The sequence below is a fragment of the Amycolatopsis sp. genome (assembly GCF_035276945.1).
In the GTDB taxonomy this organism is placed as follows: domain Bacteria; phylum Actinomycetota; class Actinomycetes; order Mycobacteriales; family Pseudonocardiaceae; genus Amycolatopsis_E.
In genome coordinates this window covers 1-51943 of the sequence record NZ_DATELF010000110.1, presented here as the reverse complement: position 1 = coordinate 51943, position 51943 = coordinate 1, and the positions used below count along the sequence as shown (strand labels likewise).

Sequence of the window (51943 nt, the reverse complement as noted above, 5' to 3'; positions counted from 1 at the left end):
TTCACGAGCTTGGGCCGAGCAGGACGCTGGACGGCGCCCGACGCGGCCGGCCTCGCGGTTCTGCATCTGGCCGCCTCAGCGGCGGCAGTAGGGTTCTTCATGGGTCGCAGCTCCGATGCGATCAAGGCCTCCGGCGAGTGTTCGCAGCACTGCCGGGGGCCGCTTTTCTACAGCAAGAGATTCGGCGGGGACGCTCCCCGCCTCACCTGCGTTTTCCCAGGTCAGCACACCGTTCAGGTGGCAAGAGCCTTCTAATCTCTAGGTCGCAGGTTCGAGTCCTGCCCAGGGCGCAGCCGTTGAGCTGGGGGAACCGGCCGCTTGACGCGGCCGGTTTGATCTTCGTGACACGGAACGTGACCAGAAGTGTCGGTATGGTGCTGGTCATGGCGTCGTACACGAAGGGGAAAGGTCGCGACCGAGGCAGCATCGACGTGCTGGCCGGCGACGCGCTACGGGTCCGTGTCTACGCGGGTGTCGATCCGGTCAGCAAGAAAGAGTTCGCCTCACAGAGACCGTGCCGGCGGGGCCGAACGCCGAACGGGAGGCGAAGAAGGTCCTGACGCGGTTGCTGAGCCAAGTCGACGAACGACGCAACCCACGCACCCGGGTGACCCTCGATCAGCTACTTGGCGAGTACCTCGCCGTGGCCAACCTCGACCCCGGCACCCTTCGTGGCTACCAACGGAACCGCAAGAATCACGTAACGCCACGGCTCGGTTCGCAGAAGCTCGCCCGGATCGACTCTCACGTACTCGATTCCTTCTACGCCGAGCTTCGCCGATGCCGGATGCACTGCGACGGCACACACACTGCGCATCGATCATCGAACCACCAAGTCTCACGAGTGCGACGAGCGCTGCAAGCCCCACGAGTGCGAGGGGCCCGCGCCGTCCACGGTGTGGCGGATTCACTTCCTGCTGAGCGGAGCGTTCAAGCGCGCCGTCCGCTGGGGCTGGATCGCCGTCAATCCGGCGTCTGTCGTTGAGCCCCCTGCAGAGAGCCCAAGCCGAAGCCGCCGACGCCGGAGGAAGCCGCTCGGATCGTCAACGAGGCTGGGAAAGATCCGGCTGGTGCCGGGATGTGCTCGGTTGCGGGGAGTCGGCTGAGGTCGCGGTCTTTGACGGCCACGAGGTCGTCGCCGAACACCTCGCCCGGATTTTCTGGAAGCGTCACACTACGTCCACTCGTCGTGCGGGCGTCTCCCGAGTCTTGACCGGGGACAGGGCCAACGGCGCGAACTTCCGACTCAGGGCCTACAGGAGGAAGACGGTTTTTAGCCATTGGGAGAGGGTTTCGCCGCGAAGCCGGGTGCGGCGGGCCGGACGTTTGGAGCTGCCGAGACGGCCGTCCAGTGCAGCTTCCATGGCCTCGCTGGTGTGCGCGATGTCGAACGGATCCAGGGTGACAGAATATTCGCTCAATTGTTCGTGGGCGCCAGCATTGGCCGACAACAGGAGCCATGCGTCATCGCTGATCAGGTACGCGGCCTCCTTCGCGAACAGGTTCAGCCCGTCATAGGTTGAGTTGACCAGCGCGACGCTGCTCATGGTCAACCCGGCGAGCACGCAGTTGCGCGAGTCGGTGCCGCGGCCGGGCCGGATCAGCGAGACCGCCTCAGGTCCTGCTGGCGCGAAGCGCGAGTTGATGCGGCGCACCATTTCTTCGGTCGCGGCGGCGTAATCCTGGTGCCGGCCGGCGGCCCGGCTCGGCGGCGTCACGACCGCGGCGAACCAGCATTGCTCCGCGAGTTCGGGCCTGCGCTCCAGCAGCATTTCGTAGGCGAGGAAACCGCGTGGGATGTTCTTCCACAGGTCAAGCCGGTCGGCGCGCAGCATCAGTTTGCGGCCGCTGGAAAGTTCGGCGAGCCGCTCGCGCCAGCTCGCGGTGGCCGGTTCGTCGACCATCGTGTCGAGCACGCCGGTGTCGAGCGGGAACGGCGTCGCGATGAGTTCGGTGCGGCGGCCGGAATACGTGACCGTCCGGCCTTCGACGCGAGCGTTCTCCAGGTAGCGTGCGCAGCAGGCCAGGAAGGCGTCGGCCCACCGTGTCGCGTGGAAACCGACCACGTCACAGCGCAGGAGGCTGGCGAGGATTCTCGACCGGATCTGCCCGGGAATGATCGAGAAATAGTCGGGCTCGGGCCAGGGCGTGCCCAGGAAGTAGGCCAGCCTGCCGGCCCGGTTCGTCTGGGGCGGCACGAAGAACTCTGGCACCAGCATCAGGTGCGGGTCGTTGATGAGGACCAGCTCGTCGGCGGAACCGTCCGACAGTTCGCTGAGCCGTTTCGCGTACGACTGGTTGACGGCCTCGTACCCGGCCCAGGCGTCCCGCATCGCCGAGTCGAACACCGGCTGGACCGACGTATCGTGCATATAGTGCAGCAGGCCCAGCAGAAGCTGGATCGACACGACGTCGTAGTGCTGCCTCCGCAGCTCTTCACCGGGTTCCACCGGATGCAGCCAGATCCCGTTCCCCACCTGGATCTCCTCCACAGTACCGGGCCGGTCCGGCGGCGCGGTGAAGATCCAGTGACCACCGTGTTCGTTGAGCAGCGAGACCATCATCGGTACGAGCCCGCCGGGTGAGCGCGGCGCAAGACGGCCGTCATCCCAGCGCGGGCAACTGTTGCTACAGGCCAGAATTCTCATTTTCAGCTACCTCTAACTCGGGCGCGCCGGCAGGAGAGGGTCAAACCTGCGGCCGCGCTGACTCCGAAACAGATCGACAGTCCCGCATAGCCGGTCAGCACCGAGACGGCTCCGGCGAGCGGTGCGGCGGCGACGGCGGCCACATTCATCGCCGCCTCGCCGATTCCTTCCAGGTGTGTCCGCAACCGGACCGGCGCGGTCGCGCTCAGCAGCGCGCTGCCGCCGACCATGCCGCCGTTCCAGCCCAGCCCGATCAGTAACAAGTGGACGGTCATCACGACGGCACCGTGCTCGCCGGCGAACATCCCTACCGCACCGCCGGCGAGCAGCAGGACGCCGCCCGCCACGATCACCACGATGGGATGGAACCGGTCGGCCAGGTACCCGGTGACCAATGACGGCCCGAACATGCAAACGACGTGCAAGGCGACGACGAGACCGACCATCTCCAGCCCGTTTCCGTGCGCGCCGAGCTGGACCGGTGCCACGGTCATCACCCCGACCATGGCGAAGTTCGTCACGGCCAGCGTGATGATCGCGGGCAGCGTCTTCGGGTCACGTATCGCCAGTGCCAGGCCGCGCCCGGCCCCGGGCTCGGTCCTGCCGGCGGCCAGCCGGCCCGCCAGCGCCCAGAACACCACCGCGGCGCACCCGAAACCGGCCACCGCCACCAGATAGGCTCCGGTGGGCTGGGCCAGCCCGATCCCCGCCGCGAGGGAACCGCCCGGTCCCAGCAGCATCGGGCTGATCACGGCGCCGACCGAGGTCGCGAACAATACGCGGCCGAGCGCGCGGCCGCGCCGGTGCGGGGGCACCGCCACCACCGCCGCGTACCGTGAAAGGAAGACGGCGGCGTTGGCGCACCCCAGCAACATGCTTCCGGCCAGGACCAGCCCGAAACTCCAGGCGGCCGCGGCCACCACGACCACCGCGGCGCCGAGCGCACCGGTCGCGAACCCCAGCGCGAGACCCTGCCCGCGACGGCCGAGCGCGGCCAGGCGCGAGATGAGCAGCGCGCCCACCGCCGACCCCGCCAGGTTCAACGCCACCGGCACGCCCGCCGCCGCATTGGTCCCCGTCATTTGCACCGCCAGCAGCGGACCCGCGGTGCCGCCCGCCGCGAGACCCATGCTGCCGACAGCGGTCGCCGTGCCCAGAAGAGCCAGTGTTCCGCGCAACTCGCGCGCGGTGGATTCGTCCTCGCGTACCGGGACGCGAGCCCCAGATGACACCTTGATTCCCCTCGAAGGAGTTTGGGTGAGTTCGCCACGTCATACCGCGGCGACAATCTCTTCCATGGGTCCGGACTCGAACGCCAGCCGCCCGGCCACCGCGGCCTGGCGCATCGCTTCGGCCATCTTCAGCGGCGTGTGCGCACGCACCAGCGCGGTGTTGACCAGGGTGGCCGCCGCACCGAGTTCCATCGCCTGCGCCACATGCCCGGCGGTGCCGAGCCCGCCCTCCACGATCACCGGGATCCGTGCCTGATCGATCACCTCACGGATCGCCTGCGGGTCAACGATCCCCCGGCCCGAGGCGACCGGTGAAGCCATGACGCGCAACGCCGCACAACCGGCCTGTTCCAGTTCCCGGGCGGTTTTCGGATCGGGCAGGATGAACGGCATCAACTCCATGCCTTCCGAGCGTAACTGGCAGGCGGCCTCGACGGTCAGCGCGTTGTCCGGCATGTTGTCCTCGCCCCGCACATCCAGCTTCAGTATGTTGATCCCCAGCGATTCGCGAATGATGTGGGCAGTTTGGATAGCGCTTTCCTTCGACCTTGCGAACGAGGTCGTGCCGATCCAGATGAAATCCTCCAGCGGCAACTCGTTGTCCAGATCCATCAGCAGCAGGCTGGACCGGCGGTTGTCCGGATCGACCGTTGTGATGAACACATCCGCGCCGACGGCCCGCAGAATGTCCCGGACGAGCGGCACCGAGTCATACTGCTCGATTCCGACGATAACCCGCGCTCGGAACTCCTGATTCCCGATTCTCAGCCAGGTCTCGTCCGGTACCACGATCTTTTCGACAGCGTCCATGTTGGCACCCATTCCTTTCTGTCGACAGGTCATAACCCATTGCTCTGCGGCACCGTCGCCGGTGCTGCCGGCACGGCGATGAAACGCTTGCGAGCAAAGCGTTTCATCGCCGGACGTTCCACGAATGTGTAGAGAAGGTGGCCCAGCACCAGCGTGATCGTGAAGAGGCCGCACATCACGATGAGTGCCCCCAGGACGGACCACGAGCCGCCGCCCAGCGCGAGGTGTCCATAGGTGAGCACGGGCACATGCACCAGGTAGAAGGCGAAGGAGACCTCGCCGAGCAACACCATCCGAGGACCGGCGATCACCGAGTGGCGCCCCGTGACGTCGGCCGTCGCACCGGCCCCGATCAGCAGCGCGAGCCCGATCGCCATGGTCGCCGAGGCCGAGTAGAGCGCGGGGGCGACTACGGTGAGCACGTAGCTCGCGAGGGCCACACCGGCGGCGGGCAGCAGTCCGATCCGGACCCAGCGGCCGGTGAGTACGAGCCGTGCCAGCACGATGCCGAGCGTGAAGTCGGCGACCCGCACCACAGGGAACCCGTAGACGAACCATAGCCGCGGGAAGGAAACCGGTGGGTTGACGCCGATGAGCGGCTGCGCGGGCATGACCGTCGCGACCGTCGGCATGACCAGGATGAACGCGAAGATTCCCCCGGCCAGCCACCAGAGACGTGGCGCCGGCACGCGGTTGACCAGCCGCAGCAGCAGCGGGAACAAGGCATAGAACAGCACCTCGCAGCTCAGCGACCAGGCGGGCGTGTTGACGCCGTTGATCACGGTGACGTTCGGCAGCCAGCTCTGCACGAGCAGCAGGTTCGGGATCACCTGCACGGCGGTGAGCGTGCCGCCGGTGGCCAGCGCCAGCACGATCGCGGCGGCGGACACGACGAGGTTGTTCGGGTACAGCTTGGTCGCGCGCCGCCGCCAGAACGCGGTCACCGAGTCACCGGTCTTCGCTGACCAGGTCAGCACGAAACCGCTGAGCATGAAGAAGAACTGCACCCCCGCCCAGCTCGCGCGAACCAACACATTCTGCAGGCTGCCCTGCAATGCGGTGTCCGAGAGGAACCCCTGGACCGAGCAATGCGCGAGGAACACGAGGAACGCGGCCACGAACCGCATTCCGGTCAGCGAGGGAAGCCTGCTGCTCCGCGGGTCGGCGTCGTTTCCGGGCAGCATGCCCGTACCTCCATGGCGTCGGGGTCGTTACCAGGTGACCGGGATGGATTTCAGGCCTCCGGTGAGCAGATCGGCGCGCGGTTCCAGCTCCTCCACCGGCACGGCCAGCGAGAAGCCGGGAAACCGCCGCACGACACCGGCGAAGAGGATCTGCAACTCGAGACGGGCCAGCGGGGCGCCCGCGCAGAAATGCGCGCCGTGCCCGAAGGTCAGGTGCCTGTTGGGGTGCCGTGCCACGTCGAAGCCCTGGTAGTCCCCGACGAACTTCTCGTCGACGTTCGCGTGCGCGAGCCCGAGGAGCACCATCTCGCCCTCGCGGATCGTCACGCCGCCGACCTCGAGATCGGTGTTGGCCCAGCGGGGAAGGGCACCGCCGATGTCGTCCGGTTCGGGGGTGGCGAAATAGTTCGCCCTGGGCAGCGAGCCACGCAGGATCTCCTCGACCGCGTCTGGCAACTGTTCGGCCTCACCCAGAACGGCCCGCTGCCCGGGATTGGTGGCGAGCAGGACAGCGCCGGTGTCGATCGCGGTGACCGTGGTTTCGTGCCCGGCGAACAGCAGTGTCATCCCCAGCCCGATGACCTTTTCGAGGGTGAAACCCTCTGGTTCGGCCCGGTGCGCGGCCACGAGATCCGACAGCAGGTCGTCTCCCGGTTCCCGCAGCCGCTGCTTCACCGTGTCCGAGATATACCCCTCCAACTCGGTGCAGCCGTGTGTCGAACGAGCGTGGTCGTGCATGTCGGCTGCCTCGTCCGACCACTGGCGGAACTGCTCACGGTGAGCGAACGGGACGCCGAGCAGGTCGCTGATCACCAGTGCGGGCAAGGGAAACGAGACGATGCGGTGGAAGTCGGCAGGTTTCGACGCGGCGGCGAGTTCGTCCAGGAGCCCGTCGACGAGTTCGCGGACGCGGGGCTCGAACGCCGCGAGACGCCGTACGGAGAACCTCTGTCCCAGCAGCCTGCGCATCCTCGTGTGGTCCTGTGCATCGGTTGGGGTCGGTTCCCGCGGCCGCCCGAAGATCACCGAATTGGACAGTCGCGCCGCCTGTTCGGGGTCCTTGTGGGTCAGGCCGAGCCGCGTGTCGGAAAGCAGGTCGCGCACGGTGTCGTAGTCGGTCACGATCCAGGCGTCGTGCCCGGCCGGCGTCGTGGTCCGGCACATCCGGGTCCTCATGGTGTTCCCTCCGCGATGGGGGTCAGGCAGCGGGGACGAAGAAGTCGCGCAGGATGGCGGGGAACGCGTCGGCGTCGGCGGCAAGTCCGACGAACTGTCCGGCCAGCCGGGTGAGCCGTCGCGTTCTCTCGGGGCCGAGGTACTCGTAGGGGGACCGGTCGAGCCGGTCGGTTTCGTGTTCGATGTCTTCGCGCAGCCGGATACCTTCCGTGGTCAGTGCACCGGTTTCGTCCATCAGCGCGCGTTCGACCAGCCGTCGCTCCGCGGCCGACCAGTCCATTTCGGACCAGCCACGTTTGGACATCACCAGCTCCTTGGGCATCCCGGCCGGACTCGCGCAATGGGTCACGAGGGCTTCGAGGCCGCTCAGCTCCGCGTAGCCGAGCGCGATCACGTGTGCGTCGCCGCGGTACTCGCGCAACAGCGTCGAGGCGTGCCACAGCGCCAGGTGCGGCCTTTCGGGGGCATCGAGGTCGGCATTCGCGGAGTACATCGGACGGCCGGGACGCGAGCACGCCTGTGCCGCACGGTTGGCGAGCGTGGCCGCTTGCGCCAACTCCGGTGAGTTGAGGACTTCGATGCCGAGTAGCCGTTCGAGAACGGCGTCGGCGGCGCGAGTACGGGCGGCGATGGCCTCGTCCGGCGTCACTTTCTCCCACACCGCGGGGATGTGCTCGCGGATGAGCGGGACGGCGAAGGCGTTGAAGGCCGCGGCGACGGTGCCAGGCCCGACAGCGCCGAGCGGTGCCGCCCGGCCCGCGAGGTATGCCTCAGTCGGGTCTCCTATGCCGCGGGTGGCGAGTTCGGCATCGAGATCCGGGGCGAAATAGAGGATCGAGTGGAAGGAGTTGACCGCTTCGGAGCAGCGGCGCGCGGGGTTCGTCATCGCTTAGCCGACATTTCGGTTGAAGTAGGTGAGTTCGTGCGGAGGAACGTCCGGTTCGTCGACGCCGAAGCTGATTATTCGCTTTGGGTGGATTCGGATGATTTCGTCGTCGAGTTCGGGATAGGCGGCCGGATCGATCGCCGTTTCCGCGACGCCGCGGATCTCCACGCAGCGGATCCGCCACGGGTCGGTCGAGACGACGTCATCGACGACGAGCGCGGCCTTGCCATTGTCGGCCACGTTGCGGAATTTGCGGCTCGCGGCGAAGCTGAACCCGCCGATGTCGATCGTGCCGAGTGCTGGGTTGTAACGGAACGAGACGGGATTGACCTGAACGTTTCCGCCGGGCTGGACGGTCGCCAGGCGGCCGACCAACTGGTCTTCAAGATATTTCAGCTCGACATCGGTGAAAATCATTGAGGAATACCTCGCAGCGACGGGCCGGGAAGGGCTTTCCCAATATATGTCGGCGATGTTCTTGGTGGCAAGATGGCGGTTGTCATTTGACTGTAAGAAGATCCTGAAATTTGGGTCAATTGCCAGGTCTTGCGCTGCATTGACGTAGTCTTGTGAATTTATTTTCCGGTGAGGTGTTGATTCGGCGCGATCAGCGCTGGCAGGCTGTCCACCGAGTCAGCGAACAACATCCACTGGAGGCGATCGCCGTGCCAGATGCGCGACCACTGCTCATAAAGTCCACTGTGGACAAGCTCGTGGCGCCGGAACTGGCCACGCCGGGCGTCACGACGTTCCGGTCCGAGACCACGGCCGAGGGCCAGGGCTGGATCGGCCTGGCGCGGCTCGAACTCGGCGTGGACTGGGCGACATTTCGCAGCCACCTTGCCGCAACGGTCTCCGACGATCAGGAGCGCATTGTCAAGGGAATGGCCGCCCTCGACGGCAGCGCGAGCTTGCTCGGCGGCGCGGTCATCCACCCCGGCAAGCCCGGCGAGTTCACCGTCGAGCTGGCCCCGGGCCGGCATGTCCTCTTCGACTACCCGTCCACGGCGGGACCCGGTGACGAGCCCCGCTACCAACTGCTGGCCGTCGAAGGGGACGCCGAAGACGTCGCCGCGGTGCGACCGGCGGGCACCATCCGGGCTGTCGGCGCCGGCGCCACCCCCCGGTTCGAGGTGCTCGGCACGCCCACCGCTGGCCGGCCGCTGGCGTTCGAAAACGCCCTGCCCAGCCCGTATGTCGTAGAAGCAGTGCTGTTCGCGATCCCGCCAGAGGTCACGGACGAGACGCTCGCGGGCTACTTCGCGCAGTTCGTCGATGGCAGCAGCGACTGGCCGCCGGACCCGCCGTTTGACCCGACCACCGGCACCGGCTGCCTCCCGCTTTCGGCCGGCCGGGCATCCGTGATGTCGCTGGCCGTGTCACCCGGCCGCTACCTGGTCGCCAACTGGCTGAAGGACCCGGCCGACGGCGTCCGCCTCGTCAAGCGCGGCCACTACCGGATCCTCGAGCTGTCCTGACCCGACCGACCACGGAGGAACCATGACCGACCTCGCGAACACGGTGGACGCCCGGCTGTCCAGCTTGCTCGACAAGGCCGAGATCAGCGAACTCATCGACCGGTACCTGGTCACCCTCGACACCGCCGAACTCCCCGATCGCGACCTCGAGTGGTATGGCCGGATCTTCACCCGCGACGTGCGGCTGTGCTTCCCGATCGGCGAGCGCACCGGACTGGCGGGGCTGCCGGAGTTCCAGCGCACGGCCCGGCTCACCTGGCAGATCACCCACCACGTCAGCGGCAACCACGTTGTCGACCTGGACGGCGACCGGGCACGGGCAAGGGTCCAACTGATCGGGACGCATGTCGACTACGACACGAGCACGTCCGGAGTCGGGGACGCGCACCGTATGGATATGGGCGGGCATTACGACGTCACCGCCGTGCGTACCGAGGCGGGCTGGCGGATCGACTTCCTCGAGTTCATCGTCTCCTGGACCTCGGGCGGGGGAAAGCCCCGGTCCGACTACTCCACCGCGCTCCGTGGCTGAACCTTTTTCATCCGGCTGTGACTTCGTAGTTCTGTAGTACGTGGATGGCTTTGGCAAGTCGGCCGGCGCGGTGGGTGCGGCAGCGGAGTTCGCGCAGGATGCGCCGGTATTTGTGCTGGGCGTTGGCGCGTTCACCGGGGCCGTAGAGCCGGGAGCGGGCGCGGTTGGTGTCTTTGCCGGATTCGGGCTTGTTGCGGCCCTTGTACGGGGTGATCACGTGGTTGCCGGTCTCGTCGTAGCCGTGGTAGCCCTTGTCGCCCAAGACGATGAGTCCGGCCTTACCGCGAGGATGGTCCAGATCCGGGCGGCCGCAGTGTCATGGGTGCTACCCGGTAGTTCACTCGACACCCACCGGATCGTGCCGTCCGGGGAGGCGACGACCCGCGGATTCATCCCGTGCATCCGATGCTTGCCCGAGTGGAACGGCCGGTCGGCGGCGATCCGGTCGATCGGAATCAGCGTACCGTCGGTGATCACGTAGGTCATACCCTGCCGTTTCGCTTCCGTAGCGCAGTACGAAGTTTCGGGGCCCGCGCGGCCAGCAGCTTGACGGTTTCGTCGACATACCGCCAGCATGTGGTGGTGGAAACCCGAAACCGGGACCCACCTCGACGAACGGCTCACCCTTGGCGCAGATACACCAGCACCAGCAGGGCCTGCTGGCCCGGGCCGAGCTTGCGCCATGGCGAACCCAGCTTCTTTCGGTGAGCGTGGATGGGACCGGACACGAAAGTCAGGGTCTGATGTGACAACGGCAGCGCGGCACGGTCGTATGGCGTACGAAGCCCTTGGGCCGGATGTGGATCTTGGTCGATTGCTGTCCTACCAGGGGCTTCGTCGCGCCCCCGGCAGCGACACACCGAGGATCAAACTCACCCGTGACCTACAACCCGTACCCACCAACACCTCCACACCAGGATGAAAAGCGCTCACGGCAGCGTTCTGGGACATGATCCCAGGACGCTGTCTTTTTGTCGAAATATGATTACATCCATTTTGGGAAAGTTTTTCAGACGCGTTCGCTGGTGGGTCTTGACGTTTGGCGGTGCGCTGAAGAACACTTGGGGTGGATTCGGTGAGGGTATAGCCGGTATTGGGGGTACAGGCGGACCGGACATGGTTCACCGAAATAGTGTACGAATTCGGCGATTCGCCGCGAAGGCGCGAAATCGCGGTCGGCTTGGTCGCGTTCGTGTCATTTCCGCATTCGTCCAAGGAGAGGTACATGGACGCACCAGTCATCGTCGTCGGCGCCGGGCCAGCCGGGCTGACGGTCGCCGCCGAACTGCGGTTGGCCGGGATCGAGGTCATCGTCCTCGAGCGCCTCGCGGGGCGTACCGGGGAGTCACGAGGGCTCGGCTTCACCGCGCGGACCATGGAGGTCTTCGACCAGCGTGGCCTGCTGCCACGGTTCGGTGAGTTCGACACCAGCAATGAAGGCCATTTCGGCGGCATCCCGGTCGACTTCGGCGTGCTGGAGGGCGCGAGCCAGGCCGCGAAGACGATTCCCCAGTCCACCACGGAGTCCGTCCTCGAACAGTGGGCTCTCGGGCTCGGCGTGGAGCTGAGGCGCGGCTGCGCGCTCACCGGGCTGCGGGACACCGGCAGCGCGGTCGAGGCCACTGTGGACGGTCCCGGCGGTGAGCGGACGCTGGTCGCGAACTGGCTGATCGGCTGCGACGGCGGGCGCAGCACGGTCCGCAAGCTCGCTGGGTTCGATTTCCCCGGCACCGCTGCCACGATGGAGATGTTCCTCGCCGACGTCCGCGGCGTCGACCTCGAACCGCGGATGATCGGCGAGACGCTGCCCGGCGGCATGGTCATGGTCGGCCCGCTGCCCGACGGCTCCACGAGAATCATCGTGTGCGAGCGGGGAAACCCGCCGCAGCGGCGCACCGAGCCGCCCCCGTACCAGGAAGTGGCCGATGCGTGGAAGCGGCTCACCGGGATCGACATCTCGCAGGCCGAGCCCGTGTGGGTCAGCGCGTTCGGCGACGCCACGCGCCAGGTCACCGAGTACCGCCGCGGCCGGGTGCTGCTCGTCGGCGACGCCGCGCACATTCACCTTCCCGCCGGGGGACAGGGCATGAACACCGGCATCCAGGACGCGGTGAACCTCGGCTGGAAGCTGGGCGCGGTGGTCCGCGGCACCGCGGGCGCCGAACTGCTGGACACCTACCACACGGAACGGCACGCGGTCGGCCGCCGGCTGCTGATGAACACCCAGGCACAGGGCCTGCTGTTCCTCACCGGTGCGGATATGCAGCCACTGCGGGACGTTTTCCGCGAACTGGTCCGGCATAAGGAGGTGGCGCGTGATCTCGCCGCGATGGTCAGCGGCCTGGAGATCCGCTACGACGTCGGCGGCGGAACCCACCCGCTGCTCGGGATGCGGATGCCGAAGGTCGGCCTGACCACACTCGCGGGGCGGGAAAGCACGAGCATGGCGTTTCTGCGCCAGGGCCGGGGCGTGCTCTTCGACCTTGCCGACAATCCGGTGCTGCGTGCGTGCGCGGCGCCGTGGGCGAGCCGCATCGACATCGTGACCGCGTCCGCGACGGGGATCGTCGAGGGAAGTCCGTTGCACGGCACCGCGGCCGTGCTCGTACGGCCTGACGGATACGTGGCATGGGCCGCGCCCGGAAGCCACCACGATCTGTCCTCGGCGTTGCGGCGCTGGTTCGGGCCGGAAAGTCAGTGAACAGGAAGGCAGCGAACATGCACAGCACGTTGATCGTGGCGCGTATGCGACCGGAGTCGGCGGATGATGTCGCGGAGCTGTTCGCGGCGTTCGACAAGACCGAGATGCCGCACCGGATGGGCACTCTACGGCGTCAGCTCTTCCGCTACCACGGCCTGTACTTCCACCTCCAGGACTTCGCGGAGGCCGACGGTGGGGAGCGGATCGAGGCCGCCAAGAACGACGAGCGGTTCATCGGGATCAGCCAGGACCTCAAGGCACACATCACCGCGTTCGACCCGGAGACCTGGCGCTCGCCGTCGGACGCGATGGCGCAGCGTTTCTACGATTGGAGTACGACGTGAGCGAGCGGAGCGTAGCGATCACCGGTATCGGTGTCACCGCGCCTGGTGGGATTGGTACCAAGCAGTTCTGGAGCTTGCTTTCCGAAGGCAGAACAGCGACACGGCGGATCACCTTCTTCGACCCATCGCCCTTCCGCTCGCAGGTCGCCGCCGAGGTCGACTTCGAGCCGATGCTGCGCGGCCTGAGCCCGCAGCAGGAACGCCGCATGGACCGCGCCGCGCAGTTCGCCGTGGTCACCGCGGCCGAAGCGGTCGAGGACAGCGGGCTCGAATTCGAACTGGTCGGCCCGCACCGCATCGGGGTGACCGTCGGCACCGCGGTCGGTGCGACCACCGGGCTCGACACCGAGTACCGGACCGTCAGCGACGCCGGGAGGCTGGAACTGGTCGACCACGACTACGCCGTCCCGCATCTCTACAACTACCTGGCGCCCAGCTCGTTCTCGGCAGAGGTGGCCTGGTCGGTCGGCGCCCAGGGACCGAACACCGTGGTGTCGACCGGATGCACGTCCGGGCTCGACGCCGTCGGTTACGCCGCGGAGCTGATCCGCGAAGGTTCGGCCGACATCATGGTCGCCGGTGCCAGCGACGCCCCGATCTCTCCGATCACCGTCGCCTGTTTCGACGCGATCAAGGCGACGACGCCGCGCAACGACGATCCCGAGCACGCGTCGCGCCCGTTCGACCGCAGTCGCAACGGTTTCGTTCTCGGCGAGGGCGCGGCCATGTTCGTCCTGGAGGATACCGGGCACGCGAAGCGGCGTGGTGCGCACATCTACGCGACCATCGCCGGATTCGCCTCGCGGTGCAACGCGTTCCACATGACCGGGCTGCGGCCCGACGGGCGGGAGATGGCCGAGGCGATCACGGTCGCGCTCGACGAGGCCAAAGTGGACGCCGGCGGGATCGACTACATCAACGCGCACGGCTCCGGGACCAAGCAGAACGACCGGCACGAGACCGCGGCGTTCAAACGCAGCCTCGGAACGCGGGCCTACGAGGTGCCGGTCAGCTCGATCAAGTCCATGGTCGGGCATTCCCTCGGTGCGATCGGTTCGATCGAGATCGCGGCCTGCGCGCTCGCCATGGAGTTCGACGTCGTTCCGCCGACGGCGAACCTGCGTACCCCGGACCCCGAATGCGATCTGGACTACGTGCCGCTGATCGCGAGAGAGCAGAAGGTCGACACCGTACTCTCCGTCGGCAGCGGGTTCGGCGGGTTCCAGAGTGCCATGGTGCTGACCCACGGCGGCGGGAGCGCGGCATGACCGGGCGCGTGGTGGTCACCGGTCTCGGCGTCGCGGCCCCGAACGGCCTCGGCTCCGACGACTACTGGGCCGCGGTGCTCGGCGGGGTGAGCGGGATCGGCCGCATCACCAGGTTCGATCCGACACCGTACCCGGCGCGGCTGGCCGGCGAGATCCGTGGGTTCGACGCGGCGGAAAGCGTGCCCGGCAGGCTGCTCCCGCAAACCGACCGGATGACGCAGCTCGCGCTGGTCAGCGCCGAATGCGCGTTCGCCGACGCCGGAGTGCGCCCGGAGGAACTGCCCGAGTACGACATGGGCGTCGTGACCGCGAGCTTCTCCGGCGGGTTCGAGTTCGGCCAGAACGAGCTGCGGAACCTGTGGAGCAGGGGCGGTCAGTACGTCAGCGCGTACCAGTCGTTCGCCTGGTTCTACGCGGTCAACAGTGGCCAGATCTCCATCCGCAACGGGATGCGCGGGCCAAGCGGGGTGCTCGTGAGCGACCAGGCGGGCGGGCTCGACGCGGTCGCACAGGCGCGGCGGCAGGTCCGCAAGGGAACCCGGCTGATGGTCTCGGGCGGGATCGACGCGATGCTGTGCCCGTGGGGCTGGGTGGCGCTGCTGACCAGCGGGCGGCTCAGCACCAGCCAGGATCCCGCGCGGGCCTACCTGCCCTTCGACGCCGAGGCGGCCGGGCACATACCGGGCGAGGGCGGTGCGCTGTTGGTTCTGGAGGACGCGAATACGGCCGAATCCCGTGGCGCGCCAAGGATCTACGGTGAGATCGCGGGCCACGGCTCGACCTTCGACCCGAAGCCGGAGGCGGGCCACGCACCCGGCCTGCAACGCGCCATCGACATCGCGCTCTCGGACGCCGGGACACGGCCGGACCAGGTCGATGTCGTCTTCTCCGACGCCGCCGCGGTGCCGGAGCTGGACCGGATCGAGGCCGAGGCGATCACGAAGACGTTCGGGGTAGGAGCGGTTCCGGTCACCGCGCCCAAGACGACCACTGGGCGGCTCTACTCCGGTGCGGCCCCGCTGGACCTGGCCACGGCGTTCCTGGCGATCCGCGACGACGTCATCCCGCCGACCACCGCGGTCTCACTGTCCGGCGAATACGACATCGATCTGGTCACCGGGTCCCCGCGCACCGGAAAACCGGTCGACGTCGCGCTCGTCCTCGCCCGCGGGCAGGGCGGGTTCAACTCGGCTGTCGTCGTCCGGAAATACGAAAGCTGATGGCAAACCACCAAGGACAGGACGTATTTCCCATGTCTGCCAACGAATTCAGCATCGCCGACCTCAAGCGCATCCTGGCCGAAGGCGCCGGCGAGCCAGACGGGCCCGGTCTCGAAAACAAGAGCCTGGACGCCGACTTCGAACTGATCGGCTACGACTCGCTCGCGCTACTCGAGACCAGCGGCCGGATCGAGCGCGAATACGGCGTGCGGCTCGAGGAAGCGCAGCTGGCGGAGATACGGACCCCGCGTGCGCTCATCGCGTTCGTCAACGACCACCTGGCCGAGAGCGTGAAAAGCCCGCGCTGAGCTTGGAACCGAGCGAACAAAGGGAGTGACCATGACACAGAAACGGCGTACCGCGATCGTCACCGGGGCGACGAGCGGGATCGGGCTCGCGATCACGAAACTGCTGGCCCAGCAGGGCCACCGGGTATTCGTCTGCGCGCGCACAGAGGAGAACGTGACCACCGTCGTCAAGCAGTTGCAGGCCGACGGCCACGAAGTCGAGGGCGCGGCCTGCGACGTGCGCTCCGGTACGGAAATCAGGCGGTTCGTCACCGAGAGCGTGCACCGGTTCGGGCCGATCGAGATCTTGGTGAACAACGTCGGTCGCTCCGGGGGCGGGGTCACCGCCGAGATCGCCGACGAACTGTGGTTCGACGTCATCGACACCAACCTCAACAGCGTCTTCCGGATGACCCGCGAGGTGCTGACCAACGGCGGCATGCGAAACCGCGGCTGGGGCCGGATCGTCAACATCGCCTCCACCGCGGGCAAGCAGGGCGTGGTGCTCGGCGCCCCGTACTCCGCCTCCAAGCACGGTGTCGTGGGCTTCACCAAGGCACTGGGCAACGAGCTGGCGCCGACCGGGATCACCGTCAACGCCGTGTGCCCCGGCTACGTCGAAACCCCGATGGCGCAACGGGTCCGGCAGGGTTACGCGCAGGCGTACAAAACCTCCGAGGACGAGATCCTCGCGAGGTTCCAGGCGAAGATCCCGCTCGGGCGCTACTCGACGCCGGAGGAGGCCGCCGGGCTGGTCGGCTATCTCGTGACCGACACCGCGGCCTCCATCACCTCGCAGGCGCTCAACGTCTGCGGCGGGCTCGGCAACTACTGATCCGGAAGGAGCACGCGATGACCAGCAGGGAAGTCGAACACGAGATCGTCATCGACGCGCCCGCGGAACAGGTGTACCGGATGATCGCCGAAGTCGAGAACTGGCCGCTGATCTTCCCGCCTTCGGTGTACGTGGACTACGTTGAGCGCGGCGCGGACCACGAGCGCATCCGCATCTGGGCCACCGCGAACGGCGAAGCGAAGAACTGGACGTCACGGCGGGTGCTCGAACCGGCCGCCCGGCGGATCACCTTTCGGCAGGAGACGCCCGCGCCGCCGGTGGCGTCGATGGGCGGTACCTGGATCGTGGCGCCGCGCACGGACACGACCTCGCACGTCCGGCTGCTGCACGACTACCGCGCGATCGACGACGCCCCGGCGAGTCTGGAGTGGATCGACAAGGCCGTCGACCGTAACAGCCGCGCCGAACTCGCCGCACTCAAGCACAACGTCGAGCTGGCCACCGGCGTGGCCGAGCTGACCCTGTCCTTCACCGACAGCGTCGAGGTCAACGGCTCGCCCAAGGACCTGTACGACTTCATCAACGAAGCCGGCGCCTGGCGCGAGCGGTTGCCGCACGTCGGCTCGGTCGACCTGCGCGAGGCCACGCCCGGGCTGCAGGTGCTGCGGATGGACACGCTGACCAAGGACGGCAGCCGGCACACCACCGAATCCATCCGGGTCTGCTTCCCGCACCACCGCATCGTCTACAAGCAGACCACGCTGCCCGCGCTGATGGACCTGCACACCGGCTACTGGCAGTTCACCGAGGAAGACTCCGGTGTCACGACCGCGACGTCCCAGCACACCGTCGTGATCAACCCGGACAAGATCGCCGGGGTACTCGGTGCGGGATCCACTGTGGACGACGCGAGGAAGTTCGTGCGGGACGCGCTTGGCGGTAACAGCAGGGCGACCTTGGAACATGCCAAGGCGTACGCGGAAGCGCGACGCTGACCATGCGCACGCGAAACCAGCTGGACACCGATGTCGTCGTGGTCGGCGCGGGTCCCGTCGGGCTGCTGCTCGCCTACGAGCTGCGTACCTGCCGGGTCGGGGTCACCGTGCTGGAGCAACTGACCGAGCCCACAACGGAGTCGCGTGCGTCCACATTGCACTCCAGGACAATGGAGCTGTTCGCCGAACGGGGACTGCTGGAGTCACTCGGTCCGCCGGTGCCCGGCGGCAAGGGTCATTTCGGCGGGATCCCGCTCGATCTGGCCGACGCCGATCCCGCGCATCCCTATGCCGGGATATGGAAGGCGCCGCAGACCAGGATCGAGGCCGTCCTGCAGGAGCACGCGATCGCAGGCGGCGCGAGGTTGCTGCGAGGGCACCGGGTGACCTGGCTGGCTCCGCGCGAGGACCACGTCGAGGTCGAAGCCGTCGATCCCGCTGGGAAACGGGTGCGGTTTCGCTGCGCCCACCTCGTCGGCTGCGACGGCGAGCGGAGCACCGTGCGGCGGCTGACCGGGTTCGATTTCCCAGGTACCGACGCGTCGAAGGAACTGTTGCGCGCGGACGTCGGCTGCATCGACATCCCCAGCCGGCGCTTCGAACGGCATCCTGCCGGGCTCGCGATCTCGTCGCGGTTCCCGGACGGCGTCACCCGTGTCATGGTGCACGTGTACGGCAGACAGCCGCGACGTCGGCACGGTGAACCGCCGTTCGGCGAGGTCGTCAAGGCGTGGCGGGAAGTGACCGGTGAGGACATCGGTGACGGAATCCCATTGTGGGTCAACGCCTTCGGCGACGCATCGCGGCAGGTCACCCGCTACCGGGAGGGCCGGGTGCTGCTGGCGGGCGACGCTGCGCACATCCAGCTTCCGGTCGGCGGCCAGGCGATCAACCTCGGCCTGCAGGACGCGGCCGATCTCGGCGGGAAGCTCGCCGTGCAGTTCGGGCCGAACCCGGACGAACGGCTGCTCGATTCCTACCATGACGTGCGGCACGAGGCCGGACGCCGCGCGCTGACGAATATTCAAGCGCAGGCCCAGCTGCTGCTCGGCGGGCCGGAGGTGACCCCGCTGCGCGAGGTCGTCGCCGGGCTGCTCGAACTCGAACCAGTACGCCGCGGTCTCGCCGCGGCGATCAGCGGCCTTGACAACCCCTATCCCCAGCGGGCGGCGCCCGTGACCGCCGCGCGCTCCACCGACAGGAGGAACACCATGGGTACTTTCGCCGGCAAGACCGCGCTCGTCACCGGCTCCAGTCGGGGCATTGGGCGTGCCACCGCGCTCCGGCTGGCCCGCGACGGCGCGCTTGTCGCCGTCCACTATGGACACGACAGCGCGGCGGCCGACGACGTCGTCGCCACCATTGAAAAGGACGGCGGCGCGGCCTTCGCGGTCCGCGCCGAACTCGGCGTACCCGGTGACGTTCACGAGCTGTTCCTCGGGCTCGAAGCCGGGCTCAAGGAACGCACCGGCACCACGGATCTGCACATCCTGGTCAACAACGCCGGCGTCATGGGCGGCGTCGCGCCCGAGGACCTGGTGCCCGAGCAGTTCGACCGGCTCTACGCGGTCAACGCCAAGGCGCCGTACTTCATCGTGCAGCGCGCGCTCGGCAACATCCCCGACGGCGGCCGGATCGTCAACATCTCCTCCGGCCTGACCCGGTTCGCCAATCCGCAGGAGATCGCCTACGCCATGACCAAGGGTGCCATCGACCAGCTCACCCTGCACTTCGCCAAGCACCTCGGCCCGCGGGGGATCACGGTCAACAGCGTCGGACCGGGCATCACCGACAACGGCAGCGCGTTGTTCGACATCCCGCAGGCCGTGGAGCAAATGGCCCAGCTGTCGGTCTTCGGCCGGGTTGGCGAGACGGACGAGGTCGCCGCGGCCGTGGCCTTCCTCGCCAGTGACGACGCGCGCTGGATCACCGGTTCGTACGTCGACGCCAGCGGCGGCACGCTGCTCGGCGGCTGACGCGGCATGGCCACGACAACGCCCCTCCGGTGGGACGCGCGGCAATGGGCGCTGCTGTTCGTCCTCGCCGGGAACATGCTCATCGACGCGCTCGAGGTTTCGATCGTGCTGCCCGCGCTGCCTTCGATCGCCGGTGACCTCGGGCTCACCATCGGTGGCGTGCACTGGCTGATGAGCGGGTTCGCGGCGGGTTTCGCCGCGGTCCTGCTCGCGGGTCCCGCGCTCACCGCGCGCTGGGGACGGCGTCGGCTGTACCTGTTGGCGCTGTTCGTCTTCGCCGCCGTTTCGGTGGCCGGCGGGCTGACGGGCAGCATCGCCGTGCTCATCGCAACCCGGGTGCTCAAGGGTGCGTGCGCGGCGCTCACCGCACCCACCGGGCTGGCGATCATAGGCCGCACGTTTTCCGGGGCGGACGCGCGCGGCCGGGCGATCTCGGTGTACTCGCTGTTCGGGGCGGCCGGGTTCACCGTGGGGCTGCTGCTGTCCGGGGTGCTCACGCTGGCGAGCTGGCGCTGGGTGCTGATGTTCACCGCACCGGTGGCGCTGCTGCTCGTGGCCTTCGCGGCCCGGCTGCTCCCGGTCGATGCCGCCGGGAGCGTAGCGGCTCCGAGGCCGGGTAGGCGGCTGCTCACCCACCGGCCGCTGTGGCGGGCGGCTACGGGCGCCGGACTTCTCAACGGAACCTACCTCGGGCTCCTGCTGGTGACGACGTTCGCCGTGCAGGAGCGACTCGGCTGGCGCCCGTGGCAGGCCGCACTCGCGTGCCTGCCGGCTTGTCTGCCGCTCGCCGTCTCGTCATCGCTGTCCGGGCGGCTGGTCGCGCGCTTCGGTCCGGCTCGGCTGATCGCGCTCGGCGCGCTGGCCGCTGCCGCCGGGTACGCGCTGCGGTTCGCCTCACCGGTCCCGGACTCCTATGTGCTCGGGATCTTGCCGACCTTGCTGCTCGTCGGTGCCGCGTTCGTGCTTTCGTTCGCCGCGTTGAACGCTCGTGCCCTCGACGGCGTCGAGGACGGGGACCGTCCGGTTGCCGTCGCGATGTACCAGTTCGCCGTTCAGTGTGGCGCGGTGCTGGTGCTGTGGCTGGTCGCCACGCTGCGGGCGAACTTCGGCACCGACCGGCCTGCCCTGTTCGTCCTGGCCCTCGGCGGCGCACTCGCGTTCGCCGTCGCGGTCACCGGAATTCCGCTGAGTAGACGCTTTCGACCGGAGGTGCGCCCGTCATGACCGAGATACTCGACCTGCTTCAGGACAAACGCACAGCGGCACGCGAAGGTCCCGACCCCGCGGCCACCGCACGCCAGCACAAGAAGGGCAAGCTGACCGCGCGGGAGCGGATCGAACGGCTCCTCGAACGACGTGCGCCGGGTGAGCGCGGAGATCGTCGACGACGGTGACTACTTCGAGGTCAGCGCCGCGTGGGCGGACAACATCGTCTGCGCGTTCGCCAGGTTGGGCGGGTACACCGTGGGCCTGGTCGCCAACCAGCCGCAGTCGCTGGCCGGAGTGCTGGATATACACTCCAGCGAGAAGGCCGCCCGGTTTGTCCAGTTCTGTGCCGCCTTCAACGTCCCGCTAGTGACCCTTGTGGGCGTTCCCGGCTTCCTTCCCGGTATCAATCAGGAGCACGGCGGCATCATCCGGCACAGCGCGAAACTGCGCTATGCCTACTGCTACCGTGCCGCGTGTCCGTAGTGCTACGCAAAGCTTACGGTGGTGCATCGTGATGGACTCGCGGTCGATCGGCGCCGACGTGTCGCTGGCGGGGTTTACCAACGAGGTCGCGGTGATGGGCGCCGAAGCCGCGGCCAACGTCATCTTCCGCCGAGAGATCGCGGCGGCCCGGACAACGCCGTCCAGGTCCGCACCGCTCCCGCCGTGACCTGGCGGCGCCGGGAGCGTGTCCCAGGGTTCGCCGATCCTCGGGGCTGGGGAAGCCGGTGACCTGGACAAATGACCAAACGGCACTGATCAGGGGAGGTCGCGCAGGCCGACACCAAGAAGCCCGTCGGCGACAACGACAGGCAACAACAAGCAACAACAAGCAACAACAACAGAATCACGAACGTCAGAACCACCTCCGGAGAGTGTACGAAAATTGATCACCTAATCCCTTGGCCGGGGTCGGCGAAGAGGTATAGTGAGGGAGGAAGTCGCTGGGGGCTGGTGGCTGTGGGACGTTCTTGCGCCGGAACCCGACGATGCGTCGGAGAAGGGTTCCGATGAATCAGCACATCAACACCGATCGTACTCGGATCCGCGACGCTTTCGTGCGCACGATGCTCGCGCGTTTCGAGCCTGCCCGGTCCGGTTGGCTGGAACGGCTGCTGCGCAGACACGGGCACGACGTCCGCACGGTGGCAACGGACGCCGAGGCATACCGAAGTCGCCGGGAGATGGACCTCGCTCTGATCGAGATAGACGACGGCGAGGGCTCCTTCGACCTGTGCCGCATGATTCGCTCCGCCACCAGGGACATCTCTTTGATAGCGGTGTCCAGCACGGACACCGAGCACGAGCGGCTGCAGGCGCTCGAGGCCGGGTTCGACGATCATCTGTACGCCGACTGCAGCCCCGCCGAGGTGATGGCGCGCATCGACGCTGTGCTCCGGTGGACCAGATTGCCGGGCAGCGAGCCGTCGATGGTCGTGTACGGCCCGCTGCGGATCGACACGGACTCGCGTGAGGTCCGGCTGCACGGCGAGATCGTTCACCTTACCCGCAAGGAATACGACCTCCTTTTGCTGCTTGCCACGCGGGCCGGTGCGGTCACCGACCGCACCGAGGTCCTGGTGAGCATCTGGGGAGAGGACTCCCGGTTCGCCAGCAGGACCTTGGACACCCACGTCAGCAGGTTGCGGCGTAAGCTGGGCCGCTGGGTATGCATCACCGTCAAGGGTTACGGGCTGCGGATCGGCAGCCCGCCGGAAGTTGCCGAGGCCGAATGACGTTTTCCATGCCGCGAGTTCGCCTAGCCGAGGCGAGCGTTTTCCACGTCCTCGCCGTTTAGCGCTCGCCCGGGCGTAGCGATGCAGGCCACGCAGTCGAGACTGGAGAACTGGAAGCCCACACCGCGTTGCGTGCGGATAGCCTCGCTGCAGCCCAGTTTCCGACGGATACTGTTGACGTGGGTGTCAATGGTGCGGCTGCGCTGCATCCACGAGTTGTCGTCGTGCCAAACCGCGGACAGAATCTGTTTTCGGTCGAAAGTGACACCGGGACGAGAGGCGAGCAGGTACAGCAGGTCGAACTCCTTCTTCGTAAGCCCCACGGGGTGCCCGCACATCCGGACCTCGCGGGTGTGCGTGTTGATGACCAAATCCCCGTAGGACATCGATTTCCCGGCCCGCCGGTCCGGCCGGTTCCGGCGAGTGAGCGTGGCGATCCTCGCCACGAGTTCGGAAACGCCGAACGTCGGGGCCATGCACACATCGAGCCCCGCGCGCAGCGCGAGCACCCGTTCGAATTCACTGCTGCCCGCAGTGATACCAATCATCGGCACGGTGCTGACCGCGCGGATTCGACGGCAGACCTCGACTCCGTCCAGGTCGGGCAGTTTCAGGTTCAGGACGACGATATCGGCACTGGGCGCGGCGGTGATGGCATCCATCCCGGTGTGCAGGTTCCACGCGGAGAAGCCACGGCGGAGCTGACCGCTGATCAGTTCCGTGCGCGACAGGTCATCGTCGACGAGTAAGACGCGAACCATTCTTACCCCCAAGAATGAGTACGATTAATACGGATAATACGGATCGATCGTGTTCGTCTGGTCGTCTTGGGTAGTTGCGCAGGCACGCGAAAGCACGCACCCATTTGGTGCCGGCATGCGCCAACAAAGGAGCCCGTGCTTCCCGGGTTTACGATTTTCCAGCCCTGGTCCGGTTCTTGGGTGGAGTCGCCTCCTCGGTGGCCGGGCGTTCGATCAGCTTCCGTAGTAGCGCATTGAGCTGGCTACGTTCCTCCACGGTCAGTTGCCGCAGTAGTTCATCCTGGGCTGCGTCGACCACGACGTCGAGTTCGAACAGCACCTCCTTTCCCTCCGGTGTGATGTCGACGGCGTTACGGCGCGCGTCCTTTGGATCGGGTAGCCGCCGGGCGAGACCCGCGGCCTCGAGCTCGTTGAGCACGGACACGGCGTCGCCGCGGTCAATCCCGAGCCTACGGCAGATCTCGGCCTGGCTGAGCGTCCCGTACTGGTCGAGCCCGGCCAGAATCGCATACCACATCCGCCAGCCTGGCCTGCCGAAATGCTGGGTGACCACTCGGTTCGCGCGGGCGTTGACGTGGTGCAGCAACCACGACGTCAACCGCCACACGCGTACGGGCGGATCGACGCCCGGCTTCAGCAACGGCTCATCCATGCAAGGAACTATAGCAGTTTTCGTTGGACAACCAATGCAAAGAAGCATACCGTTGGGAGTCCAACGATAATCCGCTCGAGGGAGGGGCCATGAAGACGGCAACGGATGGCGGCAGCCGGCCGGGCGGTACAGAGCCCATACCGGCGGCCGTGTGGCGAACGGCGATCGTGCTCGCCGCCGGCTCGGTCATGTCGGGTCTGGATACTTCGCTGGTCAACGTCGGCATGGACGCCATCGGCACGAAGCTCGGTGCCTCGCTGGCCGCGACCCAGTGGATCAACAGCGGCTATCTGCTCGCGCTCGCCGCCGCGCTGCCCGCGTGCGGCTGGATCAGCAGAAGGATCGGTGCCGGACGGCTGTGGCTGTGGGCGCTGCTCGGTTTCACGATCACATCGGCACTGTGCGCGATCGCGCCCGGGATCGGCACGCTCGTCTTCGCCCGCGTGCTACAGGGCATCACTGGCGGCCTGCTCATCCCGTCCGGCATGGCCATTCTCGGCCAGATCGCCGGGCGTGCGGGCATGGGCAGGGTGATCGCGACGTCCAATGTGCCCGCCATCCTGGCGCCCGCGATCGGCCCTGTCGTCGGGGCCGTGCTCATCGCGAGCCTGTCCTGGCGCTGGCTGTTCCTGATCAACGCCCCGATCGGCGTGCTCGGACTGGTGGCTGGGCTGCGCTGGGTGCCGCGCGGCGAGCGGGGCGAGGCGGGACGGCTCGACGTGCTGTCGCTGGTGCTGGTCGTCGCCGGGCTGCCGTTGACGGTTTTCGCCATCACCGAGGCGACCGACCGGCGGTCGCTGGTCGCCACCACCGTGTGGATCCCGCTGGTGGCGGGGCTGCTCGCGCTCGGTTTGTTCGTCCGCCGGTCGCTGCGCTCGGCCGGACCGCTGATGGACTTGCGGCTCGGCCGCAACCGCGTGTTCGGCTCGGCCTCGGTCGCGGTGTTCTTCACCAGTTCCACGTTGTTCGGCGGGCTGATCGTGATGCCGCTGTACTTCCAGCTCCAGCTGGAGCGGGACATCGTGCACGCCGGCCTGCTGCTGATGGCGTTCAGTCTCGGCGCGGCGATCACGTTCCCGGTGGCGGGCTCGCTCAACGACCGCTACGGCGGCGGCATCGTCACCGTCGCCGGGCTGGTGCTCAGCATCGCGACGACGGTGTCCATGGCACTGCTGCCCGCCGAGGCGAATCTCGCGCTCGTCGAGGTGATCCAGGCGCTGCGGGGGATCGGCATGGCACTGGCGGGTTCGCCGGTGGTGTCGGCGGCGCTGTCCGCCGTCGACCGGCACCAGATGTCCGATGCCAGTGCGCAGGTCAACATCCTGTCGAGAGTGGGTGGTGCGCTGGGCAGCGCGATCTTCGTGGTGATCCTGTCCAGCGGTATGTCCGCGGCCGCGCCCGAGGCCGCCGTGGACGCGTTCCACCGCACGTTCTGGCTGATGGCTGGGGCCACGGTGATCGCGTTGGCGTCCGCGCTCTGGCTGACCCTGGAACAACGCGGGACACGTGTGGCCGAGCCCATCTGACGCAATCGTTAGAAGTCCCAACGAAGTTGCCTGTATCGTTGGGCACACCAACGACGATGATCCGATATTCGCCCATTGTCTCCGGAAGGAAACCTGTCATGACACGCATCGCTATCATCATAGGAAGTACCCGGCCCGGTCGTAAGGGCGTGGCTGTGGCCCAGTGGGTGCACAAGCTCGCCTCCCAGCGGACGGACGCCACGTTCGACGTCGTCGATCTGGCCGATTTCGACCTGCCGCATCTGGACGAGCCCGTCCCTGCTGCCATGGGATCGGACTACGCGCGGGAGCACACCAAGCGGTGGGCGGAGACGATCGCGTCGTACGACGGCTACGTCTTCGTGACCCCGGAGTACAACCACGGAATCACGGGCGTGCTCAAGAACGCGATCGACTTCCTCTACCACGAGTGGCGCAACAAGACCGCCGGCTTCGTCGGATACGGGCTGCTGGGCGCGACACGGGCGGTCGAGCAGCTGCGGCTGATCATGGCCGAGCTGCACGTCGCCGACGTCCGCGACCAGATCGCCCTGTCGATGTTCACCGACTTCGTAAACGGGACCGACCTCGCGCCGGGTGAGCACCACGAACCAGTCCTGCAGCGGATGCTCGACCAGATCATCGCCTGGACCAACGCCTTGGCCCCGCTGCGCACCGATTCCTGAGGCTGGAATGCGCGAACCAGTTCGGGGAGCTGCTGTATTCGCCGACGTGCGATGGGGCTCCTGCTCAGCTACCGGATAGAACAGACGGACACCGGCGCTACCCCTCGCTACCAGGCTGGCGGATGTGGCGGTATCCGTCCCGCCGGATCTTCGCGTGTGCGGCTTCACGGACACCGGCATGCCGCTGAGCAGGAGGTTTGGGTTTGTATGTCGGCTTGTTGGGTTCGTGATTGGTGGTCTATATGTGGTTTGGTTTGCGAGGTTGTGTTGTTTTTGTGGCGTTGGGGGTTGAGCCGGTGTGTGGGTTTTATGTGGAGTCGTTGGTGTGGTTTTTGGTGAGTGTGGGCTTCTGCTTTGGTGTGGAGGTTGTTGTTGTGGAGCCGGTTCGGCGGGTTGACGTGTTGAGATTGTGATGGTGTGGGGTTGGTCTTGTTCGGGTGTTGGTGCGTTTTTTGGTTTAGTGGCCGTGGTCGGTGGGGGTGGCTGGTGTTGTGGGGTGGTGTCGGAATGTTCGGGGGCCGGGTTGGATGGGGTTGTCAACGGTTCGGGTTGGTGGTGGCTGGGTGGTTGGGGTTTGTTGGGTTCGTGTGTGTGTGCAGGATCCGCCAGGACAGGTAGATGCAGGCGCATGCCGCGGGTGCGCCGCCGAGCAGTGTGGCGGTGATGCCGAGTGGTGTTATCTGTCCGGCCAGGTACAGCGGTACCAGCACTATCGTGGCGATGCCGTTCTTCGCAAGAAAGATCGCCGTGCACATTTGGTAACGCCGTCGCCGTACCGGATCTCGTCGCCAGCCGAACCGTTCGCCACGTGCTGCCTCCACCACCAACCCGATCACCGGCCACCGCACCAGCATTGATATCAGGAACACCGCGCTCCCGCCCGCCTGCATGAGCACGGCTGGAAGGTAGAAGTCGACCGCGTGCCCGGTACTGCCCGCCAGCAACGCCGAGGCCCCTGCGATGACCAGCCCGACCGCTGCCTGCCAGTACTTCCGGTCGGTGAATATTCGAACCACGGCGAACACCACCACGCCACCGATCGCCACCAGCGCGGAGGTCAATACCTGATCGGTTACCAGATAGGCGATCAGGAACAGAACCCTGGACGCGACTCCTTCGGCGACCGTGCGCCAGCCGCCCACCGCGGCGAACAAGGACCATGACTTCTGGGTCAGCACTCTCAGGTTCATGTGCCCGCCTTCACCGGGACAGGGGTGGAGAAGCTGTTGCGGCGCATCGTGTCCTCGTATGTGCCGATCGCCTCGGGCAGGTCGAGCCGGCCGCGATCCGTGTCGACCAGTGCCTGGCACAGGCGGTGCGCGTCCTGCATCGCCAGGTTGCCGCCGAAACCGGGGGCCAGGTGGATGGCGTCACCGATGAGGGTCACGGGGGTGGCGGGCCAGGCCGGCATCGGCGGGATCATCCCGATGCGCAGCGCGACCGTGACGTCCGGCCACGCCTCGGTGACGACCAGCCGCAGGGCGGGGGGCAGGTCCAGGACCACTTCCGTGGCCTTGTGCCACACCGTGGTTGGTGATTCGGCTGAACCGAGCCGCTCCTGGGTGATGGGCAAGGCCCACATCACGTAGTCCTCGACCTCGGTGACCGAGCTGAGGTGCAGGGCGGGTAGCCGTCGCTGCCGGGCGGCAATGGGTGACTCGGTGAACCGCAGCACGCTCAGCGCCATTGTGGTGTCGCGTACCCTCACGGTGGCGGGGTTGTCGCCGATCAGTCCGGGCAGTCCGGTGCCGGTCACCGCTCGCAGCGAGGTCGCGCCCATCAGCATGCGTTGTCCGGTGTCGACCACCCGCACGTGCGGCAAGTGCTGGTGGCGGATGACCGAACCGATTCCGTCCGCGCCGACCAGCACGTCCGCCGTGTCCGTGCCGCCGTCGGCGAGCCACACCCGGACCGTGCCATCGGCTCGCCGCTCGAACCGCGTGACCTCCGCCCCGAACCGAACCACGTCCTGCAGTCCCGTCAGCAGTACCGCACGCAGCAACGGACGATGAGCCTGCCGGCCAGGCCGCGCCCGGCCCGCTACGCCGTCGGAGGACTGAGCGCCAACGATGGTGAGTGTTCCCTCCACGTCCGACAGGGTCAGGGTCTGCTCGCGCGGTCCGCCCATCGTGGCCTCGGCCATCGCGGCGTGCGCCGGAGGTAGGCACCCTCTCAGCGCCGAGGCGCCGCGTTCGTCGATATGCACGCTGACACCCTGCGGACGTCCCAGCGCGCCGTCTCGCTCGTAGACGACGACATCGATCCCCGCCCGGCGTAACCCGTGCGCCAGTGTCAACCCGCCAAGACCTGCGCCGACCACGATCACTCTCATCCCGTCGCCACCTTTCTTCATCGCTGATGAAGTTCACGCTACCGCGCGTTGAGGTGAAACACCACCAGTGGTGGAGAAATGTTCGATAGACTGGTCCCGCCATGGCAGAACACAGGTCCTCCGCTCGCCCCGGGCGCTGGCGATCAGGCGCGGAGAGCAAGCAGCGGATCCTGGACGCGGCGCGCGCGCTGTTCCGCGAGCAGGGCTACGGCGGCACCACAGTGCGCGCGGTCGCCGCCGAGGCGGGGGTCGACCCGGCGATGGTGTTCTACTTTTTCGGCACCAAGCAGGGCCTGTTCGCCGCGGCCATCGAGATGTCCGCCCAGCTCCCGCCGGCCATCGAATCGATCTTCACCGGCGGTCTCGACGGTATCGGTGAGCGCATCATCCGGACACTCGTGGAGAACATGGACACATCAGGCCGCGCTCCGCTGGCGATGCTCACCCGGTCAGCCCCACCCAACGACCAATCCGAAACACTGCTTCGTGAATACATCGACCGGGAAATCACCGGCCGGCTGGCGGCGCTGCTGGGCACACCGGACGCCGCATTCCGGGCTGGCATGGTCAACGTCCAACTCTTGGGCCTCACGGTGGCGCGATACATCGTGCGGATCGAACCGATCGCGTCATCGCCCGTCGACGAACTGGTCAACCGGTTCGGACCACTCGTCCAACACTGCCTGACCGGACAAACCACACCACCCTGAGTGACACTCACCAGCACACCACCGAACATCGACACTTCACCAATGGCGCCTTCGGACAGGCCGTCCCACGACCCGACGGACCGCGCCCACCATCAACAATCACCCTCGGCCACATGCCACCGAGTTCGCCCGTCCCGCCGGATCTTCGCGTGTGCAGGTTCACTTCGACCAGTTGGCCGCTGACCAGCAGGTTTAGGTTCGTATACTGGCTTGTTGGGTGCGCCACCTGGCAAAACGCTGTTGAGCGTATTGCCGTACTCGTTGTCAGCAAGAGAGTGGCCGCCAGCACCGTCGATCTCTACCTGCAATCCGCACTTGTCGCGTCACTTGTTCGCGCACACCTGGCTGGCCAAGCGGAGGCAGCGAGGTCGACCTGATGCGGCTGATGGGTTGGACGTCCCGCGCCATGTTGGAACGCTACGGCGCCTCGGCGCCCGCCGAGCGGGGCCCGTAACGCCCACTGGCAGAAAGCGCTCGGCGACCGGTTTTAGCCACCGCACGCCGGTCATGACGCCGAGCGGTGTAGGCCCGACAGACACAGGTCGAGGATCGGCGGGAGATCCACATCGAACAGACACACCGGGTCGTCGGGCGTCGCCGACGGGGTACCGGGGGAGACGCTGATGGTGACGACGACGTCGGCGGGGTCATGCTGGATCTGGCCCTCGCACGCGGAGAACCTGGTCGAGCACCGCGATACGGGCTCTTGGCTACCCGGTGGCGTTCGTCAGCCAGGAAGGCTCAGACCAACCCGGTATGATCCCGTGGGACGACATCGACGCCCTGTTCATCGGCGGCGGCGACGCCTGGAAACGGAGCCGCGAAGTAGCCGTGCTCTACCTCAAGGCGAGGGCACTCGGCAAATGGTGCACTTCGGGCGCGTCAGCTCCTGGGAGCACGTCGAGGCCGCGGCCAACCGCGGTGCCAACTCGGCCGACGGCACGTTCCTCACCTTCGGGCCTGACAAGAACCTACCCCAAAGCCGAGTACTGGTTCGACTGCGTCAACGGGCAAATCTCGCTGTGGGAGGTGGCATCGTGACACGCCGACCCCACGGGCGACACGGCTTGTGGCGCGACTGGACGCCCGACGGAGACCTCGAGAGCGGCGAGATCGTCACCAGCCCGCGCGCACGCCCGGGCTCGTCGTGTGGCGCACGCACCGGCGAGAGTTGCACCCGACCGCCCCGTGGCCGCAAAGCTGCGCAAGGTCGCCGAGCCGGTCGCGCTCGCGAGACCACCGACATGAACCGCCCCGCTGCCCCGTCACCGGGCTACTCAGCTACCCGGACGAGGCCGCCGCCGGCGCTGGGCTCGCGCGATCTGGAATTGGTGCCGGCCCGATCCTGCTCAATCCGGTTGTATCGCCAGCAGGCTGGCTGCGCGGAATGCGCTTCAGGACTGGGTCGCGTGCACTGGTGCCGGGGGAATCACCAAGACCTGTCCGGGGTGAATGACGTTCGGATCCTTGATCCAGTTGAAACTCGCGATGATGGGGTAGAGGTTCCCGTTGCCGCAGAATCGTTCTGCGATGCCCCAGAGTGTGTCGCCGTGTTCGACGGTGTATTTCTTGGTCACGTTTCGACTCCGTTGGTTGAGGTTATGCCGGATTCGCGCGACGTCCGCGGACCGGAGCGGGCGGATGCGGTGACTGGCGGATCCGGCCCGGGTGCGGGCCCGTCAGGTCATTTCCGCGCCGTTGGAGCAGGGGTTGGGAGATCTACCGACAGTCGAGGCCCCATCCCACCACCCCTTTCCGCTTGTCATCTCGGGGGTGCAGCAAACCGTTGTGGGAATTCCCGCGATAGTGGGGTAGCCTGCCCTACCCATCACCTGTTTCGGGTGACGCTGCGGATACGCCGGCGCACCACTTACCACGCTGAGGCTTGCCTTCACCCACAAGAGGGGAACCGGGGCTGGACATGTCTTCGCGGTCCGCGGGCGCGGGTCCCGGCTTGCGCTTGCGGGTCGTGGCGTACCGCTCTGCGGCCGTCTTGATCCACCAGCCCACCGGCGTCGGGAACGGATGCCGGTCTCCCTGTGAAAGCGTCTCCTCACCCTCGGAGGCCGGTCGGCCCGGATCTGGGGCTTCCCGGTTGCCGAGTGTGCCGCTGTCACCTTGGGTACGGCGCTCGCCGGGGACTACGCCAACTTCAGCGAGTTGTCGGTGCGGCGGGGGTCGCTTCATGCGGCTGGTCCCACCGTCCGCGGGAGTCCCTCGTTGGGAGCGCGCGAGTCTGCCTTCCTGGCGCGCGTTTCCCCACTCCCGTCGGGTTTCAGTCGCCGTCCTGGGTGGCTTCTTCGACGGCCACCGCGAAACCGAAGGCGCGCAGGATCTTGCCGGCGGCTGAGGCCACCCTGGCGGACCCGACGATGGGTGCGATGGCGATAAGGGTTCCTTGCGCTTCTTCGAGGGTTACGCCCGCGTCGGCGGCGAGTCCGAGGTTGGCCAGGTACGACACCGGGGCGGCATCCTGAGCCACGAGTGCGGCCAGCCGGACCAGGAAGTACGTCCGCTCGTCGAGGCCGGAGTTTTCCAGCGAGTCGAGGTTCATCGCGACGAGACGTTCGAGCACGGGCGCCTCGCCACGTGCCACGCTGGTCAAGGTCTCTTGCGGAGCGGCTTGGGCGGTCATGATTCCTCCTGGGATTTTCCAACACACAGGTGCCGTCCAGGCTCGTCGCCCCGGGCGAAACCGCAATCATCCGGAGAAGGTGAAACTTTACGAACCAGCGGGTCCATCGGGCGCCGGTCTGGGCGACGACGACATGGATGAGCCCGGAGCGTCCGATCTCGCGCCGGGTCCTTGAGTTCGGCGAGTACCGGGCTGGTGCCCTGGCGTGTCCGGGTCGGCCGCCTGATCAGCCCCGGACATGCGACTCAGGCGGGCACGGGATGTACGGAGGCAATGGTGAAACCCAGCGTCTGCGGCCGGCCGATTACCCCGTACAACTGCGCCTGGTCCAGGATCTCGCCGTCGATGACGGTCTGCTCGGCACGTTGACGACCCGCATCCCGGAGAACGCGTTGCCCTCCGACTCGGTCGGTCTGCCGTCCACCCGGAACTCGTAGCCCATCGCCGCGGCGTGGATCCCGCCCACGAGAGATCCCTCGCGTCGTGCGTATCACCTCGTCCGGGTGTTATCCGGACCAAAACGATCGTGACCATGCCGCGCTGCGAAAGCGATCGTGGCGGGCGAGATCACCGCCGAATTCGGGGTATGAGACGTCACCCGGAACATGCGAGGCGCCGGGGGAGCAGGCACCGCATCATGAGGCATCATGGTTGTTCCTCAGCGCCGCCTGTTCGCCGCAGTGATCCTTTCCGTGCTGACGCTGGCCGGATGCGGTCCAAGCGGCGGCGGTGCCAGCCCCACCCCGCCACCGCCGGCCACGACCACGGCGGGGACCTCCGCCCAGATCCGACAGGAATGCGCGAACCTCGCCGCCCAGGGACAGGCCCTCCGCACGCAGGTGGACCAGCTCGTCGCCGGGCAGACGTCACGGGACCAGGTGCGTGCCGCGGCGCAGAGTTTCGCTACCGAGCTGAACACCGCGGCCGGTACGCTCGGTTCCATGGTCGGCTCGAGCATCGACGACGCCAAGGCCTCCGTGCAGGAAATGCTCGCCGCGTTGAACGCACAGCCGGTCGATGTCGCCGGGGCGCGTGCCGCGGCCGCGGACGCGCTGGACGGGTTGCACGGCACCGGCCAGGTCTGCCCGGAGTTCTCGAGGTCCGCGACCCCGACCTCGTGAACCTCGCCAGCCGCGGATCTGGCGGCTGACCAATTGTCGAAAGTGGACTCGGCGACGGTCATTGGAGTTCGGCGAGTTTGTGCGAGAGTAGAAAGTGGAGCAATGCCGGTGGTGTCTGGGGTGCGGTTCGGACACCTGGCTGGGGCTGGGAGGCGCGATCCACTCCAAGCTCGGCGTCAACAACCGGCGCGCCGCGTTGGTCGAGGCGCGGGCCCGCGGCCTCGCGTAAGCGCCCGATCCCGCCCGTTGCGGGTGATGACCAGCCCGTCCGCAGGAACTATCCTGCGCGCAAGACCGCCGGGAGGAGCCAGCCGTGCGACGTTTCTTCGTGGGCCTGTTGATCCTCGTCAGCGCCTTGACCCTGATCGCGTCCAGCACGTCGCTGTGGACGCGACGGCACATCGTGAACACCGACGTGTTCGTCGCCGGATCCGAGAAGATCCTCGCCGATCCCGCCGTCCAGGCCACCCTGCAGACCAGGCTGGTGGACACGATCATGGCCACTCCGACGGTCCAGCAGGCCATCGACCAGACCGTCGCCACCCTGCCGCCCCGGCTGCAGGCCTTCCGTCCCTCGATCGAGGAAGGCACTCGCAACCTGCTCGGCAAGGGCGTGCAAACGATCCTGACTTCGGCCGCCTTCGCCACGCTGACCACCGCGGTGCTCCGGAACGCGCAGACCGACCTGATCAACGGGCAACCCGTCGCGCTGACCGTTGGCGAGGCCAAGGCACTCGTGCCCCCGGAGAACCGGACCGGCCTGGCCGGGCAGGTCCTCAACCTGATCCCGGACGACGTCGGCATCACTGTGCTGACCAAGGAGCAGGCGCCCCAGGTGTACACCTCGATCGACCTGCTGAGGTCGCTCTGGTTGTGGGCGGGCCTGATCTCGCTCGCGGCGCTCGTGGGTGCGCTGGTGCTGTCACGGCGGCGCCGGAGCACGCTGCGGGCGTGGGCGGTGACCACGGGTGTGCTCGGGCTGGTGCTGGTGCTGGCGCTCGCGGTCCTGCGAGGACCTTTGCTGGCTCAGGTCAAACCGGCCAACGTCGACGCCGCCGACGCGATCTATCAGGGCGTCACGGCCAGCCTGCGGAGCTGGACCCTTTGGCTGGTGCTGATCATGGCCGGCATCACGGTGATCACGCTGCTATGGGGCCGGATCGGGATCATTCCCGCGCTCCGACGCGGTTATCGCGCCACCCGCGCCCGCGCCGCGCGCCACCGTGAGCAGCGAGCGATCGCCAAGATCGACGGCAAGCCGGCTCCGGAGCAGTCCTGGCCCCGCCGTTTCGCCGCCGATACCCGCGAATTCGTCCGCGGCCTGAACCTGCCTGAGCAGTTCGAGACGTTGGGCACTTTCCTGCGGAACCACCTCCGCATGGCTCGCTGGACCGGAATCGTGCTTGGGGCGCTCGTCCTGCTGTTCTGGCCATCGCCGACGGTGTCGGTGTTGATCTGGGTGGCCGCCGCCGTCGCACTCTACCTCGGCCTGCTCGAGTTGATTCTCGCCGTCGCCGCACGTGCCCAGCCCGCCATCATGGCTCCGGAGCCTCGTGTCCCGGCCGCGGAGGCGCCGCACGTTCCCGCCCCGCGCGTTCATCATTCGGTCACCCCGGAGGACCTGTCGGTCCTGGGAAGCCGGCTGGATCTCTTGATGCGGCTTGGTGACGCGCGTACCGCGGGCGTTCTCACCGAGGAGGAATTCGCCAGGGAGAAGGCCGAACTGCTGGATCGTTGAGTCCGCGGGCGTCAGGGGCGGGCGTGTTTGGGGTTGTAGGAGGGGGGTGCGGTGGGGCGCTGGAAGAGGGTGTACAGCCACACCAGGGACGGGACCAGCAGCACCCCGCCGGCGCCGAGGGCGATCAGGGAGTTCCAGAGCACGGCGGGGGTCGCGGCGGCGGCCTGGATGGTGATCTCGGGCAGCAGCAGGTAGGGGTACTGACCGGCGGCCCAGCCCCACAGCAGGGTCGCGACGGACAGCGCGGCGGTGACGCGCACGGCCACGAAACGCCACCGCAACAGGAGTAACAGCGACGCGGCGCCGGTGACGGCGGAAGCGATGATGACGGGCAGGCCGTGATGGGTCAGCCCGTCGAACAGGGCTGGTGCGTCGGTCCGCAGGACCGCGATCCCGGCCGCCGCGACCACCCCCAGCACGAGGCCGGTCAGCAACGCCCGGCGGCGGAACCAGTTGGCGAGGTCCGGGTGCCCGGCGCGGACCGCGTCGGCGCACAGGTAGGTGGCCGCGAGGTAGGCCGCGGCGCCGACCGCGAGCACCCCGCCCAGCACCGAGGTCGGGTTGAGCCAGCTGGTCACCAGGTCGCCGCCGGCGATCGTCACCGGTACCCGCCCGGAGGCGATCCCGCCCGCCACGGTGCCCAGGAAGAACGGCGTGACCACGGACGACAACGCGAACGCGGCACCGAAGAGCCGTTGCCTGCGCAGGGTGTCGCTGGCCTTGCGGAAGGCGAAGGCGGCGCCCCGCACGATGATGCCGAGCGCCACCAGCGTCAGTGGAATGTACAAAGTGGACATCACGGCGGCGAACACGGTGGGGAAGGCGGTCCACAGCAGGACAAGCACGAAGATCAGCCACACGTGGTTGGCCTCCCACACCGGGCCGATGGAATGCTCGATCAGCTCCCGCCGCCCCCGCCCGGCCAGCGCCGACCCGGCGAACAGGTCCCAGAACCCGGCGCCGAAGTCCGCGCCCGCGAGCAGGACGTACAGCGTCAGCCCGATCCCCAGCGTGGTGGCGGCCCAGTCGGCAAGCGTCACGGGAGGGCTCCGGCTTCCTGGGGCGCGATCGGCCGGGGGGTGCGCGCCAGCAGGCGCAGGATGGCGATCGTGCCGATGGTCATCACCATGTAGACGGCCAGCACGACGACCAGTCCCGTCGCCAGGCCGGGGGCCGGATTCACCGCGTCGGCCGTACGCATCAGTCCCCAGACGATCCATGGCTGCCTCCCGACCTCCGTGGTCACCCAGCCGGCTTCCAGCGCACAGCACGCGAGCACGCCGCTGATCGCCGCGAAACGCAGGAACCAGCGACTCTTGGGGAGGTCGCGGCGGCGCCACCAGGCCAGCGCCTGCCACACGCCCAGGAGCAGGAGGAGCACCCCGATGCCGATCATGATGTCGAAGGCGAGGTGCACGATCCCGACCGGCGCCCAGTCCGTCATGGGGAACTGCTCCAGGCCGGTGATCACGGTGTCCGGGCTGTATCCGACGAGCAACGACAGCCCGTTGGGGATGGGCAGGCCGTATCGCAGCTCGCCGTTCACGGGGATGCCCAGGATGACGAGCGGGACGTGCGAGCCGGTCTGGTACACGCCTTCCAGGGCGGCGAGCTTCGCGGGTTGCGCGGAGGCCAGAAAACGCGCGATGTAGTCCCCGGCCACGAGTTGCAGCGGGGTGACGATCGCGGCGGCGGTCAGCGGGATCAGCAGGCCCAGGCGGTGATGCCGGTCCTGGCGGCCGCGCAGCATGCCGGCCGCGTAGACCCCGGCGATCAGATAACCGGACACCATGAACGCGGCAAGGATCATGTGCACCGATTCCGGTCCGGTGGCGGGGTTGAACATCGCCGCCCACGGGTCGACCTGTGTCACGGCGCCATCCGCCAGCGTGAAACCGCGCGGCTGGTTCATCCACGCGTTGGCGCTCACCACGAAGAAGGCGGAGGCGATGCCGGCGAGGACGATCGGGATGCCGGTGGCCAGGTGCACGCGCGGTCTCAGCCGGTCCCAGGCATAGAGGTAGATGCCGAGGAAGATCGCTTCGAGGAAGAAGGCGATGCCTTCCAAAGTGAACGGCAACCCGATGACCTGGCCGTAGACGCCCATCATGCCCGGCCAGAGGAGACCCAGTTCGAAACTGAGGATGGTGCCCGAGACCGCCCCCACGGCGAAGAGCACCCCCATCGCCTTCGCCCACCGGCGCGCCAGCACCGCATATGCCTCGTCGCCGGTGCGGAGACCACGCCATTCGGCGAACAGCACCAGCGCGGGCATGCCCACGCCGAGGCAGGCCAGCACGATGTGCCAGCCCAGCGAGACCGCCATCTGCTGCCGCGCGGCCACCAGGTCCAGCGGTGCCGCGGCGGCGGTGAGCAGGCGCATTTGTTCCTCCCGGCCGGCGGGGCGCGGGGGCTGCCCCCACCCCGAGACCGGCGGCTGACTGCAGGGAAGTGTCCGTTCGTGCACGCATAGCGTAGGCCGGGAAAGGGGGATTCACATGGCGAGCACAACCCCTGAAGTGGGTAAATCGAGAGCGACCGTGGATGCTGTTGCTCGCGGTGGTAGCCGGATTCGTGACCTTTCCCTGCCGCTGTATCTCGAACTGGACCCGGCCGCCTCGCGGGTTCCGGTCTCCGCGGATGTTCCTGGCTACTTACCCCATGCTGGTCGCCCATGTGGTGTTCGCGAGTGTCGCGATCACGACCGGTTGCCTGCGGATCTGGCCGTGGCTCCGGCGCCGCCATCCCGTCGTGTACCGCCGGATCGGGCGGGTATGTCTTCGGCGGGTGCTCCCCGCGGCCGTCATCAAGCCGCAACTGGACAGTACGTTCTGGGGACCTCGGACCAGCTTGGAGTGCCATACCGGCCGACCCCAGTGGCGGCCGGTGTGGCTTCTTTCAGCATGTAGTGACGAGCTTTCACCACTCGTACAGCTCTCTGACATCGAGCGGCCCGACATCACTCATTCGGGTGTATCTCGTCGTGATTGGTTGACCTATTCCCAAATCCTGTCCGGGCGGAAAACGCGGGAAACCATTCGGCGGCAGGAACTGGCGGTGTCGGCGGAAAAGGCGGTTTCCTGCCGGGTGAAACTGACCGATCACGGCTTCGACCCGGCCAACGCCACGTTGCCTGTCTCGGAACGCTTCCAGGGTCGTACCGGACTCGGTGACGAGGTCGCCATCGAGGACGCGCGGATCTTCCCCGTCAGGCTGCGCGACGGGTGGCACCTGCAAAGGGCCCAAAGTGGACGATATGGTGAGGGCGAATTCGGCCCGGTCGTCGATTCGGCCACGAAATCACTGCTGGCGGCCAGCGTTCCTCGCCGGTGGGAAAGCGTTTACTCTCGCGTCAGCAGAATGTCCCGGGTCACTTCCAGCTGGCCGTGATGCTGGGCCAGTTCCTCGTAGACGTGCTGCAGCGCCCCGGCCTGGGTGAGCCCGGCCTTCGTGTTCACGTAGCCGGGAGGCGGTTCGGCGTGGAGCGGGGCGCGGGGATCGGCCCTGGCGAGATCCTCTCGCAACTGGAGCTTGGCGGCCTCCGTCCTGGCCACCAAATCCTCGACGGGCCCGGCTGCGGTGAACTCCGCGTCGCGGTCCCGCACCACCTCGCGGCCCGCGACCAGCCGCCCGACCCAGTAGTTCACCACGCCGAGGCAGTGCGTCAAGATCACGTACGGCGGATTGGCACCGGGCAGGTCCGGCCGCTGGTTGGCCAGGTCGTCCCCCAGGTCGCGCAGGATGCCCGCCATCCCGTCCAGCGCCCGGTCGGCGAAGTACAGGTACTCCTCTTCAGAGATCACCCTGACATTCTGCCGAAATGACCGGCACCTCGCTCGCCTGACCGCTTTCGCTGTGCCGGACGCCACGGGAATGGCCGGGCAGCGAACCGGTCGGCCGACTTGTCAGCCCCCGCACCGTCCGCCGGGATATCGAACGGCCCAGCTCGGGCAGGTGCTGCCGTCACGGCTGCGGCACCGCGTGCGGATCCGCCGCCCGCCGGCCCTCGCACCCTCCCGCGTGAGCTGCCGGAAACCGGATGCCGTGACCTTCGTGACCAGCAGGTTGTACAGTCTCGCGCCCACCTGGGTGCGACATCAGGCGAGTAGTCAGTGCTTGTTTTGTCCGCTACCGTCAATGATCTGGGCCGATGACTCCACGAGCGGAGGGCGCCTGCGATGCGATCGATGTGGAAGGGTTCCGTTTCGTTCGGGTTGGTCACCATCCCGATCCAGCTCTACGCGGCCACCGAGAACAAGAACGTCTCGCTCCGGCAGGTGCACGAGGCCGACGGTGGGCGCATCCAGTACAAGCGGTTCTGCTCCATCGAAGGCGTCGAGGTGCCCTACGGCGAGATCGCCAAGGGCTACGAGCTGGACGACGGCGAGATGGTCGTGCTCACCGACGCCGACCTCGACGGGCTGCCGCTGAACAGCTCGAACGCGATCGACGTGCTGGAGTTCGTGCCGCTGGAGTCCATCGACCCGCTGCACTACGACCGGCACTACTACCTCGAGCCGCAGAAGTCCGCCGCCAAGCCGTACGTGCTGCTGCGCGACGCGCTGCACAAGTCGGGACACGTCGCCATCGCGAAGGTCGCGCTGAGGCAGCGGGAGACGCTGGCCCTGCTCCGCGTGCACGCGGACGTGCTGGTGATGACCACCATGCTGTGGCCCGACGAGGTGCGCAAACCCGAGTTCGCGTTCCTGCACGAGGAGGTGCCGCAGGTGCGGCCGCAGGAGCTGAGCATGGCGGGCTCGCTGATCGAGTCCATGTCGGAACCGGTGTTCGACCCGTCCAAGTACACCGACCGCTACCGCGAGGCCCTGGAAGCCGTGATCGAAGAGAAGATCAAGGGCGGCAAGGGCACCACGAAGCCGCGCAAACGGGCCGCGACCTCGGACGTCGTCGACCTGATGGCCGCGCTGGAGGCCAGCGTCTCGGAGGCGAAGAAGGGCCGTAAGGCCCCCGTGCGCAAGACGCCCGCCAAACGCACCAGCCGCTCCGCCAAGACGAAGAGCGCCTAGACACGCCGGGGGAGGTCCCGGGAATTGTCGGGCTGGCGTGATAGGAACGGCGGTATGGATTGCCGTAGTTGCGCCAGCGGGCTCGACCACTGCCACGGCACGCTCGTCCTGCACGAAAGCGGCGTCGTCGACTGCACCGAGGCGTGCTCGGACCTCGACCAGGTACGGCACTCGCTCCGCATGACCTGCGCCGAGATCGAGGGCGGCTGCCGGTGCGTCGCCGAGTTCACCGAGGAATTCGCCCGCGCCTCCTGAGCGTCACCGTGGGTCGGGCTCCGGGTTGACCCCGGCCCTGGCCAGGAAGTCGAAGTCACAGCCCTGGTCAGCCTGCGTGATGTGCTCGGCGTACAGGGCGCCGTACCCGCGTTCGTAGCGGGGCGGTGGTGCGGTCCATGCCTCGCGGCGTCGCTGGAGTTCGGCGTCGTCCACGTCGAGCAGCAGGGTCCTGGCCGGCACATCGAGCGTGATCAGGTCACCGGTGCGGACGAGTGCGAGCGGCCCACCAACGTGCGACTCGGGCGCGACATGCAGCACGCACGCGCCATAACTGGTGCCGCTCATCCGCGCGTCGGAGATCCGGACCATGTCACGGACGCCCTCGGCGAGCAGCCGGTCCGGGATCGGCAGCATCCCGTACTCGGGCATCCCCGGCCCGCCCAGCGGCCCCGCCTCCCGCAACACCAGCACCGAATCCGCGGTGATCTCCAGCTCCGGGTCGTTGATCCGGCGTTTCAGCTCGGCATAGCCGTCGAACACGACCGCTGGACCGGTATGCCGCAGCAGGTGCGGCTCGGCCGCGATGTGCTTGATCACGGCACCGCTGGGCGCGAGGTTTCCACGCAACACGGCCAAGCCGCCCTCGGGTGCCACGGGTTTGTGCGCCGGCCGGATCACGTCGTCGTTGTGTACCCGTGCGCCGTCGAGTTCCTCCCCAAGTGGGCGGCCGGTGGCCACCACCCGGTCGGGGTGCAGCAGACCGAGCCCGGCCAGCCGGGACAACAGGCCGCGCAGCCCACCGGCGTAGTAGAAGTCCTCCATCAGGTACTCGCCGCCGGGCCGGATGTTGGCCAGCACCGGCACGCGCCGCGCGATCTCGTCGAAGTCGTCCATGCCCAGCGGGATCCGGCTCCGGCCCGCCATGGCGATCAGGTGGATCACCGCGTTGGTCGACCCGCCGAGTGCCAGCACCGTGGTGACCGCGTCGGCGTACGCCTGGGGCGAGAGGATCCGCGAGATCCGCAGGTCCTCCCACACCATGTCGACGATCCGCAGCCCGCTCGCCGCGGCCATCCGGTGATGGGCCGAGTCGACTGCCGGGATCGCCGCCGCGCCGGGCAGGGCCAGGCCGAGCGCCTCGGCGGCGGAGGTCATGGTGGACGCGGTGCCCATTGTCATGCAGGTGCCGGGGGAACGGGCCAGTCCCGTCTCCAGTTCGCCGATCTCACGGTCACCGATCAGCCCGGCCCGCCGGTCGTCCCAGTACTTCCACATGTCCGTGCCACTGCCCAGCGTCCGGTCGCGCCAGTGCCCGTGCAGCATCGGCCCGGCGGGCACGAAGATCACCGGCAGGTCCGCGCTGGCCGCGCCCATCAGCAGCGCGGGCGTGGTCTTGTCGCAGCCGCCCATCAGCACCGCGCCGTCGACCGGATAGGACCGCAGGATCTCCTCGGTCTCCATGGACAGCAGGTTGCGGTAGAGCATCGGCGTCGGCTTCTGGTAGGTCTCCGACAGCGTGGCCACCGGGAACTCGACCGGGTACCCGCCGGCCTGCCACACCCCGCGCTTGACCTGTTCCGCGCGTTCCCGCAGGTGCATATGGCACGGGTTGATGTCGCTCCAGGTGTTGAGGATGGCGATCACCGGCTTGCCCAGGTGCTCCCCGGGGTTCAACCCGAGCTGGCGGGCCCGCGTCCGGTGGCTGAAGTTGCGCAGTTCCTCCCCGCCGTACCAGCGGTTGCTGCGCAGTTGATCGGGCTCCTTCACCCCGCGATCTCCCACGTCTTGAGTATTCGGACCACCCGTTCGCGGCCCAGCTCGTCCAGCACGTGGCTCGGCGGGCGGACATCGCGGCGGCAGACGCCGAGCTGCGCGAGGGCTTCCTTGACCACGCTCACGTTGTTCTGCGACGCGCCGTCCGCCCGCATCCGTTCGAACGGCTGGATCAGTCGCCACAGCCGTTGCACGGTCACGCTGTCGCCGGTCCGCAATGCCTTGAGCAGGCGGACCGACAGTTCGGGGTGGACGTTGGCCAGCCCCGAAGTGAAGCCGGTCGCGCCGAGCGCGAAGTAGCCCGGCGCGGCGAGCTCGGCCAGGCCCGCGATCCAGACGAAAGAGCCCGCCGCTCCGCTGTTCGAGGCCACTTCGCCGAAGCGGACCGGATCAGGGACGGAGTACTTCACCCCGACGACGTTCGGCGCCAGCTCGCACAGCCGGGCCAGGTCCGCCCCGTCGATGCGCGGGCTGCGCAGGTACAGCACTACGCCGAGGTCCGGCACCGCTTCGGCGATGGCCCGGTGGTAGTCGACCCACCCCGCGGCCGACACGTACGGGTGCACGGGCTGATGGACCATGATCGCCGCGGCTCCGGCCCGTTGCGCGTAGCGGGCCGCCTCGATCGCGTCGGGCACCGAGCCGCCGACACCGGCCATGATGGTGGCGCGTGACCCCACGGCACTCGTCGTGACGTCCACGGCCTGCCGCGCTTCGTCCGCGGTCAGGGCGTAGAACTCGCCGGTGTTGCCGTTCGGGGTGACCACGTCGATCCCGCCGTCGACGATCCGCGCCAGCACCTTCTCCAGCGCCGGCAGGTCCAGGTCGCCGTGGGCGTCGAACGGGGTGACCGGGATGGCCACCACCCCCGCCAGAGCCGCGGTGATCTTGTCCAGAGCCATCTGCTGCCTTTCGTCCTCAGGAGGCCGTCGCGGCCGGCTTCGTGGCGCCGCCGCCGACGCGGGCCCGCAGGTCCAGTTCGATCTGTTCGAGGCTGCGGCCCTTGGTCTCCGGCACGAACTTCGCGACCAGCACGTACAGCACGACGCTGACCGCGGCGAAGATCCACGCCGAGTAGGCCAGCCCGAGGCCGTTTTCCATCACCGGGAAGACGAAGGTGATGGTGAACGTGCCCGCCCACAGCACCACGCTACTCACACCCATGCCGACGCCGCGCGCCTTGAGCGGGAAGACCTCCGACATCATCAGCCACACGATTGCGCCCCAGCCCAGCTCGTAACCGGCCAGGTAGACCATCAGCAGGACGAGTGTCGAGATGCCCGAGGCGATCGGCGAGTGCAGGGTCAGCACAGCGACGCCGAGCAGCAGCAGGGTGGCCGCCATGGACACGTTTCCGATGAGCAGCAACGGTTTGCGGCCCCAGCGGTCCACCACGAACACCACCCACGCGGTGAAGGCCAGCTTCACCACGCCGAGCACGATCGACGCCAGCAGGGAAGCCGAGTTGCCGAAGCCGAGGTTGGTGAACATCGTGGGCGCGTAGAAGTTGACCGCGTTGACCCCGCAGAACTGCTGGCCGATGGCCAGGATCAGGGCGACCACGAGTGCGGGCCGGACCAGCGGGGTGATCAGGTCGCGCAGTCCTGGTCGCTGCTCCTGGTCGAGCCGGATGACCTCGCGGATGCCCGCGACCTCGGCGTCCACGTCCACGCCGGAGCCCTGAGCGTCGCGGATGACCTGCCGCGCCGGCTCCTCGTGCCCGCGGGCGAGCAGCCAGCGCGGGGTCTCCGGCAGGAAGATCATGCCGATCAGCAGCGCGATGGCGGGCACGATCGCGGCGGCCAGCATGGCTCGCCAGTTGGCGGAGAACGAAAACGCCCAGTCCACTATGTAGGCCAGCAGGATCCCGGTGACGATCATGATCTGGTTCAGCGAGGAAAGCATGCCGCGCGTCTTGGCCGGTGCCAGTTCGGCCAGGTAGGTCGGTACCGTCGCCGAAGAACCGCCGACCGCGATGCCGACCAGGAACCGGAAGATCACCAGGGTGACCACGTCCGGCGCGAAGGTGCAGCCGTCGTGCCGATGGCGAACACCGTCGCGGCGAGCATGATCGAGCGGCGCCGGCCCAGCTTGTCGCACAGCCTGCCGGCGAAGGCCGCGCCGATCATCGCGCCGACCGCGAGGCAGCCGCCCACCACGCCCTGCGCGACCGAACCGAGTGACCAGATCTTCTTGATGTAGAGCAGGACGCCGGAGATCACGCCGAGGTCGTAACCGAACAGGATGCCGCCGAGGGCACCGAAGAAGTACAGCGTGGCTCTGTTGATCTGCCAGCGTGGCACCGTTGCCGATTGCCGCACGCCCCATCGTCTCTTTCGTATAAGGCCAGAATATTGCGTATCGCGTCTGATATATGATCAGCCAGAACCCCGCACGGGTCAATAGCGGTCCGCCTCACCTGCGGTGCTGCTAAGATCTGATATACCGCCACCGCCCATCGAAACCCTCCATAGAACTCGTTTGACCACTGAGGACGCGCCATGCCCGAAATGCTCAGCCTCCCGGCCTCCCGGACCGAGCTGGTCCTGGAGGAGATCCGGAAGGCCATCCTGACCAGGGAACTCCTTCCCGGTCAGCCTCTGGTGGAGATGGAGCTGGCGCAGCGGCTCGGTGTGTCCAAAACCCCGGTGCGCGAGGCACTGAAGCTGCTGTCCGGGTCGGGTCTGGTCACCTTCAGCCCGTACAAGGGGGCGTCGGTGAGCGTGGTCGACGAGGATCTGGCCCGCCAGGTCTACGACGTCCGCCTGCTACTGGAGCCCGAGGCCGTGCGCCGTACCGTGGTTGCGGGCGAAACCGGCTACCTCACGGAGGCGACCGAGGCGCTCGACGCCGCCGCGATCGCGCTCGCTGGCGGCGACCGCGCGGAGCTGAGCCTGCTCAACCGCCGTTTCCACCGGGCGCTTTACTCCGGCTGCGGCAATCCGCTCATGGTGCGGATGCTCGACGACGTCCGCGACCGGGCGGCGTTGATCAGCGTTGCGGGCTGGGAGGTCAACCCGAGCGCCAAGCGCGAGCTGGACGAGCACAAGGCCGTGTTGCGCGCGGCCCGGTCGGGCAAGGCCGACCGGGCCGCCGAACTGCTCCACAAGCACATCGCCGGCTTCGTGGACAGGCTCGTCGCCGGTATGCGTCGCTAACGCCCGCGCGGCCCGTCGTGGGCGTAGGTGAACCTGAATCCCGCGACGCCGCGCGTACCGGCCGGATTGTCGGTGAGCAGTCCGAGCTTCTTGGCGAAGTCAGCTTGACCGGGCCACCGATCCGCTGGAAGCCGGTCCCGTCGAGGCCGTATTCGAAGAAGGCGTCGGCGTCCTGGATCGACAATGGTGCCTGACCACACAGCCGCCTGGCGAGCACGGACCGTCCACCGTGGACCCTCCGACGAGGCGCGGATCCGCCGCATGCCTGGACGATCACGCCGGCCTACTGCGCGCTGCCACTGAAGTGCGGCAGGTCCGCCACCTGACCGTTCGAGCCACCGCTGCTGCCGTCAGTCCGCGGCACCGGTTTCCCGCGCGCGGAGCCGAGCTGCGGGGCCTGGTCGAATCCGCGGCAGAGGACGGCCGGGCGAACCGTACCTCGGCCGCGGACGGCCCCGCCGGAGTGGAGAGCAGGGCCGCCAGCAACAGGGAGATTACCTTCGTCACGTCACAGCTCCGGGAAGCTCGGCACGCTGCCTGATACATCGAGGCCGCCACGCCCATGCCGAGGCGGTGATGTCCGAGTTGTAGAGTGCCCGACCGGGGAATTCGCCTCCCGCTGACCGACGGGACGACAGACGGTCAGCCGACTGTCAGCCGATGGTAGGCGGCTCTCGCGAGTCTCGGATTCACAGACACCGAGACTCAACGGAGTTGACCAATGCGTAACAAGACCGTCCTCATCTCCGGCGCGAGCATTGCGGGCCCGGCAACGGCTTTCTGGCTCAACCGGTACGGCTTCACCACCACCGTCGTGGAGCGGGCTCCCGAACTGGGGAAAGGCGGCCAGGCCGTGGACTTCCGCGGCGCCCAGGTCGAGGTGCTGCGGCGCATGGGCCTGCTGGAGGAGGTTCGCCGCAACCAGACCGCCATGGGCGAGCAGCGCATCCTCGACGCCGACGGCAGGCACGTGTTCAGCCTCCCGTCGAGCTTCGCCGCCGGCGAGGTGGAGATCCAGCGTGGTGACCTCAGCCGCATCCTCTACGAGGCGACCAAGGATCGCACCGAGTACGTCTTCGGCGACCGGATCACGTCGCTGACCGAGACCGGCGAGGGCGTGCGGGTGACCTTCGCGCACGGCGCGCCGCGGACGTTCGACCTGGTCGTGGGCGCGGACGGGCTGCATTCCGGGGTGCGGACGCTGGCGTTCGGGCCCGAGGAGAAGTTCCGCAAGGACATGGGGTACTCCTTCGCGGGCTTCACCGCGCCCAACCATCTGAAACTCGATCACGTCGGCCTGATGTACAACCTGCCGGGCCGGGGCGTGATGGTGGCCAGCCACCGCAACGGCGCCGAAGCGACCGTGGGCCTGGTCTTCGCGACGGACATGCGCGAGGTCGACCGCCGTGACATCAAGAAGTTCCTCGCCGAACTGTACCGGGGTATCGGCTGGGAGGTGCCCAAGCTGATCGAGGCGATGTGGCGCGCGGACGACCTGTTCTTCTCGCCGTTGTGCCAGATGCACCTGGAGCACTACACGCGCGGGCGGATTGCGCTGGTCGGCGACGCGGGCTGGGGTGCGGGACCGGGCGGTTCCGGCACGGGCATGGCCATGGCGGCCGCGTATGTCCTGGCAGGGGAACTCGCCGAGGCCGGAGGAGATCACCGCGTCGCTTTTCCGCGCTACGAGCGCGAAGTACGTCCCGGCGCGGAAGCGGGCTTGAAACAGGCGAAGAACACTGGACCGTTCCTCGCGCCGAAGACCGCGAAGGGCATTTGGTTACGCAACCAGATGCACCGGCTCCTGGCCTCGAAAATGATGGTGGCGCAGCTCGACAAGATGGCGCTCAAGGCGGCGAACGTCCTGGCCCCCAGTGATTATGTGGTCGCGACGAACGAGACCGCCTCCTCCCGGGACATGGAGGCTCCTCGCCCGAAGGCGGCGTCGTAGACCGCGTCGCCGGCGAGCCGCCGGACCTCATTGGCGATCACCGGGGCAAGGGCCATGGTGCCCGCAGCCGTGGTGACGCCGAGCAGGTAGGCGGCACGCTCGCCGTCCTCGTCGAGCAACGCCAGCGAGATCAGCACCTCGCACCGCGCGCCGAGGCTCTGCCAGTCCGGTCCGCTCGCGCCCAGAGCCTGCCGGAACCGGTGGCGCGCCTCGGCGCGGTCGCCGCGGCGCTCGGCGAGCTGTCCGTAGCCGTGGTGCACCATCATCAGGGTCGCGGGCACGCCGATCCGGTTCGCGAGTTCTTCGACCCGCTGGTAGCCGATCTCGGCCGCATCGAGTTCACCGCCATGCATGAGCAGGCTCGCCCGGCGGCAGGAGAGCTCGGCGATCTCTTCGACCGCGCCCAACTGGGTCATCTCGCCGATCGCCTCCTCGGTGAGAGCGAGGGCGCGTTTCCAGTCGCCCTGCCGGCCGGCGAGCTGGGCGAGCCCGTCGAGCACCTGGGCGATGCCCCAGCGGTCGCCGACCGAGCGGAACCAAGCCAGCGATTCGGCGAACTCCGTTTCGGCCGCCGCCAGGTCGCCCTCGAAGATCCGCAGGTAGCTGAACGAGAAGTGGACCAGCGCCCGCATCCAAGGATCCCGGGCGGTGGCGAGCTGGTCGTGCAGCGGGATCAGCGGCACGTCCGGATCGGGAGGTCCGGCGAACAGCGACCACGCCACCACCAGGTACGGCTGGCGCAGCGGCAAGTTCCGTGTGCGCATTATGGCCTTGGCGCGCTCGAGTGCGTCCTCGGGCGGGGGCAGTGCGTTCAGCACGGCCAGCACGTATTCCTCTTCGAGTCCTTGCTCCGGTTCGAGCCCTGTGATCAGTTGCCCGGCCAGCGGGGAGATCTCGCTGCGCACCCCGCGCAGACGCCAGTACAGGGTCAGCGCGCCGATCAGCCGCAATGCCAGCCGCGGGTCGGCGCCGACCGCCCAGCGTAGAGCCGCGTGCAGGTTGGCGTGCTCGGCGGTCAGCCGGGCGAGCCAGGTCGACTGCTCGGCTCGTCGGAGGTGCGGGTCGGCGGTCCGGGCGAGGTCGAGGAAGTATTCGGCGTGCGCCCGCGCGAACCGTTCCTGCTCCCCGGTCTCGGCGAGCAGCTCGGCGCTGAACTGGCGAATGGTCTCCAGCATCCGGTACCGGCCCGCGGACGCCTCGATCAGTGACTTGTCCGCCAGGGCATCGAGCAGGTCTTCGGCGTCCACTTCGGACAGCACCGCGGCGGCGGCCGTCGCGGTCGCCCCGCCGGCGAACACCGAGAGCCGCCGGAGCAAGCGCTGTTCGCGGGGGTCGAGCAGGTCCCAGCTCCAGCTGACGACCGCACGCAGCGTCTGGTGCCGGGGCGCGGCGGTGCGGCTGCCGCGAGAGAGCAGGCGGAACCGGTCGTCCAGGCGGGCCTCCAACTGGGCCGGGGTCAGCGAGCGGAGCCGGGCCGCGGCCAGCTCGATAGCCAGGGGCAGCCCGTCGAGCGCCCGGCAGATCCTCCGCACGGCATCCTCCATCGCGAAGCCGGGGGCGACCGCCTCCGCCCGGTCGGCGAACAGGCGCATGGCGACGTCCTCGGCCAGCGGTGGCAGCGGGCACAAGGCCTCACCGGTGATGCCAAGCGGTTCACGGCTGGTTGCCAGCACGCGCACGCTCGGGCACGAGCTGAGCAGACGGTGCACGAGTTCGGCCGTCTCGGCGATCACGTGCTCGCAGTTGTCAAAGATCAGCAGGATCGGCCGATCGCGAAGCACGGCGGCGAGCCTGTCAACAAGATCAGTCCGCTGGCCAGGCGACCCGAGGAGCCCGGCCTCGCGCAGACCCAGTGCGGACAGCACCGCCTGCGGTACTTCGGCACCGCCGGTGACGGGCGCCAGGTCCACGAAGCAGACTTCACTCGCGTCCGCCGCGGTGCTCGCTTGGATGGCCAGCCGGGTCTTTCCCATGCCGCCGGGCCCGGTCACGGTGACCAGACGGGCGGTGCCGAGCAACTCACGGACTCGTTTCAGTTCGTGGTCGCGCCCGAAAAATTTTGTGAGCTGCGCGGGTACGGCCGCGGCCCGGATCGGCTCGCCGGTGAGGATCGCCAGATGGGTTTCCGCCAGTTCGGGCGACGGGTCGGCGCCAAGCTCGTCGGCCAGCGTCCGCCGTGCGTCTTCAAAGGCGGTCAACGCCTCGGCCTGCCTGCCCGACGCCCGCAGCGCACGCATGAGCAGCCCGTGCAGCCGCTCGCGCAACGGGTTCTCCGCGACCAGCACCTGCAGTTCGGTGACCAGCTCGCGGGATTCGCCGCGGAGCCCGGCCGCGAGCTCAGCCTCCGCCCGGTCTTCGACGGCGCTCAGCCGCAGTTCGCTCAGCCTGGCGGCCGGCGTTTCGGGCAGTTCGGGCTCCCCCCGCCAATACGCCAGCCCTTCGGCGAGCAGCGCGGCGGCTTTGCGGTGCTCGCCGGTCTCCAGAGCCTGCCGTCCCGCCCGGGCAAGGCGGGTGAACCGGTGCACATCGACCTGGTCGGGATCGACCTTCAGCCGGTACCCACCCGGGTGGAACTCGATCAAGTCGGTGCCGAGCCTGCGTCGCAACCGGGAGACCTGGGCCTGGAGCGCGTTGCCGGCGTCCTTGGGCGGGTTTTCGCCGTAAAGGTCGTCGATCAGCTCGCTGGTCCCGACCAACCGGCCCGTCTCCAGCAGGAGCAGCGCCAGCAAGGCGCGAGGCCGGGGGCCACCGACGGCCACCGGGGTGCCGTCGTCGGCCCGCACCTCGGTGACCCCCAGAATGCCGAACCACATGCGGGTCATTGTTCCAGGTGATCGCAAGGGTGTGGCTGGTCGTCGGCGGAGGCTCCGCCGTGGGTTCGGCCACGAACCCGCCAAGGCCCCGAAGGACGTGTCCGAGGGCGCTCCAAACGGTCCGATATGGACGATTGATGGTCGAACAGTGGATCCTCCGTGGCAGATCCACGAGGGACGAGAGCAGGGACTTCAGATGCCGCTTCACGGCGGGAAACTCGGACATGATTCCAGGCTAGCGAACAAATGGACGAAAAATGAAGGGGGCTAACTCGATCGTGTTAATCGTTTGTCCTAAAAGGACTTATTTTTCGTGGACCGCCAGGCGGAGAAAACGAGTCCTGGAGGGGAATCGTCGTCGCGAAAGCTGGACTCGCGTGTCGCGAAAGCTGGACTCGCGTGTCGTGAAAGGGGGACTCGCGAGGTTAGTGGACGAGGTTGGCGAGGGGGCGGCCGGTGGTGAATCGGGTCAACTGTGCTTCGACGAGTTTTTTGGCGCGGGGGTAGAACGAGGCCGAGCCGCCGGCCACGTGCGGGGTGATGATCGCGCCTGGCGCTGTCCACAAGGGATGGCCGGCGGGCAGGGGCTCGGGGTCGACGACGTCGAGGGCCGCGCGCAGGCGGCCGTTCGTTACCTCCGTGGTCAGTGCCGCGGTGTCGATGGCCGTTCCACGGCCAACGTTCACCACGAGCGCGTCGTCGGGGAGCAGGGCGAGTTCCCGCCTGCCCAGCAGCCCCCGCGTTCGCGGGGTGTCGGGCAGTACGAGGACCACGATCTCGGACGACGGCAGCAGGTCCGGCAGTTCGTCGACGCCGTACACGCCGGGCCGCGCGGCGCTGGCGACCGGCACGACTGCGGCGTCACCGGCGCGCAGGGAGCGCTCGATCGCCCGGCCGATCGAACCGTAGCCGATCAGCAGGACCCGGGAATCGGCGAGGGAGCGCGTGTGGACGCGGTCCCATGACTCCACCTTCTGCTGCTCGAACCACCGGGGAAGGTCACGCTGGGCGGCCAGCATCAGGGCGAGGGCGTGCTCGGCGACGCTCAGATCGTGCAGGCCGCGGCCGTTCGCGAGTCGGACGCCATCGGGGATCAGGGGAAGCAGGTTGTCGTACCCGGCCGACAGTGTCTGCACCGCGCGCAGCGACGGCATCTTCGTGATCAGTTGGGGCGGCTCGGGACCGCTGTCGTAAGGCAGCACATAGAACTCGACCTCGCGGAGATCCGGTGGCGCGCCCGAACCGTCGTAGTGCGAAACGGCGAGCCCGTCCGGAACGGAAATGTCGGTCCAAGGCAGCAGCACGCGAGCGGTCATGCCCCCATGGTGACCTACCCGGACTGGGCGACGCAGAACTGGTTGCCCTCCATGTCCGCCAGGACCGTCCAGTTCAGTCCCGGCGCGGAGTGCTCGGCCACTTGCGTGGCGCCGAGCCCGGTCAGCCGCGCGACCTCGGCCGCCCGGTCGGCGGCCCCGAGGTCGAGATGCAACCGGTTCTTGCCTGCCCGCGGTTCGGGGACCTTTTGGAACCCGAGGCGGACCCCGCCCTCCTTCTGTGGGTTCAGGTACAGGAACTCGCCGTAGTCCGCGGCGACCTCGACGCCGAGCACCTGTGTCCAGAAGCCGGAAAGCCGCTTCGGATCGGCGCAGTCGATGGTGATCATGCCAAGTTCAACGCTCATGACCCGCACGCTAGAGCAGCCCACCGACATTTTGCTTTCGCGAGCGACCCACAGGCGCGGTAGGTGCGATAACCGGTTGAAGCCAGTGGCGGGAGGTTGACTACCCTGGTTGCGACGTGTAACGGCCCCAAGGAGCTCCCCAGTGATCACGAGGATGTCGACGCTGTTCCTTCGCACCTTGCGTGAGGATCCGGCGGACGCCGAAGTGCCCAGCCACAAGCTGCTGGTCCGCGCCGGCTACGTCCGCCGTGTCGCCCCGGGCGGCTACTCGTGGCTGCCGCTCGGCCTGCGGGTGCTCCGTAACGTCGAAGCCGTGGTGCGCGAGGAGATGGACGCCATCGGCGCCCAGGAGATCCAGTTCCCCGCGCTGCTGCCGCGCGAGCCCTACGAGGCCACCGGCCGCTGGACCGAGTACGGCGACAGTCTGTTCCGGCTCAAGGACCGCAAGGGCGCCGACTACCTGCTGGGCCCCACCCACGAGGAGCTGTTCGCCCTCACGGTGAAGGGCGAGTTCAGCTCGTACAAGGACTACCCGGTCATCCTGTACCAAATCCAGACCAAGTACCGCGACGAGGCGCGCCCGCGCGCCGGCATCCTGCGCGGCCGCGAGTTCCTCATGAAGGACTCGTACTCCTTCGACCTCGACGACGAGGGTCTGGGCAGGTCCTACGCCCTGCACCGCGAGGCCTACCGGCGCACCTTCGAG

Annotated in this window: 48 protein-coding genes and 2 pseudogenes; 26 read left to right on the top strand and 24 right to left on the bottom strand. The window is 67.9% G+C overall.

What is annotated here, in order from left to right; all coding sequences use genetic code 11:
- Positions 1-1253: 1253 nt before the first annotated feature.
- The 7 genes from VJT49_RS19855 to VJT49_RS19825 are packed head-to-tail and all read right to left on the bottom strand — an operon-like array spanning position 1254 to position 8353.
- Positions 1254-2648: a trehalose-6-phosphate synthase gene (locus VJT49_RS19855; protein WP_324166356.1), complete on the bottom strand. Its 1395-nt coding sequence runs from the start codon at positions 2646-2648 to the stop codon at positions 1254-1256.
- A gap of 2 nt (positions 2649-2650) precedes the next feature.
- Entirely contained in the window at positions 2651-3880 is a 1230-nt protein-coding gene (locus VJT49_RS19850) for an MFS transporter (RefSeq protein ID WP_324166355.1), read from the bottom strand.
- A gap of 39 nt (positions 3881-3919) precedes the next feature.
- The gene (locus tag VJT49_RS19845; protein WP_324166354.1) at positions 3920-4669 is read right to left on the bottom strand and encodes a hypothetical protein; all 750 of its coding nucleotides are present in this window, start codon (positions 4667-4669) and stop codon (positions 3920-3922) included.
- A 50-nt stretch (positions 4670-4719) separates the two neighbouring features.
- Complete coding sequence (locus VJT49_RS19840; RefSeq protein WP_324166353.1) at positions 4720-5874, bottom strand: acyltransferase; 1155 nt, start codon at positions 5872-5874, stop codon at positions 4720-4722.
- A 27-nt stretch (positions 5875-5901) separates the two neighbouring features.
- Positions 5902-7050 (bottom strand): cytochrome P450, encoded by a 1149-nt coding sequence (locus tag VJT49_RS19835; protein WP_324166352.1) that lies wholly within the window; start codon positions 7048-7050, stop codon positions 5902-5904.
- 22 nt (positions 7051-7072) lie between these two features.
- Positions 7073-7936, bottom strand: a complete 864-nt coding sequence (locus VJT49_RS19830) for an SCO6745 family protein (RefSeq protein WP_324166351.1) — start codon at positions 7934-7936, stop codon at positions 7073-7075.
- A gap of 3 nt (positions 7937-7939) precedes the next feature.
- Complete coding sequence (locus VJT49_RS19825; RefSeq protein ID WP_414636038.1) at positions 7940-8353, bottom strand: PPOX class F420-dependent oxidoreductase; 414 nt, start codon at positions 8351-8353, stop codon at positions 7940-7942.
- Between the two features lie 248 nt (positions 8354-8601).
- On the opposite strand from VJT49_RS19825, the gene VJT49_RS19820 reads away from it, so the two are divergent.
- Both VJT49_RS19820 and VJT49_RS19815 read left to right on the top strand, forming a co-directional pair.
- Positions 8602-9414: a hypothetical protein gene (locus tag VJT49_RS19820; RefSeq protein ID WP_324166350.1), complete on the top strand. Its 813-nt coding sequence runs from the start codon at positions 8602-8604 to the stop codon at positions 9412-9414.
- A 22-nt stretch (positions 9415-9436) separates the two neighbouring features.
- Positions 9437-9946, top strand: coding sequence for a nuclear transport factor 2 family protein (locus VJT49_RS19815; protein WP_324166349.1), 510 nt, complete (start codon positions 9437-9439; stop codon positions 9944-9946).
- Between the two features lie 7 nt (positions 9947-9953).
- Here the strand turns inward: VJT49_RS19815 and VJT49_RS19810 are convergent.
- Positions 9954-10761, bottom strand: a pseudogene (locus VJT49_RS19810) (transposase family protein).
- A gap of 410 nt (positions 10762-11171) precedes the next feature.
- Here VJT49_RS19810 and VJT49_RS19805 point away from each other — a divergent pair.
- The 12 genes and pseudogenes from VJT49_RS19805 (at position 11172) to VJT49_RS19750 (ending at position 22478) form a co-directional block, all read left to right on the top strand.
- Positions 11172-12647: an FAD-dependent monooxygenase gene (locus VJT49_RS19805; protein ID WP_324166348.1), complete on the top strand. Its 1476-nt coding sequence runs from the start codon at positions 11172-11174 to the stop codon at positions 12645-12647.
- Positions 12648-12664: 17 nt separating this feature from the next.
- Complete coding sequence (locus VJT49_RS19800) at positions 12665-12991, top strand: TcmI family type II polyketide cyclase (RefSeq protein WP_324166347.1); 327 nt, start codon at positions 12665-12667, stop codon at positions 12989-12991.
- Complete coding sequence (locus VJT49_RS19795) at positions 12988-14259, top strand: beta-ketoacyl-[acyl-carrier-protein] synthase family protein (protein WP_324166346.1); 1272 nt, start codon at positions 12988-12990, stop codon at positions 14257-14259. The genes VJT49_RS19800 and VJT49_RS19795 overlap by 4 nt, the downstream gene beginning before the upstream one ends.
- Positions 14256-15479: a ketosynthase chain-length factor gene (locus tag VJT49_RS19790; RefSeq protein WP_324166345.1), complete on the top strand. Its 1224-nt coding sequence runs from the start codon at positions 14256-14258 to the stop codon at positions 15477-15479. The genes VJT49_RS19795 and VJT49_RS19790 overlap by 4 nt, the downstream gene beginning before the upstream one ends.
- Positions 15480-15511: 32 nt before the next feature.
- Positions 15512-15787 carry an acyl carrier protein gene (locus tag VJT49_RS19785; RefSeq protein ID WP_324166344.1) on the top strand — a complete coding sequence of 92 codons (276 nt, stop codon included), beginning with the start codon at positions 15512-15514 and terminating at the stop codon, positions 15785-15787.
- A 31-nt stretch (positions 15788-15818) separates the two neighbouring features.
- A complete protein-coding gene (gene fabG, locus VJT49_RS19780; protein ID WP_324166343.1) occupies positions 15819-16601 on the top strand; it encodes a 3-oxoacyl-ACP reductase FabG in 783 nt (260 codons plus the stop codon).
- 17 nt (positions 16602-16618) lie between these two features.
- A complete protein-coding gene (locus VJT49_RS19775) occupies positions 16619-17557 on the top strand; it encodes an aromatase/cyclase (RefSeq protein ID WP_324166342.1) in 939 nt (312 codons plus the stop codon).
- A 2-nt stretch (positions 17558-17559) separates the two neighbouring features.
- Positions 17560-19533 (top strand): SDR family oxidoreductase, encoded by a 1974-nt coding sequence (locus tag VJT49_RS19770; protein ID WP_324166341.1) that lies wholly within the window; start codon positions 17560-17562, stop codon positions 19531-19533.
- A gap of 6 nt (positions 19534-19539) precedes the next feature.
- Positions 19540-20757: an MFS transporter gene (locus VJT49_RS19765; protein ID WP_324166340.1), complete on the top strand. Its 1218-nt coding sequence runs from the start codon at positions 19540-19542 to the stop codon at positions 20755-20757.
- Positions 20754-20927: a hypothetical protein gene (locus VJT49_RS19760; RefSeq protein ID WP_324166339.1), complete on the top strand. Its 174-nt coding sequence runs from the start codon at positions 20754-20756 to the stop codon at positions 20925-20927. The genes VJT49_RS19765 and VJT49_RS19760 overlap by 4 nt, the downstream gene beginning before the upstream one ends.
- Positions 20890-21412: pseudogene (locus tag VJT49_RS19755) on the top strand (carboxyl transferase domain-containing protein). Before VJT49_RS19760 ends, VJT49_RS19755 begins: the two are co-directional and overlap by 38 nt.
- Positions 21413-21752: 340 nt before the next feature.
- Positions 21753-22478, top strand: a complete 726-nt coding sequence (locus tag VJT49_RS19750; RefSeq protein WP_324166338.1) for a response regulator transcription factor — start codon at positions 21753-21755, stop codon at positions 22476-22478.
- A 23-nt stretch (positions 22479-22501) separates the two neighbouring features.
- Here VJT49_RS19750 and VJT49_RS19745 read toward each other — a convergent pair whose 3' ends face one another.
- Both VJT49_RS19745 and VJT49_RS19740 read right to left on the bottom strand, forming a co-directional pair.
- Positions 22502-23239, bottom strand: coding sequence for a response regulator transcription factor (locus VJT49_RS19745; RefSeq protein WP_324166337.1), 738 nt, complete (start codon positions 23237-23239; stop codon positions 22502-22504).
- Positions 23240-23387: 148 nt separating this feature from the next.
- Positions 23388-23891 (bottom strand): MarR family winged helix-turn-helix transcriptional regulator, encoded by a 504-nt coding sequence (locus VJT49_RS19740; RefSeq protein ID WP_324166336.1) that lies wholly within the window; start codon positions 23889-23891, stop codon positions 23388-23390.
- An 89-nt stretch (positions 23892-23980) separates the two neighbouring features.
- Between VJT49_RS19740 and VJT49_RS19735 the strand changes: the two genes are divergently transcribed.
- Positions 23981-25417, top strand: coding sequence for a DHA2 family efflux MFS transporter permease subunit (locus tag VJT49_RS19735; protein ID WP_324166335.1), 1437 nt, complete (start codon positions 23981-23983; stop codon positions 25415-25417).
- Between the two features lie 98 nt (positions 25418-25515).
- On the top strand, positions 25516-26082 hold the full coding sequence (locus VJT49_RS19730; protein WP_324166334.1) for an NAD(P)H-dependent oxidoreductase: 567 nt from the start codon (positions 25516-25518) through the stop codon (positions 26080-26082).
- A gap of 536 nt (positions 26083-26618) precedes the next feature.
- Here the strand turns inward: VJT49_RS19730 and VJT49_RS19725 are convergent.
- Together VJT49_RS19725 and VJT49_RS19720 are read right to left on the bottom strand one after the other, a co-directional pair.
- Complete coding sequence (locus VJT49_RS19725; protein ID WP_324166333.1) at positions 26619-27272, bottom strand: DUF3159 domain-containing protein; 654 nt, start codon at positions 27270-27272, stop codon at positions 26619-26621.
- The gene (locus tag VJT49_RS19720; RefSeq protein WP_324166332.1) at positions 27269-28414 is read right to left on the bottom strand and encodes an NAD(P)/FAD-dependent oxidoreductase; all 1146 of its coding nucleotides are present in this window, start codon (positions 28412-28414) and stop codon (positions 27269-27271) included. Before VJT49_RS19720 ends, VJT49_RS19725 begins: the two co-directional genes overlap by 4 nt.
- 101 nt (positions 28415-28515) lie before the next feature.
- Here VJT49_RS19720 and VJT49_RS19715 point away from each other — a divergent pair, with 101 nt between their 5' ends.
- Entirely contained in the window at positions 28516-29124 is a 609-nt protein-coding gene (locus tag VJT49_RS19715; protein ID WP_324166331.1) for a TetR family transcriptional regulator, read from the top strand.
- A 1394-nt stretch (positions 29125-30518) separates the two neighbouring features.
- Here VJT49_RS19715 and VJT49_RS19710 read toward each other — a convergent pair.
- Together VJT49_RS19710 and VJT49_RS19705 are read right to left on the bottom strand one after the other, a co-directional pair.
- Positions 30519-30701, bottom strand: a complete 183-nt coding sequence (locus VJT49_RS19710) for a LysM peptidoglycan-binding domain-containing protein (protein ID WP_324166330.1) — start codon at positions 30699-30701, stop codon at positions 30519-30521.
- Between the two features lie 698 nt (positions 30702-31399).
- The gene (locus tag VJT49_RS19705; protein ID WP_324166329.1) at positions 31400-31759 is read right to left on the bottom strand and encodes a carboxymuconolactone decarboxylase family protein; all 360 of its coding nucleotides are present in this window, start codon (positions 31757-31759) and stop codon (positions 31400-31402) included.
- Between the two features lie 260 nt (positions 31760-32019).
- Here VJT49_RS19705 and VJT49_RS19700 point away from each other — a divergent pair, with 260 nt between their 5' ends.
- The 3 genes from VJT49_RS19700 to VJT49_RS19690 all read left to right on the top strand — a co-directional run bounded on the left by VJT49_RS19700 (position 32020) and on the right by VJT49_RS19690 (position 34618).
- The gene (locus VJT49_RS19700; RefSeq protein ID WP_324166328.1) at positions 32020-32196 is read left to right on the top strand and encodes a hypothetical protein; all 177 of its coding nucleotides are present in this window, start codon (positions 32020-32022) and stop codon (positions 32194-32196) included.
- Between the two features lie 210 nt (positions 32197-32406).
- Positions 32407-32880, top strand: a complete 474-nt coding sequence (locus VJT49_RS19695) for a hypothetical protein (protein ID WP_324166327.1) — start codon at positions 32407-32409, stop codon at positions 32878-32880.
- A 313-nt stretch (positions 32881-33193) separates the two neighbouring features.
- Positions 33194-34618 carry an SHOCT domain-containing protein gene (locus VJT49_RS19690; RefSeq protein WP_324166326.1) on the top strand — a complete coding sequence of 475 codons (1425 nt, stop codon included), beginning with the start codon at positions 33194-33196 and terminating at the stop codon, positions 34616-34618.
- Positions 34619-34629: 11 nt separating this feature from the next.
- On the opposite strand, the gene VJT49_RS19685 is transcribed toward VJT49_RS19690, so the two are convergent.
- Together VJT49_RS19685 and VJT49_RS19680 are read right to left on the bottom strand one after the other, a co-directional pair.
- The gene (locus tag VJT49_RS19685; protein WP_324166325.1) at positions 34630-35658 is read right to left on the bottom strand and encodes a cytochrome d ubiquinol oxidase subunit II; all 1029 of its coding nucleotides are present in this window, start codon (positions 35656-35658) and stop codon (positions 34630-34632) included.
- Positions 35655-37001 carry a cytochrome ubiquinol oxidase subunit I gene (locus VJT49_RS19680; protein WP_324166324.1) on the bottom strand — a complete coding sequence of 449 codons (1347 nt, stop codon included), beginning with the start codon at positions 36999-37001 and terminating at the stop codon, positions 35655-35657. Before VJT49_RS19680 ends, VJT49_RS19685 begins: the two co-directional genes overlap by 4 nt.
- A 278-nt stretch (positions 37002-37279) precedes the next feature.
- Between VJT49_RS19680 and VJT49_RS19675 the strand changes: the two genes are divergently transcribed.
- A complete protein-coding gene (locus VJT49_RS19675) occupies positions 37280-38008 on the top strand; it encodes a hypothetical protein (protein ID WP_324166323.1) in 729 nt (242 codons plus the stop codon).
- On the opposite strand, the gene VJT49_RS19670 is transcribed toward VJT49_RS19675, so the two are convergent.
- Positions 37960-38421, bottom strand: coding sequence for a DinB family protein (locus VJT49_RS19670; protein WP_324166322.1), 462 nt, complete (start codon positions 38419-38421; stop codon positions 37960-37962). The genes VJT49_RS19675 and VJT49_RS19670 overlap by 49 nt on opposite strands.
- Before the next feature lie 375 nt (positions 38422-38796).
- Here VJT49_RS19670 and VJT49_RS19665 point away from each other — a divergent pair, with 375 nt between their 5' ends.
- Together VJT49_RS19665 and VJT49_RS19660 are read left to right on the top strand one after the other, a co-directional pair.
- Positions 38797-39645 carry a Ku protein gene (locus VJT49_RS19665; RefSeq protein WP_324166321.1) on the top strand — a complete coding sequence of 283 codons (849 nt, stop codon included), beginning with the start codon at positions 38797-38799 and terminating at the stop codon, positions 39643-39645.
- 54 nt (positions 39646-39699) lie between these two features.
- Positions 39700-39900, top strand: a complete 201-nt coding sequence (locus tag VJT49_RS19660; RefSeq protein ID WP_324166320.1) for a hypothetical protein — start codon at positions 39700-39702, stop codon at positions 39898-39900.
- 3 nt (positions 39901-39903) lie between these two features.
- Here the strand turns inward: VJT49_RS19660 and araD are convergent, their stop codons facing one another.
- From araD to VJT49_RS19640, 4 genes are read right to left on the bottom strand one after another with little or no spacing between them, the layout of a single operon-like run.
- Entirely contained in the window at positions 39904-41628 is a 1725-nt protein-coding gene (gene araD, locus VJT49_RS19655; RefSeq protein ID WP_324166319.1) for an L-arabinonate dehydratase, read from the bottom strand.
- Positions 41625-42536 carry a dihydrodipicolinate synthase family protein gene (locus VJT49_RS19650; RefSeq protein ID WP_324166318.1) on the bottom strand — a complete coding sequence of 304 codons (912 nt, stop codon included), beginning with the start codon at positions 42534-42536 and terminating at the stop codon, positions 41625-41627. Before VJT49_RS19650 ends, araD begins: the two co-directional genes overlap by 4 nt.
- 16 nt (positions 42537-42552) lie before the next feature.
- Entirely contained in the window at positions 42553-43647 is a 1095-nt protein-coding gene (locus VJT49_RS19645; protein ID WP_324166317.1) for a sugar porter family MFS transporter, read from the bottom strand.
- On the bottom strand, positions 43632-43955 hold the full coding sequence (locus VJT49_RS19640) for an MFS transporter (protein WP_324166316.1): 324 nt from the start codon (positions 43953-43955) through the stop codon (positions 43632-43634). The genes VJT49_RS19645 and VJT49_RS19640 overlap by 16 nt, the downstream gene beginning before the upstream one ends.
- A gap of 180 nt (positions 43956-44135) precedes the next feature.
- Here VJT49_RS19640 and VJT49_RS19635 point away from each other — a divergent pair, with 180 nt between their 5' ends.
- Both VJT49_RS19635 and VJT49_RS19630 read left to right on the top strand, forming a co-directional pair.
- A complete protein-coding gene (locus tag VJT49_RS19635) occupies positions 44136-44792 on the top strand; it encodes a GntR family transcriptional regulator (protein WP_324166315.1) in 657 nt (218 codons plus the stop codon).
- Between the two features lie 721 nt (positions 44793-45513).
- Entirely contained in the window at positions 45514-46743 is a 1230-nt protein-coding gene (locus VJT49_RS19630) for an FAD-dependent monooxygenase (RefSeq protein ID WP_324166314.1), read from the top strand.
- Here the strand turns inward: VJT49_RS19630 and VJT49_RS19625 are convergent.
- The 3 genes from VJT49_RS19625 to VJT49_RS19615 all read right to left on the bottom strand — a co-directional run bounded on the left by VJT49_RS19625 (position 46671) and on the right by VJT49_RS19615 (position 51237).
- On the bottom strand, positions 46671-49556 hold the full coding sequence (locus tag VJT49_RS19625; protein WP_324166313.1) for a BTAD domain-containing putative transcriptional regulator: 2886 nt from the start codon (positions 49554-49556) through the stop codon (positions 46671-46673). The two genes, VJT49_RS19630 and VJT49_RS19625, sit on opposite strands and share 73 nt — an antisense overlap.
- A 425-nt stretch (positions 49557-49981) precedes the next feature.
- Positions 49982-50872, bottom strand: a complete 891-nt coding sequence (locus tag VJT49_RS19620; protein WP_324166312.1) for a 2-hydroxyacid dehydrogenase — start codon at positions 50870-50872, stop codon at positions 49982-49984.
- A gap of 14 nt (positions 50873-50886) precedes the next feature.
- Entirely contained in the window at positions 50887-51237 is a 351-nt protein-coding gene (locus VJT49_RS19615) for a VOC family protein (RefSeq protein WP_324166311.1), read from the bottom strand.
- 142 nt (positions 51238-51379) lie between these two features.
- Between VJT49_RS19615 and VJT49_RS19610 the strand changes: the two genes are divergently transcribed.
- Positions 51380-51943, top strand: a 564-nt coding sequence (locus VJT49_RS19610; RefSeq protein WP_324166310.1) for an aminoacyl--tRNA ligase-related protein, incomplete at its 3' end; no start/stop codon positions are given.

Coding starts and splice junctions, on each gene's coding strand:
- VJT49_RS19855 (WP_324166356.1), bottom strand. CDS start 2,648: ATGAGAATTCTGGCCTGTAGCAACAGTTGCCCGCGCTGGGATGACGGC.
- VJT49_RS19840 (WP_324166353.1), bottom strand. CDS start 5,874: ATGCTGCCCGGAAACGACGCCGACCCGCGGAGCAGCAGGCTTCCCTCG.
- VJT49_RS19835 (WP_324166352.1), bottom strand. CDS start 7,050: ATGAGGACCCGGATGTGCCGGACCACGACGCCGGCCGGGCACGACGCC.
- VJT49_RS19830 (WP_324166351.1), bottom strand. CDS start 7,936: ATGACGAACCCCGCGCGCCGCTGCTCCGAAGCGGTCAACTCCTTCCAC.
- VJT49_RS19825 (WP_414636038.1), bottom strand. CDS start 8,353: ATGATTTTCACCGATGTCGAGCTGAAATATCTTGAAGACCAGTTGGTC.
- VJT49_RS19815 (WP_324166349.1), top strand. CDS start 9,437: ATGACCGACCTCGCGAACACGGTGGACGCCCGGCTGTCCAGCTTGCTC.
- VJT49_RS19805 (WP_324166348.1), top strand. CDS start 11,172: ATGGACGCACCAGTCATCGTCGTCGGCGCCGGGCCAGCCGGGCTGACG.
- VJT49_RS19800 (WP_324166347.1), top strand. CDS start 12,665: ATGCACAGCACGTTGATCGTGGCGCGTATGCGACCGGAGTCGGCGGAT.
- VJT49_RS19790 (WP_324166345.1), top strand. CDS start 14,256: ATGACCGGGCGCGTGGTGGTCACCGGTCTCGGCGTCGCGGCCCCGAAC.
- VJT49_RS19785 (WP_324166344.1), top strand. CDS start 15,512: ATGTCTGCCAACGAATTCAGCATCGCCGACCTCAAGCGCATCCTGGCC.
- fabG (WP_324166343.1), top strand. CDS start 15,819: ATGACACAGAAACGGCGTACCGCGATCGTCACCGGGGCGACGAGCGGG.
- VJT49_RS19775 (WP_324166342.1), top strand. CDS start 16,619: ATGACCAGCAGGGAAGTCGAACACGAGATCGTCATCGACGCGCCCGCG.
- VJT49_RS19770 (WP_324166341.1), top strand. CDS start 17,560: ATGCGCACGCGAAACCAGCTGGACACCGATGTCGTCGTGGTCGGCGCG.
- VJT49_RS19765 (WP_324166340.1), top strand. CDS start 19,540: ATGGCCACGACAACGCCCCTCCGGTGGGACGCGCGGCAATGGGCGCTG.
- VJT49_RS19760 (WP_324166339.1), top strand. CDS start 20,754: ATGACCGAGATACTCGACCTGCTTCAGGACAAACGCACAGCGGCACGC.
- VJT49_RS19750 (WP_324166338.1), top strand. CDS start 21,753: ATGAATCAGCACATCAACACCGATCGTACTCGGATCCGCGACGCTTTC.
- VJT49_RS19745 (WP_324166337.1), bottom strand. CDS start 23,239: ATGGTTCGCGTCTTACTCGTCGACGATGACCTGTCGCGCACGGAACTG.
- VJT49_RS19740 (WP_324166336.1), bottom strand. CDS start 23,891: ATGGATGAGCCGTTGCTGAAGCCGGGCGTCGATCCGCCCGTACGCGTG.
- VJT49_RS19735 (WP_324166335.1), top strand. CDS start 23,981: ATGAAGACGGCAACGGATGGCGGCAGCCGGCCGGGCGGTACAGAGCCC.
- VJT49_RS19730 (WP_324166334.1), top strand. CDS start 25,516: ATGACACGCATCGCTATCATCATAGGAAGTACCCGGCCCGGTCGTAAG.
- VJT49_RS19725 (WP_324166333.1), bottom strand. CDS start 27,272: ATGAACCTGAGAGTGCTGACCCAGAAGTCATGGTCCTTGTTCGCCGCG.
- VJT49_RS19720 (WP_324166332.1), bottom strand. CDS start 28,414: ATGAGAGTGATCGTGGTCGGCGCAGGTCTTGGCGGGTTGACACTGGCG.
- VJT49_RS19715 (WP_324166331.1), top strand. CDS start 28,516: ATGGCAGAACACAGGTCCTCCGCTCGCCCCGGGCGCTGGCGATCAGGC.
- VJT49_RS19705 (WP_324166329.1), bottom strand. CDS start 31,759: ATGACCGCCCAAGCCGCTCCGCAAGAGACCTTGACCAGCGTGGCACGT.
- VJT49_RS19700 (WP_324166328.1), top strand. CDS start 32,020: ATGTACGGAGGCAATGGTGAAACCCAGCGTCTGCGGCCGGCCGATTAC.
- VJT49_RS19695 (WP_324166327.1), top strand. CDS start 32,407: ATGGTTGTTCCTCAGCGCCGCCTGTTCGCCGCAGTGATCCTTTCCGTG.
- VJT49_RS19680 (WP_324166324.1), bottom strand. CDS start 37,001: ATGCGCCTGCTCACCGCCGCCGCGGCACCGCTGGACCTGGTGGCCGCG.
- VJT49_RS19675 (WP_324166323.1), top strand. CDS start 37,280: ATGCTGGTCGCCCATGTGGTGTTCGCGAGTGTCGCGATCACGACCGGT.
- VJT49_RS19665 (WP_324166321.1), top strand. CDS start 38,797: ATGCGATCGATGTGGAAGGGTTCCGTTTCGTTCGGGTTGGTCACCATC.
- VJT49_RS19660 (WP_324166320.1), top strand. CDS start 39,700: ATGGATTGCCGTAGTTGCGCCAGCGGGCTCGACCACTGCCACGGCACG.
- VJT49_RS19650 (WP_324166318.1), bottom strand. CDS start 42,536: ATGGCTCTGGACAAGATCACCGCGGCTCTGGCGGGGGTGGTGGCCATC.
- VJT49_RS19635 (WP_324166315.1), top strand. CDS start 44,136: ATGCCCGAAATGCTCAGCCTCCCGGCCTCCCGGACCGAGCTGGTCCTG.
- VJT49_RS19630 (WP_324166314.1), top strand. CDS start 45,514: ATGCGTAACAAGACCGTCCTCATCTCCGGCGCGAGCATTGCGGGCCCG.
- VJT49_RS19625 (WP_324166313.1), bottom strand. CDS start 49,556: ATGTGGTTCGGCATTCTGGGGGTCACCGAGGTGCGGGCCGACGACGGC.
- VJT49_RS19620 (WP_324166312.1), bottom strand. CDS start 50,872: ATGACCGCTCGCGTGCTGCTGCCTTGGACCGACATTTCCGTTCCGGAC.
- VJT49_RS19615 (WP_324166311.1), bottom strand. CDS start 51,237: ATGAGCGTTGAACTTGGCATGATCACCATCGACTGCGCCGATCCGAAG.